At 58.5% G+C, this 56,225-nt stretch carries 54 protein-coding genes (2 of these 54 running past the window's edge); 36 read left to right on the top strand and 18 right to left on the bottom strand.

Going from position 1 to position 56,225, the window contains the following annotated elements:
• The 3 genes from M8N44_RS13830 to M8N44_RS13820 form a co-directional block, all read left to right on the top strand.
• Nucleotides 1-302 carry the 3' portion of a hypothetical protein gene (locus tag M8N44_RS13830; RefSeq protein WP_249853133.1) on the top strand. 265 nt of this gene lie to the left of the window's left edge, so 302 of the gene's 567 nt are visible here — the last part of the coding sequence; its start codon lies off the left edge, out of view; the stop codon is at nucleotides 300-302.
• Between the two features lie 123 nt (nucleotides 303-425).
• On the top strand, nucleotides 426-1,445 hold the full coding sequence (locus tag M8N44_RS13825) for a hypothetical protein (protein WP_022397739.1): 1,020 nt from the start codon (nucleotides 426-428) through the stop codon (nucleotides 1,443-1,445).
• On the top strand, nucleotides 1,442-2,074 hold the full coding sequence (locus tag M8N44_RS13820; protein WP_022397740.1) for an ATP-binding cassette domain-containing protein: 633 nt from the start codon (nucleotides 1,442-1,444) through the stop codon (nucleotides 2,072-2,074). The genes M8N44_RS13825 and M8N44_RS13820 overlap by 4 nt, the downstream gene beginning before the upstream one ends.
• Here the strand turns inward: M8N44_RS13820 and M8N44_RS13815 are convergent.
• Nucleotides 2,052-2,291, bottom strand: a complete 240-nt coding sequence (locus M8N44_RS13815; RefSeq protein WP_180971085.1) for a hypothetical protein — start codon at nucleotides 2,289-2,291, stop codon at nucleotides 2,052-2,054. The two genes, M8N44_RS13820 and M8N44_RS13815, sit on opposite strands and share 23 nt — an antisense overlap.
• Before the next feature lie 102 nt (nucleotides 2,292-2,393).
• Here M8N44_RS13815 and M8N44_RS13810 point away from each other — a divergent pair, with 102 nt between their 5' ends.
• A complete protein-coding gene (locus M8N44_RS13810; protein ID WP_180971084.1) occupies nucleotides 2,394-3,182 on the top strand; it encodes an ABC transporter permease family protein in 789 nt (262 codons plus the stop codon).
• 128 nt (nucleotides 3,183-3,310) lie between these two features.
• On the opposite strand, the gene M8N44_RS13805 is transcribed toward M8N44_RS13810, so the two are convergent.
• Complete coding sequence (locus tag M8N44_RS13805; protein ID WP_146017874.1) at nucleotides 3,311-3,778, bottom strand: hypothetical protein; 468 nt, start codon at nucleotides 3,776-3,778, stop codon at nucleotides 3,311-3,313.
• 47 nt (nucleotides 3,779-3,825) lie between these two features.
• Nucleotides 3,826-4,251, bottom strand: a complete 426-nt coding sequence (locus M8N44_RS13800) for a hypothetical protein (protein WP_215709451.1) — start codon at nucleotides 4,249-4,251, stop codon at nucleotides 3,826-3,828.
• Between the two features lie 394 nt (nucleotides 4,252-4,645).
• Here M8N44_RS13800 and M8N44_RS13795 point away from each other — a divergent pair, with 394 nt between their 5' ends.
• Nucleotides 4,646-5,809: a hypothetical protein gene (locus M8N44_RS13795; RefSeq protein WP_022397744.1), complete on the top strand. Its 1,164-nt coding sequence runs from the start codon at nucleotides 4,646-4,648 to the stop codon at nucleotides 5,807-5,809.
• 79 nt (nucleotides 5,810-5,888) lie between these two features.
• Nucleotides 5,889-6,845, top strand: a complete 957-nt coding sequence (locus M8N44_RS13790; protein ID WP_022397745.1) for a hypothetical protein — start codon at nucleotides 5,889-5,891, stop codon at nucleotides 6,843-6,845.
• A gap of 75 nt (nucleotides 6,846-6,920) precedes the next feature.
• On the opposite strand, the gene M8N44_RS13785 is transcribed toward M8N44_RS13790, so the two are convergent.
• Together M8N44_RS13785 and menB are read right to left on the bottom strand one after the other, a co-directional pair.
• Nucleotides 6,921-7,751: a hypothetical protein gene (locus tag M8N44_RS13785; RefSeq protein ID WP_022397746.1), complete on the bottom strand. Its 831-nt coding sequence runs from the start codon at nucleotides 7,749-7,751 to the stop codon at nucleotides 6,921-6,923.
• Between the two features lie 12 nt (nucleotides 7,752-7,763).
• On the bottom strand, nucleotides 7,764-8,588 hold the full coding sequence (gene menB, locus M8N44_RS13780; protein WP_022397747.1) for a 1,4-dihydroxy-2-naphthoyl-CoA synthase: 825 nt from the start codon (nucleotides 8,586-8,588) through the stop codon (nucleotides 7,764-7,766).
• Nucleotides 8,589-8,869: 281 nt separating this feature from the next.
• Between menB and M8N44_RS13775 the strand changes: the two genes are divergently transcribed.
• The 7 genes from M8N44_RS13775 to M8N44_RS13745 all read left to right on the top strand — a co-directional run bounded on the left by M8N44_RS13775 (nucleotide 8,870) and on the right by M8N44_RS13745 (nucleotide 17,926).
• Nucleotides 8,870-9,946 (top strand): AAA family ATPase, encoded by a 1,077-nt coding sequence (locus tag M8N44_RS13775; RefSeq protein ID WP_146019188.1) that lies wholly within the window; start codon nucleotides 8,870-8,872, stop codon nucleotides 9,944-9,946.
• Nucleotides 9,936-10,733 carry a hypothetical protein gene (locus tag M8N44_RS13770; RefSeq protein ID WP_102721885.1) on the top strand — a complete coding sequence of 266 codons (798 nt, stop codon included), beginning with the start codon at nucleotides 9,936-9,938 and terminating at the stop codon, nucleotides 10,731-10,733. The genes M8N44_RS13775 and M8N44_RS13770 overlap by 11 nt, the downstream gene beginning before the upstream one ends.
• 178 nt (nucleotides 10,734-10,911) lie before the next feature.
• Nucleotides 10,912-13,344: an ATP-dependent zinc metalloprotease FtsH gene (gene ftsH, locus M8N44_RS13765; RefSeq protein WP_249853132.1), complete on the top strand. Its 2,433-nt coding sequence runs from the start codon at nucleotides 10,912-10,914 to the stop codon at nucleotides 13,342-13,344.
• 21 nt (nucleotides 13,345-13,365) lie between these two features.
• Nucleotides 13,366-13,716, top strand: a complete 351-nt coding sequence (gene rsfS / locus M8N44_RS13760; protein WP_022397751.1) for a ribosome silencing factor — start codon at nucleotides 13,366-13,368, stop codon at nucleotides 13,714-13,716.
• 327 nt (nucleotides 13,717-14,043) lie between these two features.
• Nucleotides 14,044-16,545: a DNA mismatch repair protein MutS gene (gene mutS, locus M8N44_RS13755; RefSeq protein ID WP_249853131.1), complete on the top strand. Its 2,502-nt coding sequence runs from the start codon at nucleotides 14,044-14,046 to the stop codon at nucleotides 16,543-16,545.
• Between the two features lies 1 nt (nucleotide 16,546).
• Nucleotides 16,547-17,140, top strand: a complete 594-nt coding sequence (locus tag M8N44_RS13750; protein ID WP_022397753.1) for a 3'-5' exonuclease — start codon at nucleotides 16,547-16,549, stop codon at nucleotides 17,138-17,140.
• 54 nt (nucleotides 17,141-17,194) lie between these two features.
• Complete coding sequence (locus M8N44_RS13745) at nucleotides 17,195-17,926, top strand: GDSL-type esterase/lipase family protein (protein ID WP_180975195.1); 732 nt, start codon at nucleotides 17,195-17,197, stop codon at nucleotides 17,924-17,926.
• Nucleotides 17,927-18,002: 76 nt separating this feature from the next.
• On the opposite strand, the gene M8N44_RS13740 is transcribed toward M8N44_RS13745, so the two are convergent.
• On the bottom strand, nucleotides 18,003-20,318 hold the full coding sequence (locus M8N44_RS13740; protein WP_180975196.1) for a protein-disulfide reductase DsbD family protein: 2,316 nt from the start codon (nucleotides 20,316-20,318) through the stop codon (nucleotides 18,003-18,005).
• Between the two features lie 81 nt (nucleotides 20,319-20,399).
• Between M8N44_RS13740 and M8N44_RS13735 the strand changes: the two genes are divergently transcribed.
• Both M8N44_RS13735 and M8N44_RS13730 read left to right on the top strand, forming a co-directional pair.
• Nucleotides 20,400-20,807 carry an OsmC family protein gene (locus M8N44_RS13735; RefSeq protein ID WP_022397756.1) on the top strand — a complete coding sequence of 136 codons (408 nt, stop codon included), beginning with the start codon at nucleotides 20,400-20,402 and terminating at the stop codon, nucleotides 20,805-20,807.
• A gap of 174 nt (nucleotides 20,808-20,981) precedes the next feature.
• Nucleotides 20,982-21,401, top strand: coding sequence for a hypothetical protein (locus tag M8N44_RS13730; RefSeq protein ID WP_102736926.1), 420 nt, complete (start codon nucleotides 20,982-20,984; stop codon nucleotides 21,399-21,401).
• 11 nt (nucleotides 21,402-21,412) lie between these two features.
• On the opposite strand, the gene M8N44_RS13725 is transcribed toward M8N44_RS13730, so the two are convergent.
• Nucleotides 21,413-21,877 (bottom strand): deoxycytidylate deaminase, encoded by a 465-nt coding sequence (locus tag M8N44_RS13725; protein WP_022397758.1) that lies wholly within the window; start codon nucleotides 21,875-21,877, stop codon nucleotides 21,413-21,415.
• Nucleotides 21,867-24,479, bottom strand: coding sequence for an MFS transporter (locus tag M8N44_RS13720; protein WP_180971081.1), 2,613 nt, complete (start codon nucleotides 24,477-24,479; stop codon nucleotides 21,867-21,869). Before M8N44_RS13720 ends, M8N44_RS13725 begins: the two co-directional genes overlap by 11 nt.
• Nucleotides 24,480-24,876: 397 nt before the next feature.
• Here M8N44_RS13720 and M8N44_RS13715 point away from each other — a divergent pair, with 397 nt between their 5' ends.
• The 10 genes from M8N44_RS13715 (at nucleotide 24,877) to M8N44_RS13675 (ending at nucleotide 35,827) form a co-directional block, all read left to right on the top strand.
• The gene (locus tag M8N44_RS13715; RefSeq protein ID WP_102721878.1) at nucleotides 24,877-25,443 is read left to right on the top strand and encodes a hypothetical protein; all 567 of its coding nucleotides are present in this window, start codon (nucleotides 24,877-24,879) and stop codon (nucleotides 25,441-25,443) included.
• Nucleotides 25,444-25,529: 86 nt separating this feature from the next.
• Nucleotides 25,530-26,417 (top strand): prephenate dehydrogenase, encoded by an 888-nt coding sequence (locus M8N44_RS13710; RefSeq protein ID WP_180971616.1) that lies wholly within the window; start codon nucleotides 25,530-25,532, stop codon nucleotides 26,415-26,417.
• A gap of 135 nt (nucleotides 26,418-26,552) precedes the next feature.
• Nucleotides 26,553-28,760, top strand: a complete 2,208-nt coding sequence (locus M8N44_RS13705; protein WP_180975197.1) for a TonB-dependent receptor — start codon at nucleotides 26,553-26,555, stop codon at nucleotides 28,758-28,760.
• A gap of 15 nt (nucleotides 28,761-28,775) precedes the next feature.
• Nucleotides 28,776-29,522: an ABC transporter ATP-binding protein gene (locus tag M8N44_RS13700; RefSeq protein ID WP_102728491.1), complete on the top strand. Its 747-nt coding sequence runs from the start codon at nucleotides 28,776-28,778 to the stop codon at nucleotides 29,520-29,522.
• Nucleotides 29,519-32,344 (top strand): ABC transporter permease, encoded by a 2,826-nt coding sequence (locus tag M8N44_RS13695; protein ID WP_102728492.1) that lies wholly within the window; start codon nucleotides 29,519-29,521, stop codon nucleotides 32,342-32,344. The genes M8N44_RS13700 and M8N44_RS13695 overlap by 4 nt, the downstream gene beginning before the upstream one ends.
• An 80-nt stretch (nucleotides 32,345-32,424) precedes the next feature.
• Nucleotides 32,425-33,201 carry a DUF805 domain-containing protein gene (locus M8N44_RS13690; RefSeq protein ID WP_022397766.1) on the top strand — a complete coding sequence of 259 codons (777 nt, stop codon included), beginning with the start codon at nucleotides 32,425-32,427 and terminating at the stop codon, nucleotides 33,199-33,201.
• Between the two features lie 171 nt (nucleotides 33,202-33,372).
• Nucleotides 33,373-33,873: a DUF805 domain-containing protein gene (locus tag M8N44_RS14140; protein WP_418173379.1), complete on the top strand. Its 501-nt coding sequence runs from the start codon at nucleotides 33,373-33,375 to the stop codon at nucleotides 33,871-33,873.
• Nucleotides 33,870-34,595 carry a DUF805 domain-containing protein gene (locus M8N44_RS13685; protein WP_180976209.1) on the top strand — a complete coding sequence of 242 codons (726 nt, stop codon included), beginning with the start codon at nucleotides 33,870-33,872 and terminating at the stop codon, nucleotides 34,593-34,595. The genes M8N44_RS14140 and M8N44_RS13685 overlap by 4 nt, the downstream gene beginning before the upstream one ends.
• 4 nt (nucleotides 34,596-34,599) lie before the next feature.
• A complete protein-coding gene (locus tag M8N44_RS13680; RefSeq protein WP_180975199.1) occupies nucleotides 34,600-35,229 on the top strand; it encodes a CatA-like O-acetyltransferase in 630 nt (209 codons plus the stop codon).
• Nucleotides 35,230-35,239: 10 nt separating this feature from the next.
• A complete protein-coding gene (locus M8N44_RS13675) occupies nucleotides 35,240-35,827 on the top strand; it encodes a four helix bundle suffix domain-containing protein (protein ID WP_249853130.1) in 588 nt (195 codons plus the stop codon).
• 50 nt (nucleotides 35,828-35,877) lie between these two features.
• On the opposite strand, the gene M8N44_RS13670 is transcribed toward M8N44_RS13675, so the two are convergent.
• The 10 genes from M8N44_RS13670 to M8N44_RS13625 form a co-directional block, all read right to left on the bottom strand.
• Nucleotides 35,878-36,855, bottom strand: coding sequence for an ABC transporter ATP-binding protein (locus M8N44_RS13670; protein ID WP_102728495.1), 978 nt, complete (start codon nucleotides 36,853-36,855; stop codon nucleotides 35,878-35,880).
• A gap of 18 nt (nucleotides 36,856-36,873) precedes the next feature.
• Complete coding sequence (gene der / locus M8N44_RS13665; protein WP_102728565.1) at nucleotides 36,874-38,268, bottom strand: ribosome biogenesis GTPase Der; 1,395 nt, start codon at nucleotides 38,266-38,268, stop codon at nucleotides 36,874-36,876.
• Nucleotides 38,269-38,343: 75 nt separating this feature from the next.
• Nucleotides 38,344-39,435, bottom strand: a complete 1,092-nt coding sequence (locus M8N44_RS13660; protein WP_022397772.1) for an LptF/LptG family permease — start codon at nucleotides 39,433-39,435, stop codon at nucleotides 38,344-38,346.
• 151 nt (nucleotides 39,436-39,586) lie between these two features.
• Nucleotides 39,587-40,123: a DNA repair protein RecO gene (gene recO, locus M8N44_RS13655; RefSeq protein WP_102728496.1), complete on the bottom strand. Its 537-nt coding sequence runs from the start codon at nucleotides 40,121-40,123 to the stop codon at nucleotides 39,587-39,589.
• On the bottom strand, nucleotides 40,123-40,896 hold the full coding sequence (locus M8N44_RS13650; RefSeq protein WP_102728497.1) for a tetratricopeptide repeat protein: 774 nt from the start codon (nucleotides 40,894-40,896) through the stop codon (nucleotides 40,123-40,125). Before M8N44_RS13650 ends, recO begins: the two co-directional genes overlap by 1 nt.
• A gap of 7 nt (nucleotides 40,897-40,903) precedes the next feature.
• Nucleotides 40,904-42,790 carry a 1-deoxy-D-xylulose-5-phosphate synthase gene (gene dxs, locus M8N44_RS13645; RefSeq protein WP_102728498.1) on the bottom strand — a complete coding sequence of 629 codons (1,887 nt, stop codon included), beginning with the start codon at nucleotides 42,788-42,790 and terminating at the stop codon, nucleotides 40,904-40,906.
• Nucleotides 42,771-43,031, bottom strand: coding sequence for an exodeoxyribonuclease VII small subunit (gene xseB, locus M8N44_RS13640; RefSeq protein WP_022397776.1), 261 nt, complete (start codon nucleotides 43,029-43,031; stop codon nucleotides 42,771-42,773). The genes dxs and xseB overlap by 20 nt, the downstream gene beginning before the upstream one ends.
• A gap of 8 nt (nucleotides 43,032-43,039) precedes the next feature.
• Nucleotides 43,040-44,923 carry a hypothetical protein gene (locus tag M8N44_RS13635; protein WP_102728499.1) on the bottom strand — a complete coding sequence of 628 codons (1,884 nt, stop codon included), beginning with the start codon at nucleotides 44,921-44,923 and terminating at the stop codon, nucleotides 43,040-43,042.
• The gene (locus M8N44_RS13630; RefSeq protein ID WP_102721866.1) at nucleotides 44,920-46,323 is read right to left on the bottom strand and encodes a sigma-54-dependent transcriptional regulator; all 1,404 of its coding nucleotides are present in this window, start codon (nucleotides 46,321-46,323) and stop codon (nucleotides 44,920-44,922) included. Before M8N44_RS13630 ends, M8N44_RS13635 begins: the two co-directional genes overlap by 4 nt.
• Nucleotides 46,320-47,471 (bottom strand): sensor histidine kinase, encoded by a 1,152-nt coding sequence (locus tag M8N44_RS13625; RefSeq protein ID WP_102727669.1) that lies wholly within the window; start codon nucleotides 47,469-47,471, stop codon nucleotides 46,320-46,322. Before M8N44_RS13625 ends, M8N44_RS13630 begins: the two co-directional genes overlap by 4 nt.
• A gap of 126 nt (nucleotides 47,472-47,597) precedes the next feature.
• Here M8N44_RS13625 and M8N44_RS13620 point away from each other — a divergent pair, with 126 nt between their 5' ends.
• From M8N44_RS13620 to rplW, 11 genes are all read left to right on the top strand, one after another.
• Nucleotides 47,598-48,029, top strand: a complete 432-nt coding sequence (locus M8N44_RS13620; protein ID WP_102721864.1) for an acyl-CoA thioesterase — start codon at nucleotides 47,598-47,600, stop codon at nucleotides 48,027-48,029.
• A 5-nt stretch (nucleotides 48,030-48,034) separates the two neighbouring features.
• The gene (gene gpmI, locus M8N44_RS13615; RefSeq protein ID WP_249853129.1) at nucleotides 48,035-49,579 is read left to right on the top strand and encodes a 2,3-bisphosphoglycerate-independent phosphoglycerate mutase; all 1,545 of its coding nucleotides are present in this window, start codon (nucleotides 48,035-48,037) and stop codon (nucleotides 49,577-49,579) included.
• Nucleotides 49,580-49,807: 228 nt separating this feature from the next.
• Nucleotides 49,808-50,224, top strand: a complete 417-nt coding sequence (locus M8N44_RS14135) for an acyltransferase family protein (RefSeq protein WP_418388657.1) — start codon at nucleotides 49,808-49,810, stop codon at nucleotides 50,222-50,224.
• Nucleotides 50,221-50,766 carry a hypothetical protein gene (locus M8N44_RS13610; protein ID WP_102728501.1) on the top strand — a complete coding sequence of 182 codons (546 nt, stop codon included), beginning with the start codon at nucleotides 50,221-50,223 and terminating at the stop codon, nucleotides 50,764-50,766. Before M8N44_RS14135 ends, M8N44_RS13610 begins: the two co-directional genes overlap by 4 nt.
• 492 nt (nucleotides 50,767-51,258) lie before the next feature.
• A complete protein-coding gene (gene rpsL, locus M8N44_RS13605; protein ID WP_102721861.1) occupies nucleotides 51,259-51,642 on the top strand; it encodes a 30S ribosomal protein S12 in 384 nt (127 codons plus the stop codon).
• A 27-nt stretch (nucleotides 51,643-51,669) separates the two neighbouring features.
• Nucleotides 51,670-52,143 (top strand): 30S ribosomal protein S7, encoded by a 474-nt coding sequence (rpsG, locus tag M8N44_RS13600; protein WP_012419364.1) that lies wholly within the window; start codon nucleotides 51,670-51,672, stop codon nucleotides 52,141-52,143.
• Between the two features lie 63 nt (nucleotides 52,144-52,206).
• Nucleotides 52,207-54,354, top strand: coding sequence for an elongation factor G (gene fusA / locus M8N44_RS13595; protein WP_022397786.1), 2,148 nt, complete (start codon nucleotides 52,207-52,209; stop codon nucleotides 54,352-54,354).
• Between the two features lie 37 nt (nucleotides 54,355-54,391).
• On the top strand, nucleotides 54,392-54,700 hold the full coding sequence (rpsJ, locus tag M8N44_RS13590; protein ID WP_022397787.1) for a 30S ribosomal protein S10: 309 nt from the start codon (nucleotides 54,392-54,394) through the stop codon (nucleotides 54,698-54,700).
• Between the two features lie 45 nt (nucleotides 54,701-54,745).
• The gene (rplC, locus tag M8N44_RS13585) at nucleotides 54,746-55,381 is read left to right on the top strand and encodes a 50S ribosomal protein L3 (protein ID WP_022397788.1); all 636 of its coding nucleotides are present in this window, start codon (nucleotides 54,746-54,748) and stop codon (nucleotides 55,379-55,381) included.
• 41 nt (nucleotides 55,382-55,422) lie between these two features.
• Complete coding sequence (gene rplD / locus M8N44_RS13580) at nucleotides 55,423-56,031, top strand: 50S ribosomal protein L4 (protein ID WP_022397789.1); 609 nt, start codon at nucleotides 55,423-55,425, stop codon at nucleotides 56,029-56,031.
• A gap of 6 nt (nucleotides 56,032-56,037) precedes the next feature.
• Nucleotides 56,038-56,225: the 5' portion of a 50S ribosomal protein L23 gene (gene rplW, locus M8N44_RS13575; protein WP_022397790.1), read on the top strand. It continues 97 nt past the right edge of the window; only the first 188 of its 285 coding nucleotides appear in the window; its start codon is at nucleotides 56,038-56,040; the stop codon falls past the right edge of the window.

Here is a 56,225-nt window from a genome sequence, read left to right as displayed (position 1 = left end):
CCACGACTCACATGGTGTACAGAAGGACGACTGCGGAAAAAGCTTCTCTGGTGGGCAACTTCGTGATTGCTCAGGGCCAGGTCACTTTGCCTGGTCCGATTGTGGTGATTTTCTACGGCTCCGTTCAGGTGAACATGGACATCACATTCAATACCTCTTCAAAGTATGAAACGGCCGAGGGTACGTGTACGGGCAACGTTTCGTTCGTGAGCGGCATTCAGGACGGAGAAGGAGCTATTGTTGCCGGGAACCCCTGGGCGGGAACGGATGGCACGGTGTTCTATTATCCTACCGGTAATTGAGTGGCCCATGAGTCACAGTTTTTATATTCAAAGTGCGGTCGTTCGTGAAGGATGGCCGCGCTTTTTTTTGCAGGAAATATGTTGAAAAATTGGGGAAAATTATGCCTGGTGACATTTTCATGCATGCTGGCGTCTTTTTTGCCGCATGGCTTCGGAACGGAGACTGTTCCGAACGTTCAAGAAGAAGTTCCGGAAACAGCCAGGGACTGCTACATCAATGTATTCAGGGCCAAGGTCGTCCCTGAGAGGATACGTTCTTTTAGCATGCCGGCGGACGGCATCGTCAGCAACTGGATTCCGGCGGACGGCCGCGTTCGGCGGGATACCATCATTGCTACGGTCAATGAGGATGAAATTGAGATGGAGCGGAGGGAGCTGGAGGTCAAGATTTTAAAAGACCGTATCGCCAAGGAGGAGGAACTGTCCGAATTGGAGAAACAATTGGAAGAAATGAAATTTTATTCTTCCCTGTCCAGGGAGGAAAGGCAGTATGCCAGCAAACAGCCGGAAGGCGGCCAACGGGCGGAAAAATCCTTGAAGGACAAGATTGAACTGACCAAAAAGGAATTAGCCATGGTGGGGGACAAGGCCAGATTGGACTTCAGCAAGAAAGAGGAAAAATACATCCTTAAAATGCCCTTTGACGGCAAGCTGCAGTACCAGTTTTCCTTCCCGCGGGACAACAGCGTATCCCTGTATCTGGATGCGGCGGCAGCCATTGCTACCGTTTGTGATGATTCCGCCTATTATATTACCATTTCCATAGCGGATCCTGATTTGACCAGGCTGCCGCCGGAATCATTATATCTGGCTGTTCCCATGAGTGACGGTTCCATGCTGCGGGGGAACTTTGCTTTCAAGCGTGTAGAGAAAAACACTTCCAGCGGGGGGGATTTACTGGCTTATTTTTTCCGCCTGTCTCCAAAGGATCATGACCGGGCTCACGCCATGCTGGGTTCCAATTGCACGGCCAGGCTCTATTATTCTCCTTCCGGAGAGGTGATTCGTCTCAATAAGGTTTTGCTGGCCTCCAGTCCGGAAGGAAGGAAATGTTCCTCCTGGCAGGAACTGCTTGAAAAAACGCATCCGGATATGGAGCTGATCGTAAATGGAGAAACGGAATTGATTGTACGGAAAAAATGAAATTGGCATGTGAATCCGTTTATTTCAGCTACTCGGGAAAGCAATGGATTTTTGAAAACTACAGTAGGCTTTTTTCATCTGGAATCACTATTTTAAAAGGGTATTCCGGATGCGGAAAAACCACGCTGCTGAAACTTTTGGCCGGTTATCTGAAACCCCAGCGCGGAAAGGTTCTTGCTCCCGGCCGGCGTTCTCTCACTGATGCTCTTTATCGCAGGAAGGAAGTAAGTTACATGTTTCAGGGGATCAATCTGCTGCCTCTGGCTACGGTGGAGAGGAATCTTCAATTGTGTGCGGAGATGGCCATGCTGCCTAAAAAACAGTGGACACAAAGAGTGGACGACCTCGTGGAGCGTTTGGGATTGGAATCCCTGCGTCACAAGAAGGCGGGCAGCCTGTCCGGCGGACAGGCCCAGCGTGCGGCTCTGGCCCGTACGCTGATGAAGGATTCAGATATTCTGCTGCTGGACGAACCTACTTCCGGTCTGGATGACAGCAATACGGAGATCATCAAGAAATTGATCAGGGAATACCCGTCCGATAAGATATGCATTTTAAGCACGCATGATTCCCGGCTCTTTGACCTGACTCATGAAATCATTGATTTTAATCAGCCTGTATCTCTTTAAGGATACTCTGCACCGGTGGAGGGAAAGGCCCGCCAGCCCGCTTTCCCGGGTATTGGTAGCGTTTTTCCTCTCCCTGTGCGCCCTTTCGTTTCTTGCGAATTATGTTCTCTCTGCAAAGATGCTGCATGATGAGATCAAAAGAAACGGGGCTGATCTGATTGTAGTCCTTGATACCGTGCGCGACGGTGAACCTTCCAAAAGGAATTTGCTTCAGCATGAATTGCCTTCCTTGTATGGCTGCGACGTCCTGGCGTTAAAAGATGCTCCCGCGGGATTCGCCCGTGTGGGAAAGGCGGTTTTCCCCATTCTGGAATACAATATGGAGTCCTGCTTTTATCTTGCTGATCTGGGGCTGGAGGAAGTGCCTGTCGTCCTTTTGTTTCACCCGGACAGGAGTTCCCTGCATCCGGGACCGTGCAGAGTTGTCATCGGGGATTTTGACTTTTCATTGAATGCATCCCCGTTGCCGGAGAACCACCTTTTAGGGAAATTATATCCTTCAGGAGTGGTGCTGGCTCCGGAAGGAGCTTTCAATACCGGGCAGGAGGCCCCTATAAGCAATGACCGGTATGTAATCAGGGTTCATGAGATGACGGCGGACAATATCCAGAATATTGAGGAAACGCTTAATAATATGGTGCGCTATGACGGGAGCATGACGATGGTTCAGACTCATGTGAGCATGTTGAAGAGGTTGGAAGTGCTGATGAGCAACCAGATGGAATGCCGGACCGGTTTTTCTATCGGTATTGCGGTTATTGTAGGCATTCTTCTGATTGCCCTGGCGTCTATGGAATTCCGGCAGAACGAGTATGTCTATACATTGATGAAAAGTTTTGGGGTGCGTCCGGCTCTGCTGGTGCTGACATTTATTGTGGAGAACATATTCCTGATAGGAATTTCTTATGCCGGAGCTGTATGGGCCTTCATGAAGACTCAAAAGATTGTCCTGGGAGAATTTTTCAAGCTGGGCGATGCGGTGTTGACGTATGCGGACATACGGCAGGATTTGTGGCTTTTGGGAGTTTCACTTTTGATCTGTGTGTTGCTTTCTTCCGTGCCGGTTGCCTTCTCTGCCTATCGCCCTATTGGGAAAGTGTTGAAGTAAGCAGTGCTCATGCCCCATGCCGGGGGGTAAATAATTGTTCCTCCTTCGTTTGGAAATGCGGTTTTTTGATACAAAAAGGCCTGCGGAGGAAGTCCGCAGGCCTTTAAAAGTCAGAGAATGAATTCTGGTTATTTATTGAATTTCGTCAGAGTACCGGGCCGGTCGGTAACGGCAGGATCGGCAAAATAGGGATCAGACAGGGCGCATGTAGCGGTTCCTGTGCCTTTGGTTACATTTTTAACGTCGGTCATGATCAAGTAGCAGGGGAAGGCCTCTTCACCGGCTCTGTTGGTGTACCAGTAAAAAGCTATTTCAGCGGCGGTGTCATCAGCGGGAACATAGCCTCTGACGTGCATGGACGCGACACTGGGCTCCGCGCTCTCTCCGGAATAGATGTTGGCGTTGTGTGTGGAAACAACGTCAAAGGCAACCGTATATACCTGGTTGTTTTCCAGGGAGATTTCTACATTGCGGGCTGTTCCGACAGGAATATAGATTTCTTCCGTTTTACTGGAGCCCCCGCAACCTGTGAGCACGGACGTGCACAAAAAGGAGGGGAGGAGCAGAGATGCCATGATGCAAAAACGAGTATTCATATAGATGGAGGATATTGAAATTATATGAGTAAGACGGAAAGGGATGATTAGTTGCTGTAAGTAATGGTAACGTCTGCACTGACGCCATTGAGAGTTTGCATTTCTTGTCCTGCGGGCTGGCGTGAAAGCGTTCCTCCTTCGCCGCCTACGGATGCATGGGTGGATTGGTCAAATTCCAGAGCAGGGAGGTCCATGGAATATGCCGTAGTATTGTTTTTCCCTGCAATCCAGCGCAGGTTCAGAGTAGCTGCATTATTGCCCGTCTTGTGGTAAATCACGGTTGGAGAGCCATTCCATTCTTCAATATTCTGTCCACGGGTTTGAAGACTGGACTGTCCGTTGGTGGCGGTGATCAGTTCAAAAATATTCGGGAAATCCGATGCCGTTATTCCCAGCCTGATAGATAATACGGTACCGTTGAGGGTATCGGGGGCATTGCCGCCGCTACTGCTGCTTCCGCCGCATTGCGTCAAAAAGAGAAGTCCAAGGGAACAGCAGGCCAGGGAGATTTTCTGGGAAAGAGGGAGCATAACAAATAACTGTAGATAATGTTTATTGAAGGAGATTGTAGTATTTCCTATGATCTGTCAAGGAAGGAAATTTGGAAAATGGAACCCCTTTCAGAAAGGGGATGGAAGAGGATTTCGGCTTGCCATTGCTGATCTTCCCCCTTCCTCCTTTTCCCGGTTCTGCTGTGTTGGTACTTGACTTTTCAGAGGCAGAAGTTATGAAACGGGCACCAGTATGCTCCTTTTCTCCTCGGTTTGCAGCTTTTTCTGGAGTCCATTCAGGGTGGCTCGGTGGAGGACTCTGTTGGGTTTCTGTATTTGCGCCGTTGCATGTACTTCCTGTTCCGTGGATAAGCACATGGAAAGAAAAACGGTGGAGCTGATGGATAAAATGGCTGCCATCCCCAACTGGGACGAACTGCCCCGGAGGGAAATCTCATGGGATACGGCAATGGCCGTCATGATGGAGGGAAATTTGGATTTGAAGCGCTCGGAACAGGCTCTCAGGGCTACGGAACGTTCTGTTATCAGCGTGTATACCCAGGTCATTCCGGGCGTGAACCTGGATTGGATGCTGACAAAAGAGCTGAGCGAGCTGACCCGTGTAACAGCGCAGGATGTAGAGTATAATACCAATATTCTGTTTAATATGCCGTCCCTGACGCAGATACCTTTTGATTATTATTCGGCCAAATCCGCCGTTTATACGGCCCGGAAAACCTTGGAGATGAAAAAAAGGGAGCTGGTGTCCAGGTTGTACCGGCAGGTACTTTCCTATCAGAATGCATGTGTCAGCCATAAGAACCGGCTGGATGCCGTGCCCTATGACGATGATGGAGTTCAGAAGAAATTGATCCAGGATGACTGGGAGAAGAGAGTGAGTGAAATTTCCCAGGGATTTGCTGTCCTCATGGGGAATATGGATGCCCAGTGGCTCGTCAGGCCTGAAACGATGCCCAGGGTGGACTGGAGGAAATACAAGAGTGCTTCCCGCCATTTGGATTTGCTGGTGGTGACCATGGTAGCCATGGAATTGGAAGCTTCCAGGTTGCAGGTTTTAAATGCCAAGATGAAGTTTTTCCCGTCCGTGGATATTAATTTTTACAGCCCTACCTTGTTTTCCAGTACGGGCGGCACTTACCAGGGGTTCTTTGCAGGCGCCGGAGACATGCAGGTGAATATGAGCCTGCGTGAAGAATTGGACACCCGGCTGACCTCCTGGTTCCAATACAAGACGGCCAAGGAAAATCATGATCTGATGCAGAAAAAGGTTGTGATGGATTTGCAGCAGAGGCGCATCAAGGTGGCCGCGCTGATGGAGAGCAGGAAAAGATTTGAAATCTGGAAGAAAGTCATTTTGAAGGAAATTGAGTTTAAAAAGTCCAGGATGGCTTTATCAGGCAAGGAATATCTGGCGCAAAGGAAGGATATTAAAACCATGCATGAGAATCTGGATGCGGAAGCCGCCAAGAATGCGGAAGTGGAAGCGGCGCTCATCATGGAGTACGGCTGGCTGAAATAAGGGGAAGGCGGAGCGGCCCTGTGTGACTGCGGTGCCTTCCTTTCTTGATGCCTTCAAAGGCTTGTGTTACGGTCCGGACATGCAAAAAGTTCGGCAGCCCGTAGGCATGGCGTTGATGATTCTGGCTTTTCCGGCCGCCATTTACGGGGCGTTCCCGTGGGGAATCGCCCTGGGGGCCTTTTTGTTCCTGCTGGGGGTGGCCGTGGCGGTCAGCCGTTTTTCCGCCATTGTCTGGTCATGGTGCCTGTTTTCCCTGGGGATTTATCTGGCCGCGCCTTTTATTTGGATGTGGAATCCGGACTATTTTTTCAGCCGCCCGTTTGACGTTCTGTTCGTGAGCGGCTGTTTGGTGGGCAGTCTGGTTCTGCTGACGATCCGGTTTGCGGTAGTTCCCGTGCTGTGGCCTAAAATCTTCCGCCATTTTGTAGAGGGAAGCCCCACGCTGGAGGACCTGGCTCCGGAGAAGGGAAGGACGGTGGCGGAACTGCGGAACGGCATTAAACGCAGGCAGGTGAATTTCCTGTTCGGGCATGCGGATGAGGAACTGGTGGAAAAATGGGGGAAAATAGCCCAGGGCATCGCGGCGCTTTCCAGGAGCCGTAAACGGTTGACGGCTTGGGTAGTAGGTATTCTTCTGGTCTGGCCCGCAGCCGTGTTTTTCCTTTCCGGAGGCATGGGCGGCGCGCTGGACCGTGACATTGACCGCATGTGGGAAACCCGTCCGTTTCGCAACAGCATGGTGGTTTCCACCCCTGCGGCCATGAATGCGGCGCGGCGCGTTTTCAAGGATGCCCGCGCCCTGCGGGGAATGACGATGGAACAGGCGCGCACGTGGCTGAAAACGGACCGCAGGAATGCCGCCTTCAAGCTCGGCAAGCCCCGTTACGATTTTGAAAAGGATGAAACCGTGCTGGTGCTTTCGGACGGGCGGGATTCCATTCGCCTGGTGGCGGTCTTCAATGACGCCGGGCAGATTACCCATTCCTGGCCGGAAGAATACATGACCCTGATGGTCAGGGATTTGGAGAAAAACTAAATGCCGGAGACAAAGGTTTGAATAGGACCTTTGAGCTTTGGTGTTTGGCCCTTGCGGAACCCCTGCGGATTTCCGCTACAGCGTGCGTTTTTGCGGAGGCGTCAGGTTCAGCCTGCCTTCACTGATGTGGATGCCCATGCCGCTTTCCTCAATCATGTGGATGAGCGGCAGATAGGCCTGGAGCAGGTTTTCAAATGCGGGAAGGAGAAAGATCATGTAGCCCTGGGGGACGGAAAGGCTGCCGATGGTGCCACCCACGTGGATACCCCCCGGCAGAGTCTCGTCATTGTAGAATTCAAAGCGGGTCTGCACCGCCATGTAGTTGTGCGGGTCCATGGACTGGAAGGGCGTCAGGAACAGGGAAATCGTCTGGCGGGAGTCGATGCCCGTATAGCGTTCAATGATGATTTCCATGCAGCCTTCCCCGATGGCGCCGTCCGGCTGTTCCTTGCCGCCGTGCAGCCGGATGCCTACCGCCGGATTGGTGGCGAAGATGGCCAGGGCTCCGTGCTGCTGCGGATGGACGGAGGAGGCCAGGTAGCGGTTGATGTCTTCTTCCGAAAAGGAAACGGAGGCGTCCCTGTTAATGGCCTGTTTCAGGATTTTGGGGATGTCCGGAGCGTTTTCCTTTTGGCGGAAGCCGGGCAGGTCAGCCGTGTTCTGCGGGCTCCAGGAGGAATAAATCAGCCAGGAAATAGCCGCCAGAATGGCTATGGTGAACAGGAAGATAAGATTGCCGATCAGGGAGAAGGGCGTTTTTTCACGGACGGGTTTCTCCTGGCCGGCCTGTTCCTCCGGATCGTAGAAATGTTCCACGATGTTTTCATGTTCCGGCAGGTCGTGCAGGGATTCCCTGCCGGCGGAGCCGTTCCGGGTGGCGCCTTCGTTGTCGGAGTTGGGGGACATGGTGCGGAGGGGTTACGGGAGTCTGGGGAATTTGGAGAAGTCGGGTGCGCGTTTTTCGACGAAGGCGTTTTTGCCTTCCTTCGCTTCCTCGCTCATGTAGTAGAGCAGGGTGGCGTTTCCGGCCAGGTCCAGCAGGCCCATCTGTCCGTCGCAGTCAGCGTTCAGGGAGGCTTTCAGGCAGCGGAGGGCCAGGGGGCTGTGCCGGAGCATCTGGCGGCACCAGGAGAGCGTTTCCTCTTCCAGCTTTTCCAGAGGCACCACGGTATTGACCAGTCCCATGTCCAGCGCTTCCCGCGCGTCGTACTGCCTGCACAGGTACCAGATTTCCCGAGCCTTTTTCTGGCCCACGATGCGCGCCAGGTAGGAGGAGCCGAGACCGCCGTCAAAGGAGCCGACCTTGGGGCCCGTCTGGCCGAATTTGGCGTTGTCCGCGGCGATGGTGAGGTCGCAGACGACATGGAGGACGTGCCCACCGCCGATGGCGTAGCCGGCCACCATGGCGACGACGGGCTTGGGCATGGTGCGGATGGTGCGCTGCACATCCAGAATATTCAGGCGCGGCACGCCGTCTTCACCGATGTAGCCGGCATTTCCGCGCACTTTCTGGTCGCCGCCGGAGCAGAAGGCGTCAGGGCCTTCCCCGGTCAGGATGACCACGCCCACCTTGGGGTCTTCATGCGCGGCGTTGAGGGCGTTGAGCATTTCATGCACGGTCTGGGGACGGAACGCGTTGCGGACTTGGGGGCGGTTGATCGTGATTTTCGCGATGCTGCCGTCGTCCGTTGTTTCATACTTGATATCCGTATATTCCCTGGCGGTGGTCCATTGTGCGCTCATGCGGACTACTTTAATAAGGCGTCCGTCAATGGGAAGCTTAAAATGCGCCGCCTTCCGGGTGTATGCGGACTTGGGCGGGGGGAAAGGCGGCGGAGGGCGGGAGCAGGCGTTTTTTCTGCGTTTTCCGGGAGACAGGCTCTGGAAAAGCGTGGACGGAGCCGGGCGGCAATCTTTTTCCTTCATCCCGGTTTTCCGCTGCTTTTCCGGAAGGCTTCCCGGTGACGGAAGCTGGCGGCATTTGTAATTTACGGCATGCGCTTCTGTGCTACATTGGGAACGGTATGATACATGACCTACTGGTGCGCGGCGTGACGGTGTTTCCCGGGAGCGAACATTTTGAGTTTGTCCCCGGAATCAATGTGGTGGTGGGCGGCAATGATTCCGGCAAGAGCCATCTGCTGAAATTGTGCTATACCGTAGCCAAGTGGAGCGCGGACGGGGGCAGGAAGTCCCTGCCGGAGAAATGGGCGGAGGAACAGCGGCTCCGGAAGGACCTGATGCGGGTCTTCGCGTCCCGCGGACTGGCCGGGCTGACGGCACGGAACCGCGGGAACGCCCATGCCCATGTGGAGGCCTCCATGGAGGGGGACGGGGTGCCGGAAGGCATGGGGAACCTGGTGTTTGATTTTCAGGCGGGGCATGAGGAGGAGGGGCTGAGCATTCAGGAGATGCCCAAACGCTTCCTGAACGTGCCGGTGGTGTTCCTGGCGGCGCGGGAGGTTCTGACCATTTACCCGAGCTTTGTACAGGTGGGGAGCAGGTTCCCCGAGTTCCTGGACGGGGGGAGCTGGGACCTCTGCCGTTACCTGGACGTGGATGCGGCAGCGGAACCTATCAGCACGGACGCCGGGCGCGTGGTCGCCAGGCTGGAGAAGATCATCGGCGGGGAGGTGGTGAAGCGCGACGGACGGTTCTTTTTGCAGCGTCCCGGACAGCAGCCGATCGAGATGAGCCTGGTGGCGGAGGGCTTCAAAAGGCTGGGCACGCTGAGCTACCTGATCCGGAACGGTTCCGTGAAAAGAGGGTCCGTGCTGTTCTGGGATGAGCCGGAAATGAACCTGAACGCCTCCCATCTGCCCGTGCTGGTGAAAACCCTGACGGGGCTTGCCAAGACGGGGGTGCAGGTGATTCTGTCCTCCCACAGCCTGTTCCTGCTGCGGGAGCTGATGATTCAGCTTTCCGAACCCCGCAATGCCATGGTGCAGAGGAAGTTTTTCGGGATGAGCGTGCCGCGGGGAGACCGCTCCGGGGTAAAGGTGACCTGGGGGGAATCCCTGGAGGATGTGGGGCCTATCGAATCTCTTGAAGCGGAAATCGAGCAGGCGGACAGGTATTTGAAGCTGAGCTATGAGTCATAAGCCGTCAGAAGCTCATTACGTGGAGGGAGTCCACCGTTTCTGGATCGATGAAGGCTACGTCGTGTGCCGCATTGAATGCTCGGACTATTATGCCCGGCAGGCGCAGAATTTCTGCGGGGGGTGCAAGGAGATGGACTTCCTGCTGTATCATCCGGAACGCCGGGATTTATGGCTGGTGGAGGTGAAGGACTACCGTTTTGACGCCCGTCCCAAGGTGGGGGAACTGGTCTGCGCCCTGAGCCGCAAGGTCCGGGATACGATGTTTCTTCTCCGGGCCGCTTCCGTGGCCGCCCCGCATGAAGAGCCGGCGGAGGGCATTTCCCTGAGGGATTTTTCCATTCTGGCCTCGGAGGCGGAAACGCTTCACCTGGCTTTTCTGCTGGAAATGGGCATGGGCGGCGTCTGGACGGACGGCGGCCTGCTGGCAAACGTCAAGAACCTGCTGGTGGGCTCCATGCGGTTTCTGGATGCGGAGCTGATCTGCGCGCCCATCACGTATCCCCACCGCATCGGCCCGTGGCGCGTGACCTCCGCCCACGGGGAGGTGAGCAAGCGGGTGGAAATCCGGCGCGCCAGGAAACTGGCGGAAATTCAGGAACAGCGGCGGCGGGAACGGCTGGAGGCGCAGGAGGAGAGCGCCTGGCAGGAAAAGAGCCGGAAGGGGAGCGGCTTTCATCCGGCGGAAACGGCGGAAAAGATGCCCCAGTGGAAGCGCCGCCTCCAGCAGCGCATGAACGGGGAAAGCGCGAATCACGAGGGACGACGCAGAAAAAGGAAACGGGACTGAATCCCGCGCTGTCTATTGCCTCATTGCCGGAAGGCGCTTCCGGGCCCGGAACGGTCCGGTTCCATCCTGCGCCGGCTGTATGGCATGTCTCGGAAAAAAGTTTTATTTTACAAGGACTCGCGTATCATGCCGCCCGATTCATTAACTTCTGTGTGCTAACCACATTATGTCTGACAGAATGCCACCCAGTCCTCCTCGTCCTCCCAAATTTCCCGGCTCCGGAAAGCCCGAATCCCCCAACTGGGGCGTGTGGGTCATGGTTCTTCTCATTGCAGGCGTCCTCGCGTTCGGATTTTTCACCCCGGAATCCTTTGGACTGGGGCCCCGCAAGGAAAACCTGGAATCCTTTGAAGCCCAGTACAAGGCAGGCCGCGTGGTGCTGAACGATCCGAAGGCCCCCGTGGAAGTGGTGCTGAGCGAGAACGGCTCTGAAGGCGTCATCCATGCGCTGGTTTATAAAAAGGACATCCAGCCGAAGGTGGAAATGAAACCCTTCGTGCTGTCCTATTCCATGTCCCTGCCGGACCGGGACAAGCCTCTGCTGAACGAGCTTTCCGGCTACAGGATGGTGGAAAGCCCGTACCGGACGGAGGCGGGGAAAAATGTTTCCATTATTCCTGAAGAAGCGCAGAAGCTTTCCGTGCCCGAGTTCAACCGCCTGGCTCTGGAAGGCCGCATCGCGGGCGGAAATGAGGGCCTTGTCCTGGCGGAAGACGGGAACCAGAACGTGCTGGTCGGCCAGATTGTCACCCGCATCTGGCCTGCTGCCACGGGGGACGCCTCCGTGGACAAGCAGCGTTTTGAACGCGTGGAAGTGCCTTTTACCCTGGAATTCCAGGGAGACCGGGTCAAACAGTTGCTGGGGCCGGATACGAAGTTCAAGCGCGAGTCCGGCTCCTGGGGCGGCATTCTGCTGAACCTGCTGCCTATCGTGCTCATTCTGGTAATCCTGTTCTTCATGTTCCGCGCGCAGAGCGGCGGGGCCAGGGGCGCCATGAGCTTCGGCAAGAGCCGGGCGCGCCTCATCGCCCCGGACAAGAACAAGGTGACGTTCAAGGACGTGGCCGGCATCAGCGAGGCGAAGGAGGAGGTATGGGAACTGGTGGAATTCCTGCGCAATCCGGAAAAGTTCCGTGACCTGGGCGCCACCATTCCCCGCGGCGTGCTGATGGTGGGCTCTCCCGGTACGGGCAAGACCCTGCTGGCACGCGCCATCGCCGGGGAATCCAATGCATCTTTTTATTCCATCAGCGGTTCGGACTTTGTGGAAATGTTCGTGGGCGTGGGCGCGAGCCGCGTGCGCGACATGTTTGAGCAAGCCAAGAGAACGGCCCCCAGCCTGATTTTCATTGATGAAATTGACGCCGTGGGCCGTCAGCGCGGCTACGGCATGGGGGGCGGCAATGACGAACGGGAGCAGACGCTGAACGCCCTGCTGGTGGAGATGGACGGTTTTGAAAACAACTCCAATGTGATCGTAATTGCGGCGACCAACCGTGCGGACATCCTGGACCCGGCGCTGCTCCGTCCGGGCCGTTTTGACCGGCAGGTGGTGGTGAACCTTCCGGACGTCCGGGGGCGCGAACAAATCCTCCAGGTGCACGCCAGAAAGGTGAAAATGGCTCCCGGAGTCGGTTTTGCGCGCATTGCCCGCGGCACGGCCGGCTTCTCCGGAGCCCAGTTGGCCAACCTGATCAATGAAGCCGCCCTGCTGGCCGCCCGTAAGGGATTGAAGGAGATTACGGAAGCGGAACTGGAAGAAGCCCGCGACAAGGTCAGTTGGGGCCGCGAACGCCGCAGCCTGGCGATTAATGAACGCGGGCGCCGCATTACCGCCGTGCATGAGGCGGGACACGCCATCTGCCTGTTGAAGACCCCGCACAGCGAACCTTTGCACCGGGTGACCATCGTTCCCCGTGGGGGAGCCCTGGGCATGACCATGTGGCTTCCTTCGGACGACAAGATGCACCAGCTCCGGTCCGAGATGCTTGACCAGCTCGTCGTGGCGATGGGCGGCCGCTGCGCTGAACAAATCGTCTTTGGCGACGTGACCAGCGGAGCTACCGGAGACATCAAGAGCGCCACCAGCCTGGCCCGCCGCATGGTGTGCGAGTTCGGCATGAGCGAGAAACTGGGGCTGATCGAATACGGCGAACACCAGGGGGAAGTGTACATTGCCCGCGACCTGGGGACGCGATCCCGCAATTATTCCGAATCCACGGCGGAACTGATTGACTCGGAAGTCCGCTTCCTGGTGGACAGCGCGTATGAACGCGCCATGACCATCCTGACGGAGAACCGGGACAAGCTGGACATGCTGACGGAAGCCCTGATGGAATTTGAAACGCTGGAAGGCTCCCAGGTCATGGACATTCTGGAATACGGGGAAATGAAGAATCCTCCCGCCAAGGTGACCCCGCCTCCCATGCCTTCGGAGGTGGAAGAGCAGCCCGGGAAGGGTGATTCCGGTTCTTCCGTGAAGAAGGATGCCGAAGAAGACCGCACGGAGGACGCGGAGGAACGGAAGAAGGAGAGCGGCCAGACGGAGCAGGACCCCTTTTCCTACAATCCCGTGGAGGAGTACGGCAAGGACGGCGAAGAGAAGAAATAATCCAATAGAAACGAATCAATTATGGTAGCCAACGATGCGATGGAACTGGCCAGGATGTGCGCCCGCGCCGCGGATGACGCCAAGGCTGAAAATGTGCGGGTGTACGACCTGCGCGGCATGTCTTCCCTGACGGATTTCATGGTGGTGTGCACGGGCTTGTCCGTCCCCCACCTGCGCGCCGTCATCCGGGAGCTGGAAGAATCCGTCCGGGAAAAGACGGGCGCCCTCCCCACCTATGTGGAAGACACGCCCGTGGCGCTGTGGTCCGTGGTGGACTACATTGACGTGATGGTTCACATCATGGGGCAGGAAACGCGCGAATTCTACGGTATGGACACCCTGTGGAAGGATGCCCCCTTGGTGGAGTACTAACCCCCGGTGATCTGAATTTTCCGCCGTGCCTCTGTCTGACAGCGGCACGGCTTTTTTATCTTTCCGGAGGGGAGGGACGGCTTGTTGGCCGTCCGTCGGAGCAAAGGAATCGGTGACAGGATGTTTGCGCTCCTCCGCATGATGGGGGCCTGATCCGGCCCGGAAGAAAAAAGGGGCAATGATTGTTGCGTCAGCGCATTTTCTTTACCAGGGATTTGGGGGCGCTCTCCCCGGTTTTTCCTTGGAAAAGCGGCATGGCGGCCCGGTTCTAACAAGATTCCAATCTTGCCTTGCAGCCGCAATCAGATTACTCTTTCACCGTTATTTATGAGTAATTCCGGACCTACCTCCACCCCGATGATGGATCAGTACCTTCGCATGAAGAAGGGCTTGCCGGAGGACGTCCTGCTGTTTTTCCGGCTGGGGGATTTTTATGAGATGTTCTTTGAGGACGCCAAGGAGGCTTCCTCTATTCTGGGCCTGACGCTGACCAAGCGCCACGGCATTCCGATGTGCGGGGTGCCTCACCACAGCGCGGAAGGGTATATTGGCCGCCTGGTGAAGGGAGGGAAGCGCGTGGCGATTGCGGAGCAGACCACCATTCCGCAGCCGGGCAAGCTGGTGGAGCGGGAGCTGACCCGCGTGATTTCCGCCGGAACCCTGGCGGATATGAATCTGCTGGATTCCTCCCGCCACAATTACATCGTGGCTCTTTATAAGGATAAAAAGCATTTCGGCCTGGCATGCGTGGACCACACCACGGGGGAATTTTCCGTGGCCCAGTTTGAGCACATGGACCTGCTTCTGGACGAGCTGTCCCGCATCAATCCTTCCGAACTTCTGATCAGCGACGAGCAGACGGACTGCTTCCCCGGCGCCTATCCCACGCTTTATTACGACGGGTATACGTTCCTGCCTTCCACGGCCATTCCCAATCTGCTGAGCCACTTCCGGGTGCATTCCCTGGACGGTTTCGGCTGCGGGGAGATGACCGCCGCTTTGGGGGCGTCTGGCGCGGTGCTTCATTACCTGGGCTACCAGCTCCGCCGCCCCACGGACCATTTGCGCCGTATTTCCGTGCGCGCCACGGAGAGCGCCGTGCTGATTGACCAGGCCAGCCAGAGGAACCTGGACCTGGTGGATTCCCGCGGCGGCGTGAAGCTTTCCCTGCTGGGAACCCTGGACAGGACGAGCACCCCGATGGGCGCGCGCAAGCTCCGGGACTGGCTGCTCCACCCCCTGTGCGACCTGGAAAAGCTCCAGGCGCGGCAGGAGATGATCTCCGTTCTTTTGCAGGAACCCTACCTGATGAGCAAGCTGCGGGAGAGCCTGAAAAACGTCCGGGACATGGAACGGCTGACGGGCCGCATTTCCCAGGGCGCAGGGAACGCCCGTGACCTCCAGGCGCTGGCTTCCTCCCTGGGGCGCATTCCCGCGCTCAGGGATGATCTGGAATCCCTGCCCGGAAGCGGGGAAATGCTGGAAAGCATCCGCTCCCGCATGGGCTGCTTTGACGAGCTGGTGGACCTGCTCCAGCGCGCCCTGGTGGATGAGCCGCCCGTGACGATCAAGGAGGGCGGCATCATCCGGGAAGGGTACCACGCCGGGCTGGATGAGTTGCGCCTGGCTTCCCGCGACGGGAAGGAGTGGCTGGCCCAGCTCCAGGAGAAGGAGCGCAGGCGGACGGGCATTGATTCCCTGAAAATCCGCTTCAACAACGTTTTCGGCTACTACATTGAAGTAACCAAGAGCCATTACGACAAGGTGCCTCCCGACTACCAGCGCAAGCAGACGCTGGTGAATGCGGAACGCTTCGTCACCCCGGAGCTCAAGCAGATGGAGAATACCATCCTGGGGGCGGACGAACGTTCCCGCCAGGTGGAGTATGAACAGTTCCTGCTGCTGCGGGAGGAAGTGGGGCGCCACATTGACGGCATCCAGATTACGGCGGACGCCATGGCGGACCTGGACGTGCTGCTGGGGCTGGCGGAGGGCGCGCAGCAGTACCAGTACTGCCGCCCCGTGCTGGACAATTCCATGACCCTGCGCATTGTCAACGGCCGCCATCCCGTTATCGAGCAGAATGTTTCCGGCGACGTGTTCGTGCCCAATGACGCCTTTCTGGAACCGGAGGAAAACCGCCTCATCCTGCTGACCGGGCCCAACATGGCGGGCAAGAGCACCTATATCCGCCAGGTGGCCCTGATTACGCTGATGGCCCAGATCGGGGCTTACGTTCCGGCGGAGTCCGCCCACATCGGCCTGGTGGACCGCATTTTCTGCCGCGTGGGGGCCAGCGACGACCTGGCGCGCGGGCAGTCCACCTTCATGGTGGAGATGAGTGAGACGTCTTTGATCCTGAACAACGCCACGGAGCGTTCCCTGATTATTCTGGATGAAATCGGGCGCGGGACCGCCACCTTTGACGGCCTTTCCATCGCGTGGGCCGTGGCGGAATACCTGCATGACGAGTTGAAGTCCCGCACCCTGTTCGCCACACATTACCATGAACTGACGGACCTGGCCCGTTCCAGGGCCGGCGTGCAGAATTACAATGTGGCCGTGCGGGAATGGAAGGAGGAGATTGTGTTCCTGCGCAAGATCGTGCAGGGGGCGGCGGACAAGTCCTACGGCATCCAGGTGGCCCGCCTGGCGGGCATGCCTGCCGCCATCGTGGACCGCGCCAAGGCCATCCTGTCCCATCTGGAAATGAATTCCACGCGGCCCCGGAAAAAGGACCGCGCCCGTCTGGCGGAACCCAGGGCCAAGAATACGGACATGGACGACGATATGCCCACCGGAGAGTACGCCCAGCTGGAGTTGTTCTGATATGACTCTGCCCGCAGACATGATCGGCGGCCTGCGCTTCGCCGCCATTGATTTTGAATCCGCCGGGGCGGCCCGGGGGGAGACGGACCAGCCCGTTCAGATAGGCATTGCCGCCTGTCCTTCCCTGGAAGGGGAGCCGGAGCTGTGGACGTCCTATATTTCTACGGACAAACCCGTTTTATGGTCGGCCTCCCAGGTGCACGGCATTACTACGGAGATGCTGGCGGATGCGCCTTCCTTTCCCTCCCTGTGGCCGGCTATCCGTTCCCGCCTGGGGGACGCCGTGGTGGTGGGACATAACCCCGCCACGGAACGGAAGTTCCTGCGCCGCTTTCCGGGGCACGGCTTCGGGCCGTGGCTGGATACGCTGGCGCTCGGGAAGATGTGCGTGCCGGGCCTGCCGGATTATTCCCTGTCCACTTTGTGTGATTCCCTGGGGCTAACCCCCTCCGTGGATGCTCTGCTTCCCGGCCGCCGGTGGCATGACGCCCTGTATGATGCGCTGGGAAGCCTGCTCGTCGTCCGGTTCCTGGTGCGGGAGCTGAAGCTGTCCTCCCAGCCCCTGGAGGTGCTTGGCAGGGCGTTGGGAAAGTGATTTTCCTTTTCCCCCGGAAAGATTGGCCTGCCGTCCATGCGTATTACAGGGAAGATGAAAGCTTCCGTTTTTCTTGCCGCTTTTCTGCTCCTGTCCCTTTCTTCCGTTTTTGCGGAGAAGCCCCCGGCAGGGATTGTCCTGGATCCCCCGGACGTTCCCAGGATGAACACGCAGCACTGGGTTCCCGCCCGTTACAAGGTAGTCCGGGAGCAGTTGCTGGGGAAGGAGTGCGGCATCCTGTTCGTGGGGGATTCCATCACGCAGGGCTGGGAGCAGGAAGGCGCGGAATGGTGGAAGAAGGTGTTCCTGCCGATGAAGGCGGTCAACTTCGGCGTCAGCGGAGACAGGACGGAGAGCATCCTGTGGCGCATGGAGGATACGGAGCTGGCAGTCAAAACGCCGCCGCGTTACTGCGTTCTGCTGGCCGGGACGAATAACATCGGACGGTGGGAAGGGAAGCAGCCCGCGGAAGAAACGGTAAAGGGCATCCGGGAAGTGGCCGTGCGCCTGCTGAAGAGGTTCCCGGAAACCCGTCTGATCCTGATGGAGGTGACGCCCTACGGTCCCGATCCTTCCGCACCCCTCCGCAAGCGGCAGGAGGAGATCAATGAACGCCTGCGCGGTTTGAAACTGCCCCGGACCACCATTCTCTCCATTAACGGACGCCTGTTGAATGCGGACGGAACGTTCCGGGAAGGAATGTTCAGAGACAAGGTGCACCTGACCGCGAAAGGCTACCAGGCCTGGGCGGAGGCGCTGATGCCCCTGCTGAACCGGGAAGGCTGAGTTTTCCCGGTTTCTTGTCCGCCTTGCCGTTGCTTTTGTGGTCCGGACTGGTTTCCGTCTGCGGAAAAGGCCGCTTTCAGCGGTCCATTTCCGTTTCCAGGAATTCCAGCAGGTAGGAGGGGGACAGGAGTTCCCGGGTGACGATCGGCTTTTTGCCGGGCAGGTACAGGGCGTTCACGGGAACCGCCGTGCGTCCCAGGTTTTTGAGTTCCTGGTCAATGGCGGGGTTCGTGCGGGTTTTGTCCGCCTTCATCATGACAATGCCGTATTTCCTGAAGGCGGCCAGCACTTCATCCGTGTAGGACGCCTTGTTGACCTGGCAGGTGGAGCACCACCGGGCCGTGAAGTCCACGTAAACGGGCTTTCCCTCCTTCAGGGCGGCCTGCATGGCTTCCGGGCTCCAGGGGGTCCACACGCTTCCTTCCGCCTGGCGGGCGGGAGCCGTAGCTGCGGAGGAATCCGCTGTTCCGGAATCCGCTCCGCGGCCGAACCAGGCGGCTCCTTCCGGGGGGAGCATGTAGTACAGGCCGGCCAGCAGGAAAATCACGAAGAAAACGCCCCCCGTGATGCGGGATTTCCGGCTGCGGTACATGGGGCACCATCTGCCGTACACCCAGAAGGCCATGGAGAACAGCACCAGGCCGAAGAACAGGAACAGGATGTCCTGCGGATGGTTGTCCGCGTCAAAGAACGCAATGTAAATCCACAGGAAGTAGGCGGCGGTGCCGAACATCAGGAAGGACATGGACTGCTTGAAGGATTCCATCCACGCTCCCGGTTTGGGAAGGTATTTGGTCAGAACGGGGAAGGCTCCCAGAATGATGTAGGGCAGGGACATCCCGAGGCCCATCATGGTCAGGCAGAGCACGATGCCCAGCGGAGGCTGGAGCATGGCCGCGCCGATGGCCTGCCCCAGGAACGGCGCGCTGCACGGAGTGGAAATGACCGTAGCCAGGGCGCCGGACCAGAAGGAGCCGGCATAGCCCTTCTGGTGCTGGAGGTCGTTGCCCATGGTGGTGGCCTTGACGCCTATTTCAAAAACACCGAACATGCTCAGCCCCATGGCGAGCATCAGGCCCAGCAGGCAGAAGTTCACCCAGGGGTTTTCAAACCAGAAGGCCCAGTTCACAACGCCTTCCGCGCCGTGGCCCAGCCAGAATTCACTGCTGAAAATGCCGGGTCCCGCAGGGGCGCCCCAGTCGAACATGTTCGCTTTCAGCGCAATCAGGATGGCCGTAATGATCCAGAAGGAGATCAGGATGCCCAGCACGAAGGTCAGGGAGTGGGCCAGCACTTTTTTCCGTTCCCCCCCTCCCAGCTGGACGAAGCTCATGATCTTGAGGCCGATTACCGGGAAGACGCACGGCATGACGTTCAGGATGATGCCGCCGATGAACATGAAGAACATGATTTCCCCCAGTCCCATCAGCGGCGGCGCGGGAACGGGTCCGGAAGACGCGGGGGAGGCTTCCGCGGCTGTTGCCGCCGCCTGCGCTCCCTCGGAAAAGGGGCGGTTGTCCGCCGTGATGCTGACGCCTTCCTTCCCTGCGCGCAGGATGCCGGAAAGGCTGGCCAGCGGTTTTCCTTTGTCCGCTTCCGGCAGGTTGTTGGGGTAAAGGCCGTCCGTGGTGTCATTGTACTGCATGGCCAGCTCGTAGTTGGAGCCATTCAGTTTTTTGAAGGTCTGGGGAGTGGTGGGGTTGATTTCCCCCTGGTCGCAGAAGAAATAAACGGAATCTTCCGGAACCGGTTGCCCGTTCGTCCTGAGGTGCAGGGTGACGGTTTTTCCTTCCTGGGAAATCCGGGCCTTCAGTCCCTGCGCCCATGCGGGGGTGGAAAGTCCCGCCATGCCGCCGGACAGTTCGGCCGCGTCGGGGGCGGCCTGTCCGTCTCCGCGTTTCAGCGTCACGCTGAAGTCTTTGGTCTCCGGTGCGGCGCATTGTTCCGCGCACATTTGCCACGTCATGGTGGTGGTGAAGGTCGTTTCCGCGGGGGCGTCCTTCTCAGGAGTCACGCGGAAGGCCATTTTCGCCTTCCCGCTGTAACCGTAAAAATCCACGAGTCCTTTCCCCAATTCCGGAATTTGCCAGAAGGGGCCTTCCACCCGGAAGCCGGGAACGGCTTTGAACGCGGCTTCCATGGGCAGCCCTACCGTTCCCGGATTCTTGTAGTAGACGTGCCAGTGGTCCGGCAGAGTCAGCTCCGTCACGATGACGAAGGGAGTTTCTCCGTAGGACGTGACTGTAGCCTTGGAGGTTCCGGATGCCTGGGGCGTTCCAAAATCTCCCGCGCCGCCGAAGTTCATGGCTCCGAAGTCCTGTGCCGCCCCCGTACCTGCTCCCCCGGCAAAAATACCCAGGGAAACGGCGGCGGCTTTCAAAAAGTTTCTCATAACAAAGGCGGTTACCATAAAGAAAGGGGGGATTCAATGTTTGTGTGTTGCATGGTGCGGCGCCTTGTATAAAATAGGGTCATGGTAAAAACTAAAACGACGTACGAGGGCGGCCTCCACTGCTCCATGGTTCATGAGCCTTCCGGGGCCAAGCTTTCCACGGATGCCCCCGTGGACAACAATGGAAAGGGCGAGTCCTTCTCCCCCACGGACCTGGTAGGCGCGGCGCTCGCCGGCTGCATGAGCACGATCATGGGCATTGTGGCCGAACGCAAAGGAATTAAGCTGGAAGGCATGACGGTGGAAGTGGGCAAGCACATGAATGCTGACCCGCGCCGCATCGGCAAGCTGGAAGTGGTCATCACCGTGCCCCTCCCAGCCGATCATCCGGACAGGAAGCTGCTGGAACAGGCCGCCCTGAGCTGCCCCGTCAAGCACAGCCTGCATCCCGATATTGAAGTTCCCATCACCTGGAACTGGGTGGGTTGACAGCCGCCTGTGTTTTCTTGAGGCCGCCTGTGAAAACAGGCGGTTTTTTTATGATGTTAAAAAATGTTGGAAAAATGTAATAATAATTGAGTGAACTTGACTTATATTGTCAGGTTGTGCATTTTTCCGGGCATGAAGAAATTTTTCCCTGTTTTGTGTTTGGTTCCTGTAACAGTGTGCGGGCTTTTGTGCGGATGCGGCGGCGGTTCGGGAAAATCAGGGGATGACGGGAGCGTTTCCCTCAGTGGTCAGCAGGTAAGCCTCTTTGAGGGAGGGGACATGCTGTTCAGGCTTCAGTTCGGCGGACGGGATGTGGACGTCATCAAGATGGAGACGAGAATCGTGTATGATGGGGTTTACACGTACCGGTTCAATGAAGGCGCGAATTCCGGGGTTTTGAATATTGTGCCGGCTTCCAACAGCCGCGCCGCCTGCGCCATGGCGGACGTGAATATTTCCTTTGACGATGCTGAAAGGAGCACGGGCGTGATTGTCTCCGGAACCGTTACGGAAACCGGACCGGACATTGATTTCTCCATTGACGGCGTTCCGCGCCCCATGGCCGGCTGGACGTGCCGCGTGCACCGGGATTGAGTTTCCGCAGATCAGCAGTCCAGGACGAGGGGAAAGTGCTGGCTGAGCGGGTAATCCGTGACCTGGATCAGCTCCACGCCGTAAAGGCTGGCAATGGCCGGAGCCTCGGACTTGTCATACGGCTCGCAGTAATAAATGGTTTTAACGCCATGGGCGCACAGCGCCTGCATGCATGAGGTGCAGGGCATCGTGGTGCATGCCACCACCTTCGCCTCCCCCCTGCGGAACAGGCTGCACAGGTTGATTTCCGCATGCAGCATGTATTTCTGGCGTTCGTCCCGGCTGGCCCAGAAGGTGTCCTGTGCCTTGAAGCCGGGGTACAGGCCGTTGTAGGCGGTGCCGATCACGCGGTTGTCCGCATCCAGGGCGGCAGCTCCCACCTTGCGGTAGGGGTCTTCCGAGCGCAGGGCGGCCGCATGCGCCAGCGTCATTACATACTGCGGAATGGGGAGGCGGGATGATGAGTTACTGTTCATGGTTGGAAGACTGGAGTTCCGCCAGGAAGCCTGACTCGTCCAGATACAGGTTGGGCGGCAGGGAATATGGGGTGGGGAGCGTAGCCCCGGCGATAACGTTGGAGAGGGGGGGATTCAGGTAAAAGCCCGGGAGAAGGCGTCCTCGCGTTCTGGCCCGCATGCCGAGCTGCACGGTGCCGTCATCCAGCTTGAAGACGCTCCTTTTCATGGACATGGCCAGAATGATGCCGCGGTCCGTGGCGAAGCAGGGGCGCCACCCGATGTTGGGAAGCACCAGGTCTCCGGAGCCGCTGAAATCGTAAAACGGCGTGCGCGTTTCCGGAACCAGGCTGTACAGCCTTCGGCGCAGGAAGTCGGAGCCCGTCACCTGCTTGATGCCCTCCGGCATGCTGTGGTCTCCGTCGCTGATGAGGTACACGGGGGTGCTGGTGAGGATGGGCCACAGGACAGATGCCACCGTTTCATGCACTTCGTCATGCCCCACGCTGGTGAGCAGCAGTTCCCGGGGCTGGAGGGAGTTCACGCGCTCCAATTGCTGGGCGTTCATCCAGAAGTCGCACAGGCGGCTCTGGGAGCGGGAGCTGTCCAGCAGGGTGGCCAGCCACTTCCTGAGTTCCGGGTGGTCCGCCTCCACGGTGTCGTTCATCAGGCATTCGGCTATTTCATACCCGGTGAGCCGCGCGTTTTTTGCTAAAACGAGCGGCTTGTGGGCGATGCGCTCCAGGTGGTTCAGGATGGTGTCCCTGCCGATGCTGGCGGCAATTTCCAGGCAGGTGGAGGAGAGCTCCCGCAGGGTGTTGATGACGATGCGGGGGTTGACGGCATCAGGCGCAATGGGTTCTCCGATGGCGGCCGTGAAGCGGTAGGGGACATGGAGGGGGGCCTTGGAGAAGAAACGGTTGCCGGAGTAGGAGAAGATGCTCCCCCACAGCTCGTCCATGTAGATGGGAACGATGGGGCAGCGCGATTTTTTCGCCAGCATTTCCAGCCCCCTGCGCGCGGCGCACAGGGTGCCCGTGCGGGTGAGCTGGCCTTCCGGGAAGATGCAGATCACTTCTCCGGCCTTGAGGGCCTGAATGGCCTTGGACAGGGATTCCCGGGGATTCCGGGAGGAAATGGGGAGGCAGTTGAAGAGTTCCAGAATCCAGCCGAGCCAGCGGATGGCTACGAATTCCTCCGCCACGATGAAGCGGATGGGCCGCGGACAGATGAGGGAAAGGAACAGCGCGTCCCCGTACGTGACGTGGTTGGAGACGATGATGGCTCCGCCGTCCTCCGGAATGCGGTCCTGGTGGATGATGCGGGAGCGGTAGACGATCCTCATGATCCAGAGGCCCATCATGCGGATGAATTCGCGGGGAATGAGACGGAACGCCACAATCGTGATGACCACGCCCAGGGCGGCCAGCACCCAGAATTGGTTCTGGATGGAGAAGATGTTCCTGAGCATGAGCTGGAAGCCGACGGCCACCAGGCCCATCAGGCAGTCCATCAGGTTGCCCGCGGCGATGACCGTGCTGCGGTTGGAGGGATCGCAGTTGTCCTGGAGGTGAGCGTTCAGCGGCACCAGGTACGCGGCGGCGAAGGCTCCCGTGATACCGAAGCCGATGTTGCTGGGCAGCGAGCCAGGAGCGAAGAAGGACAGGAAGATGCAGCCGATAGTGAAGCCGATCGCGCCCAGGGGGATGAGGCCCAGTTCAATTTTTTTACGGCAAATGATGGAGGCTATGACGCCGCCCACCACCGTGCCGCCGCTGAGCCACGCCATGAGAATGGCCGCGGACATGCTGAATCCGGTGCCGTCAATGGGGTGCTCCTGGGCGATCTGGAGGGAGATGAGCATCAGGGCCCCGGCCAGGAACCAGAAGTAGGAGACGCCGATTTCGCTGAGCCTCAGGTCCCGCTGACTCCACAGGTACTTGAGCTGCACGAAGTGCTCGTAAAAGAGCTTCCACTCGAATTTCCGGGTCTGGTTGGCCGGGTACCGGGGAAGGGACAGGGCCGCAATGGCTACGGGAACGGCGATGCAGGTGAGGATGAGCGTGGGGAAGGCGGCGGCTTCCCAGCCGTCGTTGGAGGAAACTTGCAGGATGTCGAACCAGACGAAGATGCCGATCTGCGCCGCCAGCATGGACAGGATGAGGCTCATTTCCATCAGCCCGGAGGCGTAGCCAAGCTGGCGGGAGCCCACCATGTCCTTCACCACCCCCTTTTTCGCCGGGCTCAGGATGGTCGCCTGGACGGAGAAGACGCAGAACCAGAAGACGGCCATTTCAATGTTCTCATACTTGTAGCACAGGAACATGGCCCCCAGCACCAGGATCTGGAGGAAAGACATGAACTGGATGATGCGGGCCTTGCAGAAGCAGTCCGCCAGCCAGCCGACGAAGGGGGAGAACAGGATGTAGGGCAGTACGAAGATGCAGGCAAGGATGTACTGGAGGGAGTTGACCCAGGAGTCCGGCCCGTACACGGCGCTGTTGGCGGCCAGCCAGACGCCCAGGGGAATCAGCAGGAACTGGGCGGCTTTTTCATTGAAGGCGTTCTGGGCTTGAATGAGAATCAGGGAATAAAAGCCCCTCCATTCCTTTTTTGAGGGCATTTTTTTCTTAGATGTCTGTACGTCATCCATGTGGGGCGGATTGTAGCAGATCACAGGGGGTAGGGAAGGATAATCTGTTTCCGTACCGGAGCGCTCCGGGGAAGGCGTGCAGGAGGCTTTTTCCCGATTTTTGGAAAGGAAAAGGATGCGGGGACGGTGGAACGGCCATGGCCGGACGGAGGTGAAAGCGTGTATTCCCGCAGTGAAGCGGAGGACGCGCCACCGGGCCTGAAAACCCCCGTGGAGCGCCGCAGCCCCGTACGGCTTTGCACGGATGAGGGGCCGGAAGCCGGAGAATCCTTGTCATGAAGCGGTTCGGCAAACAGGCTTTATGGTTGACATGAAGGTAGGGGGCCGTAGGATGCTGGCAGAAAGCTATCACCCGAAGAGAGATCATATGAATACTTCCCAGACGATAGGCGTGCTGCTGGCCGCAGGCGCAATCCTTCTGCCTTCCTGTGAAACGGAACGCGTGAATGAACGCCCCATCGGCATTTATCCTACGGAAAATGTCTATCCGTCCGGCTCCGGCGCCATGGGCGCCCAGGGCAGCAGCCTGTTGAATGAGATTCAGCGTGAAAATTCTCTGGATCCGGTAGCGGGTCAGAATTCCGGCTTCAATCCGGATCCGGCCCAGACCAATTCCGGCACCATCGGCAACATGGTGGGAGGCACCAACAATATCACGCCTCCGCCGCCCGTTGCGCCCAAGCCTGTCGTTCCCAATCCCGTGAGTGACTCTGCCAATTCCGGCATTGCCGCTCCCAGGCCCGTGGAGCCCTCCACTGCCTCCTCCATTCCCGTGGCGTGGCCCACGGCGGACCCCACGGTGGTGGTCAGCCCGTATGACCGCACCAAGAAGATCAAGATTCTGAACCGGGGCACCAACAAGCCCTACCCTTCCGGTACCGTGCTGCGGGACACCAACTTCCCGAACGAGATCAAGAAGTTCCGCGTGCCCTGATGCGGCCGCCGCGAAAAGATGATGCCCGCGCCCCTGAACATGCTGTATGTTCCGGGGCGCTGGTGTATTCTACCCCCTGTGAAACCATGAGCGAAGCTTCCAGAAAACAGCTTTCCTTTTCCTCCGTAGCCATTCTCGGCCCCGGCCTTCTGGGCGGTTCCCTGGCGCTTGCCGTCAGGAAGCAGCTGCCGCATGTCCACGTGCGCCTGTGGGGCAGGAGGGAGGAGCCGCTGGAATATGCCCGCTCTTCCGGAGCCGCCCATGCCGCCTCCACCCGGTTGGAAGAGGTGGTGGAAGGCGCGGACCTGGTCGTGCTGGCTACCCCGGTGGGCGTGATGTCCCGCCTCGTTTCCGGAATGCTCCCCCTGCTGAAACCGGGCGTGCTGGTGACGGACGTGGGTTCCGTGAAGGGCTGCGTCCACCAGTCCGTGGGCTCCGCTCTGACGGAAACCGGCGTGGCGTTTATCGGCTCCCATCCCATGGCCGGTTCTGAAAAGCAGGGCATGGAGCATGCCTCCGGGGAACTTTTCCGGGACGCCACGTGCATTCTGACCAATGACGAGCACGTGCATGAAGACATGCTGCTGCTGCTCCAGCGGTTCTGGGAGCGCGTGGGCTGCCACTGCATCCGCATGAAAGCGGCGGACCATGATTCTTCCGTAGCCCGCATTTCCCATATACCGCATGCCTTGTCCGCCCTGTGCGTCCACACCGCCCTGGACGGGGGGGATGTGAAGCTGCTGGGGCTGGTGTCCGCCGGCGGTTTTCGCGATACCACCCGCGTTTCCATGGGGGAACCGTCCATGTGGGCGGAAATCCTGACGGAGAATGCCCCCGCCGTCCTGGACCGGCTGGACGAAGCCCTGTCCCAGTTGGGGGAGGTGCGGAACCGGCTGGCCTCCGGAGACAAGGAGGCGCTGCGGAAATGGCTGAAGGCCGCGGCGGAGAGCCGGGCGCAGGCTCTTGGCCTGTGAGAGGCGCCGGGGGCGTTCTGCTGCCGGATGTGCCTTTGCAGGAAGGGAAAGGAACAGCCTGTTATCAAATTGTTAACAATCCGGGATGGACGGCCCGATGTTCCGTTTTATACTTGCCCCATGCGTTTATCCAACATGAATACCCCTCGCCGCCGCCGCCAGGGGCGCGGTTTGCACCGTGCCGCCGCCATTGGGAGCCTGCTTGTCCTCGGGCAGTCCGCCTATGCCGAGACTAAACCCGCCGCCGCAGAGGAGGGCGTGCAGGAAATGCCGGAACGCGTGATGACCATCCGTTCCAAGTCCCTGCGGGCGGAGACGGTCAGTTCCGCCACCCTCACGAACATGAAGACGGAAGAAGTTCCGCAAACGGTAAACGTTATTACGCGGGATCTGATGGATTCCAAGGGTTCCGATTCCCTGGTGGAGGCCCTGCGCATGGATTCCTCCGTCAATACGGGGGGAGACATGCTGCTGTCCCGCACGGCGGACCAGTACACCATCCGCGGTTTTGCCGGCACCGATGTGCAGATAGGCAACATGCCTCTTCCCCGCGGCATGGGATACGGCATGGATACGTCCCTGATAGAAAATATTGAAATTGTCAAAGGCCCCATCGGGTCCATTTCCGGCGGCCAGACCAGTACGCTCGGGGCATACGGCGCCGGCGGTTCCATTAACCTGATCCTGAAGGCGCCTGATTTTGAGGAACGAACGGAGTTGACGGCTTACGCCCGTCTTTCCCATCATGGGCAGAAGTACCGCGTAACTATTGACGACACCCGGTACAGGGGTAATGAAACGGACGGTTTTGCCCTGCGCACGGTGGTAGCCGCCGAGTATGAACGCCCGTTCTGGCTGAGCAACGGAGCCAACGGTGGCCAGAAGTACACGGTTTCCCCCATTTTCCGCTGGCAGCATGATTCCCGTACCAAGACGGTGCTGACGACCAGTTTCCAGTACCAGAATTCGCCGACGACGATGGGCATCCCCGTGCTGGGCGGCCACTTTGTGGGGCCGTATGACGCCTGGTACGGTTCTCCGAGCGGAAGGCTCAATGCCAAATCCCTGCTGGCGATGCTGGATTTCGAGCGCAAGCTGGAGAAGGTCTGGACAATCCGCATCGGCGGCGGCATGGGGTACAGCGATGTGGACTACAATGTCTGGGGCATTTCTTCTTCCGCCGGACGCGGAATGAGCACGGAGGATTATTACAACCAGATGATTGCTTCCGGAAAGGCCAAATACGAAGCCGCGTGGAGCGACGAGTGGAACATCAACTGGAATTTCTATTCCAACGCGCTGGCGGAGTTCAAGACCGGACAGGTGGAGCATGAAGCCCTGATGGGCGTTTCCTACACGGGGAGCAGCACCTATGGCGACGGTTCCAGCCTGGTGACGAACGCTACCGCGAACACGAACGGCTATTTCTCCCTGTACAATCCTCCGCCCTTTTTCCCCGCCGGGCGCGACTATTCCGGAGCCAATGCGACGGATACCGTGGTTCAGCGGGCGGGCGTCCTGCTGCAGGATGTCCTTAGCTACGGACAGTGGCGTTTCCTGGCCGGCGTGCGCGGGGACGCGCATTTCAGCCTGGACAATAATTACGCGTTTGCGTGGAGCCCCCGTTTCGGAATTACCCGCATGTTCGGTGAGCGCGTAGCTCTGTTCGCCAATGCGGCCCGTACTTCCGCCCCCAATTTCGGGTATCTGGATGAAAACGGGAAGGAACTGACCGATTCCTGGCGTACGGACCAGATGGAATTCGGCTTCCGGGTCAGCCCGGTGGACAAGGTGTGGTTCTCCGCTTCCTGGTTTGACATCATCCAGAATAACACTCCCGTAGCCATAGACGGATATACCAACCGGTACTATTCGGACGGCTCCAAGAGGGCGGAAGGCGTGGAACTTTCCCTGAACGGGGAAATCACCAAGAACTGGAGTTCCTACCTTTCCTACACCTACACCCGCACCAAGAACCGGACCTCCGGGGAAGTGTATCCCACCATCGCTCCGAATGCGCTGGCCCTCTGGCAGAAATACCGCATTGACGGCGGCCTGCTGAACGGCACGGTGCTGGGCCTGGGCTACCGTTGCAAGGATTCCTACTACGCCACGTTCCGCGGTGCAAAGATTGCGGATAATTATACCATACCTTCCTACAGCGTGTTTGACTTCACGGTGGAAATCCCCCTGCCGGAAACCAAATGGCTGAAGGATGCCACCCTGAGGCTGGCCGTATACAACATTTTCGACAAGAAGTACGTGCAGTCCACCCGCCACGCCGTGCAGTGCACGGTGGGAGAGCCCCGCACGTTTGAAGTAGGCGTGAAGACTGCCTTCTAACCATTCCTTCCAGCCATGAGTTCCCCCGTCATTTCCGTCACCCGCCTCAAGCGCAGCTTCAAGTCCGGTTCCGAGGACATAGCCGTGCTGAAAGACATCAGCCTTACCGTGAACCAGGGAGAGTTCGTCGCCGTCATGGGCGCGAGCGGCTCCGGAAAAAGCACCCTGCTGAACGTGCTGGGGGGGCTGCTGCCTCCGGATTCCGGCACGGTGACGGTGGATGGGCTGGACCTCGGCTCCATGTCTGATGCCGCCCTGACAGTGTACCGGCGCGACCGCGTGGGGTTCATCTTCCAGATGTTCAACCTGGTGGGAACCCTGAACGTGGAGGAAAACATCCTGCTGCCCTCCCTGGCGGGGGGCAAAAAAGTGGCCTCTTCCACTCTGGACACCATGATTGAAAAAGTGGGGCTGTCCCACCGCCGGCACGCCATGCCGGATACGCTCAGCGGCGGGGAACAGCAGCGGGTGGCGATTGCCCGTGCGCTGGTTTCCGGCCCGGCGCTGGTGCTGGCGGATGAACCCACGGGCAATCTGGATTCTGAAAACACCCGGCTCATGGGGGACCTGTTCCGGGATTTGCACCGTACGCAGGGCTGCGCCTTCGTGCTGGTGACGCATGCGCCGGACGTAGCCATGTGGGCGGACCGCGTGATTGTGCTCAAGGACGGCCGCATCGTGGACGACAGGCCCACGGCGGAATTTGCCGGACCTGTAGAATTGTCCTCCTTCTATGAACGCACGCTGAATGACGCCTTATGACGCTGCTGTTCAAACTGATTTGGCGGGACCTGCGCGCCAACCCCGGCCGGGTGGCGGTCAGCGTGTTCGCCATCCTCGTCTCCGTCAGCCTCATCGTCTGGATGATGGGGAGCTATGATACGCTGGTCAAGGAGTTCGATAACGACGCGGAGGCCTACATGGGCAGCTATGACCTTTGCCTGGTGCCGGAGGCGCCCAAAGGGCCGCTTCCCCCCGGGCAGTACCCGCGGTTCAGTGATCCGGATCTGGCCGCTCGCCTGGCTGCCTCCCCTCTGGTGGAATCCGTGAACGCCGCCTGCCAGGTGCCCCGCCTCCAGATCGGCTGCGGGAATGAACGCGGCAGCTTTGACGAGCAGACGCGCGACCGCATGGGGATTCCTCCGCAGAGCCCCATCCTGGTGGGGAACCATGCCGTGGAATGTCCTTATGATTTGAAGGAAGGCGTCTGGCCGGATATGGCTTCCTCCTCCGCCATGGAGGGGGTGCTGGGCAGCGGAAGCGCCAAGTATTTCAGCGCGGGCGTGGGAACCGTCATGAACGTGCGCGTGGGAACGCACGTGTACGACGTGAAGGTCGTGGGCATCGTCAAGCAGGCCAAGGCTACCCCCGGCGTCATTATGGGACCGGGCGGCATGTCCGGACCGGCTTTTTCCTCCCTCTTTGTGCCCGTAAAGGTGTGTGAAAAAATCACGGGCCAGCCTTTTGCCCCCAATTTGATTTACGTTCAGCTCAAGGAAGGGGTGGACAAAAAGGAGTTTGTGGACGGCCTCCGGCAGGAGCTGGCCCAGGCCTCCGCCGTGGTGGCGGATACGGATTCCATTATCCAGCGGCTTTCCAGCGACCGTTCCGTGCGCTCCCAGAAGGAGAGTGCGGAGATGTCTGTCTGGCTCGTCCTGTTCTCCTGCGTCTTCATCATTTTCACGACCCTGAGCATCGGCGTCAGCGAGCGCACCCGCAGACTGGCCCTGATGCGTGCGCTGGGGATGAGCCGCATGCAGATCGCGCTGCTGATTGTGGGAGAGGGGCTTTTCCTGTGCATTCCGGCGCTGCTGGGCGGCCTGGCCGCCGGCTTTTGCCTGGTGTACCTTCTGGAGGAAGGTTCTTCCTCGGTCCCCGTCCTGACCTGGACGACGGTGCTGGCTGCCGCCGCGTGCGCCGTGGGGGGGGCCTTGCTGGCTTCCATCATTCCCGCATGGCGCGCTTCCCGCCAGTCTCCGCTGGAAGCGGCCGTGCCCTCTTCCGGATTCATCGGGAAAGTGAGCCGCGTTCCCGTGTGGTCCGTGATCGCCGGGCTGGCGTGCGTGTGCCTCCAGCCTGCGGCCCTGCTTCTGCCGGGCCTGGAGGTGGAGACGCGCAAGTGGATCTTTTTCTGGCTGGGGTATCCCGGCCTGGTGGCCGGTGCGCTGTTCCTGGCTCCCGCCTTCGTGCGCGTGACGGAGTGGGCCGGATCATGGATCACGGGGCTGCTGCTGCGCGTGCCGCATTCTTTCCTGAAAGTGCAGCTCAGCCGCAACCTCAGCCGTTCCGTGGGAACCGCCGTATCCATGTCCGTGGGCCTGTCCCTCTTTGTAGGGGTGCAGACGTGGGGATATTCCATGCTGGTTCCTTTCTCTCCGGATACGTCCACGCCCGGAACGCTGGTTTCCTTCCTGCATACGGAGTTCAAGCCTGCGGACGTTCCGGAGCTGATGGCGCGGCCCAGCCTGCGTAATTCGCGGATGTATCCCATTTACGTGGATGAACCGGACATTGCCCCGGCGCAGATGAAGACCCCAGGTTTTTCCGGAATGCGCAACCGCTCCATCGTGCTGGCCGGCATTCCCGTGGCGGAGATGGCTCAGGGAAGCCATCCCCTGTTCAGGCCCGTGTTCGTTTCCGGCAACCCGCAGGAAGCCTATGCCATGCTGGAATCCACCCGTTCCCTGCTGATTCCGGACACCTTTGCCCGGACGGTGGGGCTGAAGGCCGGGGATGACCTGATGCTGGTGAATCCGTCCCATCAGGGGCGCCGTTCCGGGAATGCTCCGTCTGCCGGAGCTCACGGACGGGGCAGAGGCCCCGGCATGCAGGGGGAACCCTGGAAGGTGGCGGGAGTCGTCTCCTTCCCCGGCTGGCACTGGCTGACCAAGACCAGCGGCATGCGCGTGCGTCGCGGCGGCTTTGTGGCGGCCCTGGCGATTGCCGATGAACGCTGGCTCAAGGAGGAATACGGCCATCAGGGGTTCCAGTTCATCTGGGGGGACACCGCCCCCGGGGTAAGCAACCTGGAGCTCCAGAACGACCTGGGGGAATACGCCCTGATGAAGGTGCGGCAGCAGGAGAACGAAGGGGAAGGCGTGAAGCCGCTGGTGAAGGCCCTGACCCGGGAAAGCCTGGGGGGGAGCGTCACCAGCCGCGGTGACGACGTGATCTTTACGATGAGCAAGCTTCCCATCATCATGATGGTGATTGCCGTGCTGGCCGTGCTCAATACTGTTCTGGCCTCCGTGCAGTCCCGCCGCCGGGAATTCGGCCTGATGCGGGCGGTAGGAGTGCCGGCCGCCATGGTGATGCGGATGCTCTGGGCGGAGACGCTGATGGTCTCCCTGTGCGCCGTCGTCATGAGCCTGGCCCTGGGCGTGCTGGGAGCCTGGTGCTCCATCCAGATTCTGGAATACGGCTATCACTTCGGCATCGTCACTCCTCCCGTCACGATGCCCTGGACCCATCTGGGGTATGCGGTGCTTCTGGTGCTGGCCCTTTCCTCCCTGGCGTGCCTTCTGCCTGCGTGGCGCATGAAGCGCGCGTCTGTGACGGACTTGCTTTCCGTCCGGGAGGGGTAGGGGGCCTTCTGGATTATATTTGTCGAAAAAAGTATTGATTGCTGAAAATTAAGCAAATAGGATCAGCTGTATACTTTAGAATGAAATATTTTTACCATGATCGGAATGGAGAATTGCATGGTCCTGCTGAACTGGATTTTCTGGCCTGTGAGGTAAAATGGGGCGGTCTGCCTGATCATTTGATGATTCGTCCAGTGGATGGTGAAGAATGGGTTGCCCTGGCGGAGGCAGTGAAAAGGGAAACGGGAACCGGATTTTATCCGAACGTGATGTCTGTTCCGCCGGAAGAGGTAGCCGGTCTGTCGTTTTGGAAGCGTCTCCGGTATTATTATCGGAGATCATGGAGAATGGCATTCGTCTTTTCCGGACGCGCTTCCCGGCGGGAATGCCTGTCCGTTTTCCTGTCCATGACGCTGGCGGATTGCCTGGGGCTGGCGGTTGCCCAGATTCTGCTGGGGCTTGCTCTTCCTCCCCTGATGCCGGGAATCGACGTGTTTTCCTGTTTGTTCTTCATCTTCCTGCTCTTGAGATTGTTGCTGGGGTTGCTAATTGTCCTTCAATTCTTTGCCTTGTGTTGGAGAAGGCTTCATGACTTGTCCCTGGCGGGCGGTTGGTCGTTTGTTCTTCCTTTTGTCCTTCTGGCTGGCAGTTTGCCGGTAGAATGGTTGTTTGGTCGTTTGTTCCAGTCTGATGCGTGGGGAATGTTCATGGCACATGCAGGAAAGGCCGGAGTAATGGCGGCAGGAGGAATGGGAGTGGCCGTTTTCGTGTTGTCCGGAACCTGGGTTGTTGCGCTGCTGGGCCTGTTTCCCGGTACGAAGAAGGAAAATCAATACGGTCATCCCCCGGAGGTATGACCGTTCCGTTTCCCGGACAGAGAAGAACCGGGGATTTTTCCTTTCGCCGGAAAGGGAGGATAATATCGACAAACCCCGTAATGCGTGTTTGACTGAAAGGGCTTTCCCGTGAATCTGTCTTCTTCCAGTCCTGGTCCTTTTTCTGAAAGGAAGTTCAGCTTGCCTGAATGGATGGCGGCAAGATGGAGGTGGTTGTTTTCTTGGTCCGGCCGCATTTCCAGCGCCTCATATTTATATGCGTGGCTGTTTTATGGCGTGTGCATGGGGACGCTGGTTTTTTCAGGATATTGGGCCGCGGTGAATGGGAGTATTCATCCGCGTTTTATGGTAACGGCTGAGCATGGAATAAACCTGGCGTGTTTGAGTGCGGCCATGCTTGTTCCATGCCTGGGACTTGTTTTTCGCAGGCTCCGTGATCTTGATCTGGGCCTCCTCTGGGCGGTTCCCGTTTACGCGGCTTCCTTGGGATGTGCGGAGACGGGCTTTTATCATGTGTACGGATGGGCGCGGGCTGCGGCGGGAGGGAATGCCTCCCTTTTAATTTGCGGCGCCATGTTTTTCTGCATGTTTCTGTTTTGTTCCCTGGCGCCGCTTGCGCTGGGATGTGTTCCCGCCAACAGCCGGTCCGGCATTTCCGGGCGAACCGGGGAAAGAACGGAAGGAAAGGAGTGATTGTGAAACGTTATTATTACCATACGCCGGATGGGGAATTGCATGGGCCGTCCGATTTTGATTTCCTGGTCAGGGAAGTCCGCTATGCCGGATTACCGCTGGGACTGATGGTCAGGGAGGAGCGTTCGGAAGACTGGATATGGATAGGAGACATTCCGGGAACTCCGCCGGAATGGAAGTTGCTCAAGGAGCGGTATTCCGGAACCGGGGAATGGATGAAAGTGGGCAAAATATGGAAATGCGGCAGAAGAAGTCGTTTTAAGTGGTTTTTTTCCCTGCTGGTGATGCAGTCCCGTTCCTCGCGCCGGGAGGCGGCTGTTACCTACGGCGCACTTCTGGCGTCTGCTCCTCTCGTCTGGATAGTTTGTTTTTGTGGAGCCTGCGATGTTTTTGAACCTCTTCCTTTTGGGATGCTTTTTGCTCTTCTGTCGGGGTTGTTTCTGTTGTTTTTCTTCTTGTTTTGCTTCATTGCGCTGGGCGTCAGACGTTTTCATGATGCCGGGCTGGATGGGGGCTGGTTGGCGATCATCTGGCCGGTATGGATAGCAGTCCTGATTTGTTCTTTTAAGGGAAAGTTTCTGGCAATGTCCTTTTGCTGGGATCTTGTAGGGGGAATATTTACGGGCATAGCTGTCTTGACTGCTCCCGTCCTGTTCAGTCTTTTGCTGCCGGAGCAAAAGCGCAAAAACATCTATGGAGAGCCTTCCTGGAATAGAAAATAAGTGCATGAAAAAGAAAATAGAAATCGCTTCCTGGCCGCGAAGGTCCCATTACGAGTATTTCCAGACGTTTGAATGTCCCATGTTTTCCATCACGTCTCCCGTGCGGGTGGATGCCTTGTACCATTATGCGAAACAGGAGGGGATTTCCTTTTTCGCCCTGTGCCTGTTTGTGCTGTTGAAGGCGGTGAATAAGATTCCCCAACTGCGCCAGAGGGTGGAGGAAGGGGAGGTGTGGGAGTATGAATCCGTGGACGCCCTGGTTCCGGTGCTGGCTAAGGATGGGGAATTCACCCAGATTTTAGTAGAGTACCGGGCGGAGCTGGCTGATTTTCTGGAGCATGCCGTTCCGCTCATTCAGGCAGCCAAGCAGGCTCCGGCCCGGGCGAATCCCTGCCATCGGACGGATATTGCCGTGTTCAGCTGCCTGCCGTGGATTCCGTTTACGCAGGTGGCCAGCGCCTACAGGGTGTTCCGGGGGCAGTACCTTCCCCTCATCCATTGGGGGAAGATGGAGGCGGACGTTTCCGGCAGGCTGATGATGCCCGTGGCCATTCAGGCGAACCATGTGCTGGTGGACGGGGTCCATGTTGGTAATTTTTATAAAAATATTGATTGTTTTTGTTGCGGGTTTTAGGCTGGGACGCATGGCTTCCCTGTTGCGCCCTTCCGGCGATTACCGGTCTCTGCTTTCCTACAGAAAGGCGGAGCAGATTTATGATCTGACCTATTATTTTTGTAAGGCGTACTTGTCTTCTCGCGACAGGACGGTTGATCAGATGGTTCAGGCTGCCCGTTCCGGAAAGCAGAATATTGCGGAGGGAAAGGAGGCGGGGCTGGTCTCCATGGAAACGGAAATCAAGCTGATGAATGTAGCCAGAGCCAGTCTGGATGAATTACTGGCTGATTATGAATACGTTTTGAGAGTGAGAGGCTTTCCCGTGTGGGAAAAGGATTCACGAGAGTCCCTTTTTGTCAGAAAGAAGGGTGAGGATAAATGTCTGGCCCGGGATTATTTTTTGGAACTGGCCCGGACAAGGCCGCCGGAGGTGGTGGCCAATATGGCCATTTGCCTGATTTTTCAGGCCAAGTATTTATTAATGCGGCAGCTCAGGTTTTTGGAGGGGAAGTTTCTTGGAGAAGGGGGGATGAGGGAAAGAATGAGCCGGATGAGAAGGGATAGGGGTGATAGGGGTGATAGGGGTGATAGGGGTGATGATGGGAATTCCCTATAATCCCTAAAGTTTCCTGTGAGCCCCATAGGCCCTATTCTTCTCCCAAGGTTTTACTGATTCCCGGCCAGGCATCCCGGACAGTTCTGGACTGAGTGCCCCGGAGATATTTCCACCAGCTCCGGTTCCCGGTCCGTCAGGCAGAGTTCCGGGTTCCCGAGGGTATTTCTGGGGCGGAAGCTGCATCCGCAAGGCTCCTGCATCATGTTGGGAGGCAGTCCGGGAATGGTGTAGAGGGGGGAGCCTTTCGCATGTAGTCCGGGAATGGATTTCATCAGGGCCCTGGTGTAGGCGTGCCGGGGATGTTCCAAAAGCTCCCGCGCCGGGGCGCTTTCAACAATGCGGCCTGCGTACATGACGTTGATGCGGTCCGCATATTGGCGCACCACGCCGAGGTCATGCGTGATGAGGATGACGGAGGTGCCCATGTCCTGCTGAAGTTTTCTGATGAGGTCAAGCACCTGCTTCTGCACGGTGACGTCAAGGGCAGTAGTGGGCTCGTCCGCAATGAGGATTTCCGGCCTGGTGATAAGGGCCATGGCGATCATGACGCGCTGGCGCATGCCGCCGGAGAATTGATGGGGATAGGCGTCCATGCGCTGTTCAGCGTCCGGTATGCCTACCAGGGCAAGCTGTTCCAGCGCGCGGTCGCGCGCCTCTTTTTTGCCGGCTCCCTCATGAATGACGAGGGGTTCCGCCACCTGCTCCCCGATGGTCAGGTACGGATTGAGGGAGGTCATGGGATCCTGGAAGATCATGGAGATGCGCTTGCCGCGGATGGAACGGAGTTCCTTTTCCGGACAATGAAGCAGGTCCGTGCCGTCCAGCATGGCGGAACCGCTTTCAATGCGGCCCGGAGGCATCGGGATGAGCCCCATCATGGAGTAGCAGGTGACGGATTTTCCGGACCCGGATTCCCCCACGATGCCGAGCGTTTCCCCCGGCGCCACGTCAAAGGACACGTTTCTCACCGCCCGGACGATGCCGGCCCTGGTGTGGAAGGAGGCGCTGAGGTTCCTGACGGAGAGCATGCGGAGAAGGCGGGATTGTCAGTCATTGCGCACGCGCGAGCGGGCGGAGAAGATGACCGGGATGCCGGGAGCGGGGTAGGCTTCCCTGATTTTGTTGCGCAGGTACTGGGAGTAGCTGTCCGTGAGCAGGTTCTTGTCATTGACGAAGAGGACGTAGCGCGGGACGGGAATGGTGTTGTACTTGGGGTCCACCGCCGTGGTGACGTAGTAGATTTTCAGTCTTCTGGTGGAGCCGCTGGCGGTGCCGGGAGGGTTCATCTGCTGGGCAAGCTGGATGAGGCGGTTGAGCTGTCCGGTGGTGGGCAGGTTACGGGATTCCCGGCGGATGCGCGTGATGACCTTGAAGATGATTTCCACGCCCTCCGCTTTTTTTGCGGAGGTGGCGATGAAGGGCGCATAGTTGATGAAGAAGAGTTCCCTGCGCACCTGTTCCTCCACTTCCGCCATGCGGTCCTTGCGCGGGGCATTCGGGTGGAAGAGGTCGAATTTGTTCACGATGATGATGCAGGGTTTCCCTTCCTCCGCAATGATGCCGGCGATACGGCGGTCCTGCTGCGTGATGCCTGCCGCAATGTCAATGACCAGCAGGCAGATGTCCGCCCGGCGGATGGCTTTTTCACTGCGCATGGCGGAGAAGACTTCCACGGAGGTGTCCCGCCGGGAGCGCGGGCGCATGCCGGCGGTGTCGATCAGCACGTAGGGCTGGCCGTCGTGCAGGTAGGGGACGTCAATGGCGTCGCGGGTGGTGCCCGCCACGTCGGAAACGATGGTGCGCTTGTCCTGGAGGATGGCGTTGACCAGGGAGGATTTGCCCGCGTTGGGGCGTCCAACGACGGCCACCTTGATGGGGGGGGCGGCGACCTCCCCTTCTTCCGGTTCTTCCTCCAGTTCTTCTTTCAGCGGGGCGCCCTCCTGTTTGAGGAAATCGTCCAGCCGGGAGGCGAGTTCGGAGAAGCCCCTGCCGTGGGCGGCGGAGAGAAAGATATGGTCGTCAAAGCCCAGTCCGGCGAATTCTCCCAGGTTCAGATCCTGCTTTTCATGGTCCGCCTTGTTGAGCAGGAGGATGACGGGAACGTCCGACTTGCGGAGGTGGTCCGCAATGCTCTGGTCAATGGGAGTGAGGTGGTCCCGGCAGTCCAGCACGAAGAGGATGAGGTCCGCCGTTTTCATGGCTATGTCCGCCTCTGCCGCCACCTGTTCCGCAAAGCCGTCGGTCAGGCGCGCGCCGATGCCGCCCGTGTCCATGATTTTACAGGCGCGGTCCGTAATCTTGCAGGGGGCGGAGAGCCGGTCGCGAGTGACGCCGGGTTCATCATGCACGATGGCGATGCGCCTTCCGGCCATTCTGTTGAAGATGGCGGATTTCCCGACATTGGGCCTGCCTACGATGGCGATGGTGGGGACGTGCTGCATGCGCGCCATGTTACCCGAAGGGCCGGAGCTGTGAAAGCTAATTCCGCGCCAACGGCGGGCGCTTCCGCCGGGGGCTTATCCCTTGTGCCTGGCCTGATTGTGAAGGTACAGCGCCACGGCGATCGTGATGACGTTGGGAAGCCATAGCAGGATGTAGGGGAGCATCGTGTCGCTTTTCCGGGACAGGTCCGCAAAGATCAGGGCCACAAAGTAGAGGGAGGCGATCAGGATGCCCAGGGCAAATCCCGTGGAGGTGTCTTTTCTGCGGGTGTTGATGGCCAGGGGCACGCCAATGAGGGCAAAGACGATGCAGGCCAGGGAGAAGGAGGCGCGCCTGGGCAGTTCCGTGGCGAATTCCGTGGTCTGTTTTTTATCCAGATAGCCGGGCGTGTTCAGGGCTTCCCTGATTTCCCGGTTGGTGAAGCGGTTGGCCTTGATGCGCCGGGAGCGGGATTTGTCCAGGTTGATGCTCAGGGGCATTTCATCCATGGTCACGCTTTGGGAGATGGAGTCCTTTTCCTGCGTGGTGATGAGCGGATTGATGAGGTGCAGGTAAAGGGTTTTTTTCTCGGGAGAGAAGTCCATGGTCACGCGTTCCGAGTGCATGGCCACGGCGGGGGATTTGTCGTCCGCCTTCTGATAGATGTGCATGCCGTGGATGACGTCGTCCACGCGCTTGTCAATGTAGATTTCCAGATTATCGAATTTGGTGATGGCCTGTCCTTCATTGAGAAGCCCCTTCGGGTTGATGGAGGCGGCCTTGATGAGCAGTTCGGAAATGGATTGCTTGGCGCGGGGCGCGATGTCTATGTTGATCCAGTAGCAGAGGCCGGAGAGGGCGATGCCGATGGCGATGGCGGGGGCGCTCAGACGCCACAGGCTCATGCCGGACATGCGCATGGAGGTGAGTTCGTTGTCCGAGGCCAGGCGTCCGTATACCAGCAGCACGGCCGTCAGGAATCCCCATGGAATGGAGAACATCAGCGAGAAGGGTATTACCTGGAAGATGAATTCCAGAACGATGCTGATGGGCGCCTTGTTTTCCACCAGAAGGGGGCGCAGTTCCTTGAACAGGTTGCCCAGGAGCAGCAGGGCGCTCAGGGCCATCACCCCCAGGGCCGTAACACCCAGCAGCTGGCGGGCAATGTATCTGTCAAAGATCTTCATGCAGTAAAACCGTGCCGGAGATTTTGCCCGAAGGCCGCGGACAAGTCAATCACGCGCACGGAACAATCCGTATCCTTCCCCGGAGGGAAGGAGGAGTTGGATGGGAGGATGAAAGTCCGTGCGGCTGGTGAAAAAGGATGCGGCATGTTGTTCAGTTTTCTTTTTGTTCCAGGCTGCCGAGCAGTTTTTCCCGCTGTGGGGGAAGCTTGCCGAAGTGGGATTTCAGAATGACGTGCGCCGGAATGCCGGGATGCGCGATGCCGTGCAGCCGCGCGAGTTCCTGTTCAAAGTGCAGGACGGCGCGGAGGGAGGGGTCGTTGTTTTCCAGATAGGCGTATGCCCGTTGCAGGAGGTCGTAGAATTCCGGGATGGGCGTGTCCGGCTCCAGCATTTGGAGAAACAGGCGCGCGAAGTAGCCTGCCGCGCTGAGCCGGAGGTAGCTTTTCCGGAGGGGCAGGCGGGGGGAGAGCAGGTCCGCGGAAGTCAGGGAGTGCAGGTCTCCCGTTTTTGCCTGCGTCCACTGCATGCGGCACTGGTAGAAGAGGTCCAGGCGCCCGGCAAAGGGGCTGTTGGGCTTTCTGGCGCTTTTGGCCGCCGTTCTGATGATGCCTTCCTCCGTGCACCAGACGACAATCAGGCCGTTCTCTCCCAGGGGATAGAGCTTCAGGACCGTCGCTTCCGCATTCATCAGCGGCGTTTTTCCAGCCCTGTTTTAGCCGGTTGTTCCGTTGGGACGGTCTGCCCGTAGGGGGAGGGCAGGATGCCGGCTTCCGTCATGGCGTCCGTAAAGGCCTGGATGGCGCTGGTGCCTCCGTGGATGCGGATGGCGGAAAGGAGCTGTTCCTGGGCGGCGTCCTTGTCTCCTCCCATGAATTTGACGATGGCCTGGGTGCAGTAGTAGTACGGCGTGTCGTCCATCGGGCCGTACAGGTTTTCCAGTTCCTTGGCCAGGGGCCGGTTGTCCAGCTTGCGGGCGCAGATATAGCGCTTGAATTGCAGCAGGGGAGTCATGCCGGGATTGTCTTTGAAGGGAGGCAGAAGCTCCGTGAAGGCTTTCAGCGCCCTGGCATAGTCATGATTGACGTAGTGCGCTTCCGCCAGGTTGAACTGAATGGTGAGGTTGGAGGGATCCAGCTTCTGGGCCTTTTCAAAGTTTTCCAGGGCCTTTTCAATGTTGCGGATTTCAATGTAGCATGCGCCGCGGAGATTGTATAAGCCCGGGTTTCCTGCATAAAGCTTTTCCAGCTCCGTCAGGGAGAAGAGGCATTCCATGGTTCTCTTCTGCGCAAAGAGCTGTTCCGCCTTGCGGAATTGGTCAATGTAGCTTTTTCTGGTTGCTTCCGGCAGGCTGTTGAATTCCTGAATCCACGCCGGGGACGGAGGTTCCGGCGGTGTTTGCTGCGCGGAGGCGGGGAGAAGGGCAAGCGTCAGGGCTGCCAGTAGGAAGGTGCATGCTTTCATGGATGGGTCAGGAATTCAGGTGGGGAATGATTTTTTGTAGCGCGGCTTCCGCCGTGAGTCCATATTTTTTTCTGAGGATGGGTTCCGAACCGTGTTCGATGAACTGGTCCGGCCATGCGATGGCTTCCACGGGCGTGGTGACGCCTCCGGCTTCCAGGGATTCAAGCACGGCGGAGTTGAAGCCGCCGCTGATGGAATGGTCTTCAAAGGTGCAGACCACCCGGCTGGAGGCCGCATGCCGGCGGATGCATTCGTCATCCAAAGGCTTGATGAAGCGGGCGTTGATGAGGGTGACCGTGTGGCCCTGCGCTTCCAGCAGCGCTGCCGTCTCCCGGGCGATGCCGATCATGGTGCCCAGGGAAACGAGAGTCACGTCCTTCCCCGTCTGGAGCACTTCCGCCTTGCCGATGGGGAGAATTTCCGGCGTGGAGGGAAGGGGGACCCCGGCGCCGCAACCCCGGGGATAGCGGATGACGGTGGGGCCGTTCTGGTAATGGTTCATGGTCCGGAGCATGTGGACGAATTCCGCTTCATCCTTGGGTTGCATGAAGACGATGTTCGGGATGCTGCGGATCATGGCGATGTCAAACAGGCCGTGATGCGTGGGGCCGTCGTCCGGGGAGAGCCCGGCGCGGTCCATGCAGAAGCGCACGGGCAGCTTTTGGAGCGCGGCGTCATGCTGGATCATGTCAATGCAGCGCTGCATGAAGGTGGAGTAAATGGCGATGTAGGGCTTCATGCCTTCCGCCGCCAGCCCGCACGCAAAGAGGGCTCCGTGTTCTTCCGCAATGCCTACGTCAAAGTAGCGTTTTGGGAAGGCTTCCTTGAACAGGTCCAGCTTGGTGCCGCTGGCCATGGCGGCCGTGATGGCCGTGACGGATTCGTCCTCGTGCGCCATTTCCACCAGCGTGGAACCGAAGATGTGGGAGAAGGTGGGGGTGGCGGTTGCCTGCGTTTCGCCGTCCCGCACGCAGTAGGAGCCCAGGCCGTGGAATTTGGTGGGGTTGTCCAGTGCGGGCTGGTAGCCTTTTCCCTTCTGGGTGACCACGTGCAGGATAACGGGTTCGTTGAGGTCCTTGATGTAGGAAAGGGTGCGGATGAGGGTGGGGATGTCGTGCCCGTCCAAGGGGCCGAAGTAGCGCAGGCCGAATTTATTGAAGAGCAGGGAGGGGAAGATGAGGTTCTTGGTGGTGCCTTCCAGCTTGAAGGCGAAGTCCCTAGCCTGCGTTCCCCCCAGCTTTTCAATGAAGGAGGCCGTCTTGTCCCTCAGCCAGGAGAAGGTTTCCGAGGTTTGCAGGGAGTTGAAGTATTTTGCCAGCGCGCCCACGTTTTTATCAATGGCCCATTCATTGTCGTTCAGAATGGTGATGTAGCGCTTGGTGGTCTGGCTGATGTTGTTCAGCGCCTCCAGGGTGGTGCCGCAGGTGAATGCCGCATCCCCGGCCACGGCCACTACATGGTAGTCCTCCCCTTTCAGATCCCTGGCCGCGCACATGCCCAGGGCGGCGGAAAGCGCCGTGCCCGCGTGGCCTGCACCGTAGGCGTCATGGGGGGATTCCGACATTTTGGCAAAGCCGGAGAGCCCTTCATGCTGGCGGATGGTGTGAATCAGCGGGGCGCGCCCCGTGAGCATTTTATGGACGTAGGCCTGGTGGGAAACGTCAAAGATGATTTTGTCCCGCGGTGTTTCAAAGACGCGGTGAAGGGCAATGCTCAGTTCCACCACGCCCAGGTTGGGGCCCAGATGGCCGCCGGTGAGGGAAAGGGAGTGGATGAGGGTGTTCCGGATTTCTTCCGCGAGCCAGGGCAGTTCCGACTCAGGGATTTTCATCAGGTCTGCATGGCTGCGGATGCTTGCCAGCAGCTCCGGAAGTTCAGGTAAGGGAGAATTCATTGCTGTCTGGTTCATCGGGATCCGTTCCATCCTGGACGGTCTCCGGGTTGCTGAGGGTTTGGATGCGCAGTTCCGCATCATGAAGGATGCCGCGGCAGTGGCGGATGAGCTTGTTGCCTTCTTCCACCAGGGCTATCATGTCTTCCAGTTCGGTGACGGGGGCTTCCGTCAAGCGTATGATTTCTTCCAGGCGGGCTACGGATTCTTCAAATCCGGGAGCGTTTTTCCGTTGTTTGGCCATATGGGGAATTAAGGTTGAGGGGTGGAAGCGGTTTCCTGAAGGTCTTTGTAAAGAATCATGTCCGCTCCCTGGATGAATTGGCGGGAGTCCGGCGTCCCAAAGCGTTGCGACAAGGGGTAGAGCGCACGGCTGTGGTCAAAGAGGTATACGGGATTCCTGTCCTTCGTCTGAAGCAGGACGGTGCCTTCCAGAACGAGGGGGGTGAATTCCCCGTAGGAGGCGGCAATGGTGCGGAGGTCCGCGTTGAGCGTGGATGAGGGAGTCACCAGGATGCTGCCCACCTTGCCGCCGTGGAATTTCAGAATGCGTTCCAGCACCATGAATTGCTCCACCATTTTGGGGAGTCCGATGGCTTTCCTGTCTGCGTACCAGCCGACGGCGGACGGCTGGTCCGTGAGGATGAAATCCTTTTCCGACGTCTGGGCGCGAAGGTCCCGGTTGAGGCCCGGGGGGAAATAAGGGGGCCATGCAGGAATGCCGCGGCTGGCCGTCAGGATGCCCACCCGCACCATCTGGGGAAGGCTGAGCAGAAGGGGGAGGGAAGTGATGAGCAGGGCGAGCAGCAGGACGCCGCCCCGCAGGATGGGGACTACCTCCTTGTTGGAGTGCCGTGCGATCAGGTTGAGGACGAAGGCCGTGCCGTAGGCCGTGAAGAAGGGGGCGAAGAGGATTTGAATCTGTCCCAGGGAAATACCGGATTTGTTGGAGGTGTAAAGGGCCATGCCGATGACGGCGGGCACCCACATGGCGAAGACGCCCCATTTGGCCTGGTTGACTTCCGGCCTTCTGAATTTGTGCAGGAGGGCCAGCAGGAACACCATGGCCAGGGGAAGGTTCCCGAGGTTTTCGTAAAGGAGGTCGCCCTGCGTCAGGATGTTGTTGACGATGGAGGTGACGGCTTTCTGGGCGGCGATGGGAATGTCCCCGGCGGCCAGGGAGTTCATCGCGATTTCTTCATTGCCGGTCAGCCCCGTGAAGATGGTGTAATAGGCCGTTCCGAAGAAGCCTCCGCTGAGGGAGCGGTTGATGTAAACGGGGTAGGCCAGGAGGAGGAACAGGATCACAAGTCCCGGAATGCAGTACAGGCCGTGAGGCTTGAAGCGGATGCCCACGAAAATCAGAAAGCCGGCCATGGGCCACAGGCCGATCCAGCCGGTGAGGCAGACGCATGAAAAACAGATGGAGCTGTAAATGAGCGGCATCAGGAATTTACGCTTCTCCTCCCTGTTTTGCAGGGCCGTGGACAGGAAATGGATGCCCCAGGCAAAGAAGAAGAGCATCATCATCTGCGGGAGGCCGCTGGTGGCGTATTGCAGGAAGAGGTTGCTGAGAATCATCGTCAGGCAGGTGAAGCTGGCGATGGTGACATCAAACATTTGGTGGAGGATGTAATAGCAGCTCAGGACAGCCAGGATGAAGAACATGCAGGAAATGCCCGCCACGATGCGGTCCGGCAGGTAGATCATGGAGCTGCCCGTCATGCTCCACAGGTCAAACTTGTGGACGCCGGCCACCTTGAAGACGGCGGCTTCCACCAGGATGTTCAGAGGGGCGTTGCGTGTGTCCCGGAGGGCGTAGGGATTGAATTTTTCCGGATTGACGAGGGATTCCCCCTGTCCCGCCAGAATGGTTTCCTGTTCGCGGATCTGGGCGTCGGAAAGAAAGGGGTTGAGGCCGGCGCGGGTGCTCCCGGAGACCATCTGGATGGGTCTCAGCCAGTTGGTGGCCATTCCCTGTCCCCTGGCCACGTTCCGGGCGATTTGGGCCTGGTCCATGGCGGCGCTGGCGTTCAGGCCGTTAAAATTGAAAAAGTACTGCACACCCGTAATCGCCAGCAGCAGGATGAGGATGATGATAAACGGTGTGCGGGATGCCGTGGTGGGCGCATTCATGAAGGTTGAATATCTTGTAATTTGCGTTGAAGGGTGCGGCGGCTGATGCCCAGAAGGTGGGCTGCCGCCGTTCTGTTGCCGTTTGACCGGGCCAGCGCTTGTTGGATGGCATTCCGCTCCAGCAAGGATAAATTCAAAACCCCTGCCGGGACAAGCCCATTCTGTGTGCTGGGGGCATTGTCCTCCAATTGTTCCTGCGCCATGCTCCCCGGGGCGGCCGGCTGCTGCGGCGCGTGCAGCCGGGGTGGGAGATGGGAGAGTTCTATGCTGGCGGAGTTGCTCATGACGACGCCGTGCTCCATGGCTGTGCGCAGCTCCCGCACGTTTCCGGGCCAGGAGTAGTTCCGTACGGCGTCAAGGGCGTCCCGGGAAAGGGGTTTGAATTCCTTGTTGTTCTCCCTGGCGAATTCTTTCAGGAAGGCGGTGGCGAGCAGGGGCACGTCCTCTCGCCGGTCCCGGAGGGGGGGCATCTGGATGTGGACCACGTTGAGGCGGAAATAGAGGTCTTCCCGGAATTTGCCCTCCTGGACGAGTTTCTTCAGTGATTTGTTGGTGGCGGCAATAATGCGCACATTCACCGGAATGGGCGTGTTGGAGCCTACGCGTTCAATGGTCCGTTCGGACAGCACCCTCAGCAGGCGGACCTGCGTTCCGGCGTCTATTTCCCCGATTTCATCCAGGAAGATGGTGCCGCCGTCCGCCTGTTCAAAGCGGCCGATGCGGCGCTGCCCGGCTCCGGTGAAGGAGCCTTTTTCATGGCCGAACAGCTCGCTTTCCAATAACTGGGGGGAAAGGGCCGCGCAGTTGACGGCCACGAATTTATTCTCCGGCCTGCCGGAAAGGGAATGGATGGCCTGGGCCACCAGTTCCTTCCCGGTTCCGCTTTCCCCTTCAATCAGCACCGTCGTCTTGCTGGGCGCCACCTGGCGGATGATGGAGAACACGTGTTCCATGGCGGCGGACCGTCCGAGCAGTTTTTGCAGGCCGGAGTCCGCCTGGATGCGGGTGGTGAGCTCCTGGTTGGCCGTCTCCAGGTTCCGGGTATGGAGCGCCCTTTTGAGCACCAGCTCCACGGCATCCAGGTTCAGGGGCTTTGTGACGAAGTCGTACGCGCCCTGTTTCATGGCTTCCACGGCGGCGTCCACGGATCCGTAGGCGGTCATCATGATGCTCTGGGGGGGATGGGGCAGAGAAGCCGCGGCTTTCAGCACGTCCATGCCGCTTTCCCCGCCCAGCCGCAGGTCCGTCAGGACCAGGTCCGGGGATTCCTCCCGCAGGAGAGTGACGGCCTGGGAAAGATTGGCGGCAGTGTACACTTCGTAATCGTCCTGAAAGCCCATGCGCAGGGCGTCGCGCGTGGGTTTTTCATCATCTACGATCAGCAGAACGGGCATCTTCATGACGGGATGGAGGAGGGCAGGAGCCTGATGGTGCGTTCCACGCGCGGCAGGAAGACCGTGATGGTGGTTCCCTGCCCCGGCTGGCTGGCCAGGGTGATGGAGCCGCCGTGTTCCTTCACGATGCGGCGCACGATGAGCAGGCCCAGGCCGGAGCCGGTGGATTTGGTGGTCAGGAAAGGTTCGTAAATGCTGCCCATGACTTCCGGGGAAATGCCGCAGCCGGTATCCGCCACGGTGACGAACACGCTGTCATCCGTATAACCGCTTTTAACCAGAATGGTGCCTCCCTCCGGCGGGATGGACTGGTAGGCGTTTTTGATCAGGTTGTAGAAGACCTGCTTGATCTGGACGGGGTCCAGGCTGAGGATGGGGAGGCTGGGCTGGAGGTCCGTGTTGATCTGGATGCCGCGCTGGCGGATTTCCGGCTCCAGCAGTTTCAGGACCTCCATGATGATGGTTTCAATGTTGTGGGGTTCCCGGATGGGCTTGGTGGGGCGGATGGCCTGGAGGAATTGTTTCAGAATGACGTCCAGCCGCGTGGTTTCGCTCTCTGCCGTTTTCAGCAGTTCTTCCATGTCCGTCCGGTACTCCGCGGGCAGTTGTTTTGCCTTCCGGGCCAGGAGCTGGAGATGAAGGCCGATGGAGTTGAGGGGGTTGCCTATTTCATGGGCCACCCCCGCGGCCAGCAGCGTGAGGGCGTTCAGGCGTTCCGCCTCGATGTTCTCCGCGTTTTTCTTCTGCCGGGGCGTTTCATCCCGTATCAGGATCAGATGGCCCTGGCTCCTGCCGCCGATGGGGGAGATGAAAATGTTCAGGAATTTGTGCTCCGGATAAAAAATCTCCACGTCCCGGGAAACGGCGGTCCGGCTCTGCTGGATGGTGTCCCAGGTGCAGTCCCTGCCCAGGAAGATGCAGAAGTCTTCCGGCGTGATCTGGCCGCGTTCCTTGTCAAGGAGCTTGAGGGCGGCCTGGTTGACAAACAGGATTTTTCCCTTGCTGTCCAGCAGGATCAGGCCTTCCTGGATGGCTTCAAACACCTGCTGGAAAAAACCCTGCTGTTCCGCCAGCTTTACAAAGAAACGCTGGAGGTCCTCTTCCTTGATATGGTCAATGCGGCCGATCAGCTTATCGATGGTGTCTTTCTTCATGGCGGCGTTTCCGTCCGGGCTCGCCCCTATATATAAAGAGAGGGATGTCACAAATCAAGCTGATGTGACATATTGTCACGCATTTGCGGCTGGACATGCTTCCGGGAAAGGAGGCAGGATGAAGGCATGCCTGAAGAACTTCCCTGCATCCCCTTTGTCAGAACACGCCAGGTAGCCTTTCACGATACGGACGCCTCCGGCGTGGCTCATTTCACCCGGCTGCTGTGCCTGGTAGAGGAGGTGGAGCACGAGTACCTGCGTTCCCAGGGGCTGGAGGTTCTTTCCCCCGATTGCGGCTGGCCCCGCGTGCATGTGGAGGTGGATTACGCCAGTTCCGCCGGTCTGGGCGACTGGTTGAGCATTGAATTGAGCCTGGGAGCGGTGGGAACCAGTTCGCTGGAATGGAAGTTTGCGGTGTTCCATTCGGAGCATCCGGTCATGAGTGGAAGGTATGTAGTTGTCCGCGTGGGGAAGGGGGGGAAACCGCAGGCTATTTCAGAGTCGGAGAAGGAATGCCTGATTTCAGGCTTTTCAAAAGGAGGGGATGCCTGTAAATAAGGCCCATGTCTTCTAAAAAGCCTGTCGTTCTTGTCATTCGCGACGGCTGGGGCCGCAATCCGTTGGGGCCTGATGTCGCGAAAGAGTACGGTGACGCCACTGTTCTGGCTGATACCCCCTTTACTGATTACCTCCTGGCCAACTATCCCCACAGCCTGCTGGGCGCTTCCGGGGAGGACGTGGGCCTTCCGGACGGGCAGATGGGCAACTCCGAAGTGGGGCACCTGAACCTGGGCGCTGGCCGCGTGGTTTTCCAGGATCTTTGCCGGGTGGACAACGCCATCAAGGACGGCTCCATGGGTGAAAATTCCGTGCTGAAGACCGCTTTTTCCCAGGCCGCCGGCTCCCGCCTGCACCTGCTCGGCCTGGTGAGCGACGGCGGCGTGCACAGCCATATCAACCATTTGGTAGGCATCGTCAAATACGCCTATGAAGCGGGCGTGCGCGACATCTGCATCCATGCCATCACGGACGGCCGTGACTGTTCCCTCACCAGCGGGGCCGGATTCATGCGCCAACTGGAAGAAGCCATCAAGCCTTACGGCGCGAAAATCGCCACGGTTATCGGCCGCTTCTATGCGATGGACCGCGACAAGCGCTGGGACCGCAACAAGCTGGCATGGGACGCCATCGTGCTGGGCCGCGGCGAACAGTGCACCTGTTCCCCCTCCGAATATGTGGAACAGTGCTACGCCAAGGGCGAGACGGATGAATTCCTGAAGCCCGGCATTTTTGCCTACGGCAACGAACAGCGCGTGCGCGATAATGACGTGGTGTTTTTCTTCAACTTCCGTGCGGACCGCGCCCGCCAGATGAGCGATGCCTTCCTGTATCCCGGGTTTGACGGCTTTGACCGTGAAGTGACGCCCAGGGTTCATTATGTGACGCTGACGGAGTACGATGCCAAGTATCCCTCCCCCATCGTTTTTGAACAGGAGCAGCTGGACAACATTTTCGGACAGATTGTGTCAGAAGCCGGGAAGACTCAGCTCCGCATTGCGGAAACGGAAAAATACGCCCACGTCACTTTCTTCTTTAACGGAGGCGTGGAAACGCAGTTCCCCGGCGAGGACCGCATTCTGGTTCCCTCCCCCCGTGAAGTGGCCACTTATGACCTCAAGCCCCAGATGAGCGCGGAGGAAGTGGCGGACAAGTTTGTGGACGCCGTGGACAAGTACGACGTGGTGATCATGAATTTTGCCAACGGGGACATGGTGGGCCATACCGGATTTGTGGAAGCCGGAGTCGCCGCCTGCGAAGCGGTGGACAGCGCCCTGGAAAAGTGCGTGAAGAAGGTGCTGGCCCTGGGCGGCAAGCTGCTCATCACCGCGGACCATGGCAATGCCGAACACATGCGCAATGAGGACGGCTCCCCGAACACGGCCCATACCACCAATCTTGTGGACCTCATTTATGTGGCGGACGACAAGGACCAGGTCAACCTCTCCAACGGCATTCTGGCGGACGTGGCCCCCACCCTGCTGAACCTGATGGGGCTGAAACAGCCTGCCGAAATGTCCGGGCATTCCCTGGTGACGCCGAAAAAATAACGGTTCCCGCAGTTGATCTTTGGAATCCGTTTCCAGCTTGCGTGGCTGGAAACGGATTTTTTTGTCTCCGTGTTGCCCTGACGGAAAAACGCCGGAAAAGGATGCGGATAAGCAATCCGTGGTCAAGCGGTATTTCCAAGGGAGAAAAACTTGCGATGACTCCCCCTTGCCTATCGGAAGCCGTTTGCATGGAAAGGGAAAACCTTCGGAACTGCGTGCCCGGACGGGATGCGGCGCAAGCCTCTCCGGCATCTCAATTTGAAAGGGAACGTTAGCGAACCCTCTTCCCTAAAGCCGGTACATCCTGGCGGACGTTTGCATTCCAGTTCCACAAAGGACTGCTCCGCTCCCCGTGGACAGGGGAATGCTTCCCCGTCTCCAGTCTGTAACGGATTGCTTATCCGTTGGCTTCCGGATATGCTGCCTGTCAGGAATTATGGATTGGATCTGCTGAGAATTTTGTTGTGCCTGACGGTTGTCTTTTTCCATTACAGCGGGGGATGGAATTGCGGAGGGAGCGTGGCTGTGGATGGCTTTTTTGTCTTGAGCGGTTTTCTGGCCGTTCGATCCGCCGGAGGTTTCACACAAGGAAGCATCGGGGAATATTGCCGGAAAAAGGCTGACGCCTGCTGCCGGTGCTGTTGATTGCCTGGACTGCCGGTTTTGCCGTTCTTCTTATTGAAGGCCAGCAGGCGACGGCGTGGGCCGGAGTCAGGCTGCTGATAGCCGCGCCAACACTTGCGATGTGGAAGATGATGGGGAAGGCGGCGGTCTGGTTCATCGTCTGCATCATGGCCTTTCTGGCGCTGTTTCCGTGGCTTTACCGTTATTACGAGAAAAGGCCGTTCCTGTGGCTTCTGGCGGCAAGCGTTCTTTTTGCTGCGTTCCGGAGCGGCACCGTGATGGACTACGGCAGGCTGTATTATCAGGTGAGTTTCCGCCTGTGGCAGTTTTTGCTGGGGATGTGGTGTGCGTCCTGGAATATGGAACGGTGGAAGAGTCCATGGCGATGGTTTTGGATTGGAGCAGGCGCGGCGTGGCTGCTGGCTTCTTCTGCCGCCACCCATGAAGGAATCGGAGCCCTGAGCTATTCATTCCCGGGGTACGTTGTTTCTTCCGTCATCTTTGCCCTGTGCATTGCCTCCCTGTGGAGCGTCCGCCTGCCGTCCCTGCCTGCCCCCTCCTGAAATGGGTGGGGATTGGCGCGGGAATGGCTTACGCCCTTTTTCTGTTCCACATGCCGGTGATGCGGGGCATGGCCGAAGTACTCCGCATGCTGCGGGAACATGCGGGAATGAAGTGGGGGGTGGATGGCCTCCAGTTTTATTCTGGGGAATCGCCTTGTGTGTTTCCCTGGTTATCGCCTATTTCGTCTATCAGCATGTGGAGGTCTGCCAGGTGGGGAAGAGGCTGAAAAAGGCGCCGGCAACCCGGAATGAAGCTTGGGAAAGAGCAGGGGAAAATGGTACGGATGAAATATTTAGGAAAAGATGAATAAAAGACTTGTCATGATATAAAATCACGTTATATTGGCCGTCCCCAAACGCGCCGAAAGGCGCAAGAAATACGTTTTCTATCGGGTTTGCCTCCGGAAAAAAGGCGCGCTTCCTGCTTACTGAAAGGGATGTTCGCCTTGAATATCGGACCAGACCGACGAACCACAACCAAAGCAGGAAAACATGCCGACCATTAATCAGCTCGTCCGCAAGGGACGTATTACTCCGGAAGAGAAGTCCAAGTCACGCGCTCTTCATAGCTGCCCGCAACGCCGCGGTGTTTGTCTCCAGGTAATGACCCGTACGCCCAAGAAGCCGAACTCGGCTCTTCGTAAAGTGGCTAAAGTCCGTCTTACCAATGGTGAAGAAGTGATCGCCTACATCGGCGGTGAAGGTCACAACCTCCAGGAACACTCTATCGTGCTCGTTCGCGGCGGTCGTGTGAAGGACTTGCCGGGTGTTCGCTACCATATCGTCCGCGGGGCTCTTGACTGCCTCGGTGTTGACAAGCGCCGCCAGGGCCGCTCCAAGTATGGCGCCAAGCGCCCGAAGGTTGCCGCCAAGTAAACATTAACATCTTACCTACTATATATTATGGCCCGCCGTAAACGCGTCTATAGAAAAATCGAACGTCGTGACCCCCGTTACGACAGCGCTCTTGTTGGCAAACTGATCAGCAAGGTTATGCTGGATGGCAAGCGCTCCCTTGCGGAACGCATTGTTTATGCCGCCATCGACATGGCTAACGAAGGCACGGACAGCATTGATCCCCTGGAAGTGATCACCCGCGCCATTGAAAATGCCAAGCCCCGTGTGGAAGTGAAGAGCCGCCGCGTAGGTGGCGCCACCTACCAGGTGCCTCTGGAAGTGGACCCGGCCCGTTCCGAATCCCTGGCCATGCGCTGGATTGTGAACTACGCCCGCAACCGCAAGGGCGTGCCGATGCACAAGGCTCTTGCCAACGAAATCAAGGAAGCCGCCAACAACCAGGGTTCCTCCGTCCGCAAGCGCGACGACGTTCACAAGATGGCCCAGGCCAACCGCGCCTTTGCCCACTTCCGCTGGTAATCCCTTCAGCGACTGTCAGCCGAACCATTCACTTTCGATCATTACAGATACTTTCCAGACACTATGTCCGATCACGTAAACAATCCCAATCGCAAGGCTCCCCTTGAGCGCTACCGCAACATCGGTATCTCCGCTCACATTGACGCCGGCAAAACTACTTTGTCCGAGCGTATTCTTTTCTACACCGGCATGATTCACAAGATCGGTGAAACCCACGACGGTTCCACCACTACCGACTGGATGGAGCAGGAACGCGAACGCGGTATCACCATTACCTCCGCTGCCGTTACCACCAACTGGAAGCAGGTGAAAAATGAAGGTATCAGCAAAATGTTCGAAGGCGAAAACTTCCAGCTGAACATTATTGACACCCCCGGGCACGTTGACTTCACCGCTGAAGTGGAACGTTCCCTCCGCGTGCTTGACGGCGCCATCGTGGTATTCTGCGGTGTGGCCGGCGTGCAGCCCCAGACGGAAACCGTATGGCGCCAGGCCACCAAGTACAGCGTTCCCCGCATGTGCTTCGTGAACAAGATGGACCGTACCGGCGCCAACTTCAACAACGTGCTGGACGACATCCACAACAAGCTGGGTGCGAACGCCGCCGCCATTCTGATCCCCATCGGCGCTGAAGACCAGCTCCGCGGCCAGATTGACGTGGTGAACCAGAAGGCTGTCATGTATGCCGACAACGACCGTCTGGGCTCCACCTACACGGTTGAGGAAATCCCCGCTGAACTCAAGGAAGAAGCCGAACTGGCCTACCATGAACTGGTGAGCCGCGTGGCCGACGTGGACGACGAACTTGCTGAAAAGGTTCTCATGGAAGAACCCTTCACCCCCAAGGAACTCAAGGAAGCCATCCGCCGCGCCACCATCACCAACAAGTTCATCCCTGTTGCCGGTGGTTCCGCCTTCAAGAACAAGGGCGTCCAGTTCCTGCTTGACGCCGTGGTGGATTACCTCCCCTCTCCGGTGGAAACCGTTCCCGCCCACGCTGAAAGCACGCTGGATGCGGAAGAAACCTTCAAGATTACCGCTACGGACGACGCCAAGCCCATGGTTCTGGCATTCAAGCTCTGGGCTGACAAGTTCGTCGGCAAGCTGGTGTTCATCCGCGTGTACGCCGGCGTCCTCAAGAAGGGTGACACCGTGTACAACCCCCGCACCCGCAAGACGGAACGCGTGGGCCGCATCATCCAGATCCAGGCTGACCAGCACACGGACATTGACGCCGTATACTCCGGCGACATCGCCGCCATCGTGGGCCTGCGCAACGTGACCACGGGCGACACCATCACCAGCCCGGACAACGATGTCTGCCTGGAACCCCCTACCTTCCCGGAAACCGTTATTTCCATGGCCGTGGAACCCAAGACCAAGGCCGACCAGGAAAAAATGTCCAACGCTCTGGGCCGCCTGTCTGAAGAAGACCCGACCTTCCGCGTGAAGACCGACGAAGAAACCGGACAAACCCTGATCTCCGGCATGGGTGAACTTCACCTGGAAATCATCATTGACCGCCTGATGCGCGAATTCAAGGTGGAAGCCGACATCGGCAAGCCCCAGATCGCCTACCGCGAAACCATCACTGCCCCCGCCCATGGCGACGGCAAGCTGGTCAAGCAGTCCGGCGGCCGCGGCCAGTACGGCCACGTGGTGATTGACGTGAAGCCGAACGAACGCGGCAAGGGCCTCACCATCGAAAACAAGATCGTGGGCGGCGCCATTCCGAAGGAATACATGAACGCCGTCTATGCCGGCCTCAATGAAGCCATGACCACGGGCGTTATCGCCGGTTATCCGGTGGTGGACGTGCACGTTGAAGTGGTGGACGGTTCCTACCACGAAGTGGACTCCAACGAAAACGCATTCAAGATGGCCGCCATCTTCGCCATGAAGGACGCCTTCAAGAAGGCCAAGCCCATCATGCTGGAACCCATCATGTCCGTTGAAGCTTCCACGCCGACCGACTACCAGGGCGACATCATGGGTGACCTGAACCGCCGCCGCGGTCAGATCAGCAACATGGAAAACAAGGCCAACGCCTGCATCCTGAAGGCCATGGTTCCCTTGTCCGAAATGTTCGGTTATTCCACCGCCATCCGTACCCTTTCCAGTGGCCGCGCCTCCTACTCCATGGAGCCCTCCCACTTTGAACAGGTGCCTCAGAACCTCGTTGACCAGATCGTCACCGAGAAGGCTAAATAAACAAACCTTTGAAGTATAACCAATAGACCGCACGTCCATGCAAAGTCCAAAAATCCGCATTCGACTCCGCGCATTTGACTCCCGCGCCATCGACCGCTCCTCCCAGGAGATCGTTGAAACCGCCAAGCGCACCGGAGCCAAAGTTCACGGCCCGATCCCGTTGCCGACCCGCATTGAAAAATTCTCCGTGAACCGTTCCGTTCACGTCAACAAGAAGTCGGCTGAACAATTTGAAATCCGCACCCACAAGCGCCTGCTCGACATCGTCGACCCGACCGCCCGCACGATTGATGAGCTCAAGAAGCTCAATCTCCCGGCCGGTGTGGACATCACGATCCGCATCTAGTTTGGTACCCGGATAAGTAATTAAAAAACAGAAAGACACACTACAATGGCTCTAGGACTTATCGGAAAAAAGGTCGGTATGACCCGTCTGTTTGACCAGGAATCCGGCGCTATGGTGCCCGTGACCGTCATTGACGTAAAGGGCAACACCTTCGCCCAGATCAAAACGGAAGACAAGGATGGCTACAACGCCATTCAGGTTGCCTTTGATGCGCAGAAGGAAAGCCGCGTGGCCAAGCCTCAGGCCGGCCACTTCAAGAAACTGGGCATCCAGCCCACCAAGCTCCTCAAGGAATTCCGCGTGGAAGCTTCCGAACTGCCTGCTGAAGGTGCTGAAGATCCCGGCGTGGACCTCTTTTCCGCCGGCCAGTGGGTTGACGTGATCGGCACTTCCAAGGGGAAGGGCTTCCAGGGCGCGATGCGCCGCCACAACTTCCACGGCTCTCCCGCCGCCCACGGTTCCATGATGCACCGCCGTACCGGTGGTGTGGGTGGCTGTTCCACCCCCGGCCGCGTCTGGAAGAACCAGAAGATGCCCGGACAGATGGGCAATGCCAAGCGCACGGTACAGAACCTGAAGGTTGTGGCCGTACGTCCGGAAGACAACGTCATTCTTATCTCCGGCGCCGTTCCCGGTGCACGCGGTTCCTACCTCGTGATCCGCCCCGCCAAGAAGAAGTAAGGCTTTAGTTAACCTCACATTGATTATAGGAAAACCTATCTATGTCCGCAAATACCTTTACATTAGAAGCCGCCGCTGCCGCCAACATCCAGCTTGTAGGCAGTGACAAGGGCTCCCAGGCCGTGCATGACCTCATCGTGGCCTACCAGGCGAACCGCCGCACCGGTTCCGCCAACTCCAAGACCCGTGCTGAAGTCAGCGGCAACAACAAGAAGATCTTCCGCCAGAAGGGCACCGGTAATGCCCGTCACGGCGACAAGCGCGCTCCCATCTTTGTGGGCGGCGGCGTGGTCTTCGGTCCCCGCCCCTGCGACTACACCAAGAAGGTGAACAAGAGCACCCGCCGCCTGGCCCTGCGCCGCGTGCTGGGCGATCTGATCGCCGCTTCCAAGGTCAGCACCGTTGCCGAATTCTCTGTCGCTGACGGCAAGACCAAGTCCTTCATCAAGGCCGTCAAGGATCTGACGGACGCCAGGAAGGTGCTCATCGTAGCCGCCTCCTTTGACGATTCCACCTATCTTGCCGGCCGCAACGTTCAGGAAGTTCTCCTGATGACCGCCGCAGAAGTGAACATTGAACAGCTCATGAACGCTGATGCAGTGATCCTCGTTGACAACGCTTTAGAAACCCTCGCCAGCCGTACTGCTTAAGAAGCCATGAAAGACATTTACCAAGTCATCAAGAAGGTGCGCATCAGCGAAAAGGCCACCATGCTCCAGGAAACCACTGGCGAGCTGGTCCTTGAAGTTGACCGCGACGCCAACAAAATCGAAATCAAAAAGGCTGTCGAAGTCGCTTTCGGCAAGAAGGTCGCTTCCGTGCGCACCGCCAACTATGACGGCAA

The organism is Akkermansia massiliensis (assembly GCF_023516715.1).
GTDB lineage: Bacteria > Verrucomicrobiota > Verrucomicrobiia > Verrucomicrobiales > Akkermansiaceae > Akkermansia > Akkermansia massiliensis.
This window is presented reverse-complemented; position numbering and strand designations above follow the sequence as displayed.

Bases quoted from the DNA above. Each gene is read 5' to 3' on its own strand.
- M8N44_RS13825 (WP_022397739.1), top strand. From the start codon at position 426: ATGCTGGCGTCTTTTTTGCCGCATGGCTTCGGAACGGAGACTGTTCCG.
- M8N44_RS13820 (WP_022397740.1), top strand. From the start codon at position 1,442: ATGAAATTGGCATGTGAATCCGTTTATTTCAGCTACTCGGGAAAGCAA.
- M8N44_RS13815 (WP_180971085.1), bottom strand. From the start codon at position 2,291: ATGCTGAAGCAAATTCCTTTTGGAAGGTTCACCGTCGCGCACGGTATC.
- M8N44_RS13810 (WP_180971084.1), top strand. From the start codon at position 2,394: ATGGAGTCCTGCTTTTATCTTGCTGATCTGGGGCTGGAGGAAGTGCCT.
- M8N44_RS13805 (WP_146017874.1), bottom strand. From the start codon at position 3,778: ATGAATACTCGTTTTTGCATCATGGCATCTCTGCTCCTCCCCTCCTTT.
- M8N44_RS13795 (WP_022397744.1), top strand. From the start codon at position 4,646: ATGGAAAGAAAAACGGTGGAGCTGATGGATAAAATGGCTGCCATCCCC.
- M8N44_RS13790 (WP_022397745.1), top strand. From the start codon at position 5,889: ATGCAAAAAGTTCGGCAGCCCGTAGGCATGGCGTTGATGATTCTGGCT.
- M8N44_RS13785 (WP_022397746.1), bottom strand. From the start codon at position 7,751: ATGTCCCCCAACTCCGACAACGAAGGCGCCACCCGGAACGGCTCCGCC.
- menB (WP_022397747.1), bottom strand. From the start codon at position 8,588: ATGAGCGCACAATGGACCACCGCCAGGGAATATACGGATATCAAGTAT.
- M8N44_RS13775 (WP_146019188.1), top strand. From the start codon at position 8,870: ATGATACATGACCTACTGGTGCGCGGCGTGACGGTGTTTCCCGGGAGC.
- M8N44_RS13770 (WP_102721885.1), top strand. From the start codon at position 9,936: ATGAGTCATAAGCCGTCAGAAGCTCATTACGTGGAGGGAGTCCACCGT.
- ftsH (WP_249853132.1), top strand. From the start codon at position 10,912: ATGCCACCCAGTCCTCCTCGTCCTCCCAAATTTCCCGGCTCCGGAAAG.
- rsfS (WP_022397751.1), top strand. From the start codon at position 13,366: ATGGTAGCCAACGATGCGATGGAACTGGCCAGGATGTGCGCCCGCGCC.
- mutS (WP_249853131.1), top strand. From the start codon at position 14,044: ATGAGTAATTCCGGACCTACCTCCACCCCGATGATGGATCAGTACCTT.
- M8N44_RS13750 (WP_022397753.1), top strand. From the start codon at position 16,547: ATGACTCTGCCCGCAGACATGATCGGCGGCCTGCGCTTCGCCGCCATT.
- M8N44_RS13745 (WP_180975195.1), top strand. From the start codon at position 17,195: ATGAAAGCTTCCGTTTTTCTTGCCGCTTTTCTGCTCCTGTCCCTTTCT.
- M8N44_RS13740 (WP_180975196.1), bottom strand. From the start codon at position 20,318: ATGAGAAACTTTTTGAAAGCCGCCGCCGTTTCCCTGGGTATTTTTGCC.
- M8N44_RS13735 (WP_022397756.1), top strand. From the start codon at position 20,400: ATGGTAAAAACTAAAACGACGTACGAGGGCGGCCTCCACTGCTCCATG.
- M8N44_RS13725 (WP_022397758.1), bottom strand. From the start codon at position 21,877: ATGAACAGTAACTCATCATCCCGCCTCCCCATTCCGCAGTATGTAATG.
- M8N44_RS13720 (WP_180971081.1), bottom strand. From the start codon at position 24,479: ATGCCCTCAAAAAAGGAATGGAGGGGCTTTTATTCCCTGATTCTCATT.
- M8N44_RS13715 (WP_102721878.1), top strand. From the start codon at position 24,877: ATGAATACTTCCCAGACGATAGGCGTGCTGCTGGCCGCAGGCGCAATC.
- M8N44_RS13710 (WP_180971616.1), top strand. From the start codon at position 25,530: ATGAGCGAAGCTTCCAGAAAACAGCTTTCCTTTTCCTCCGTAGCCATT.
- M8N44_RS13705 (WP_180975197.1), top strand. From the start codon at position 26,553: ATGAATACCCCTCGCCGCCGCCGCCAGGGGCGCGGTTTGCACCGTGCC.
- M8N44_RS13700 (WP_102728491.1), top strand. From the start codon at position 28,776: ATGAGTTCCCCCGTCATTTCCGTCACCCGCCTCAAGCGCAGCTTCAAG.
- M8N44_RS13695 (WP_102728492.1), top strand. From the start codon at position 29,519: ATGACGCTGCTGTTCAAACTGATTTGGCGGGACCTGCGCGCCAACCCC.
- M8N44_RS13690 (WP_022397766.1), top strand. From the start codon at position 32,425: ATGAAATATTTTTACCATGATCGGAATGGAGAATTGCATGGTCCTGCT.
- M8N44_RS14140 (WP_418173379.1), top strand. From the start codon at position 33,373: ATGGCGGCAAGATGGAGGTGGTTGTTTTCTTGGTCCGGCCGCATTTCC.
- M8N44_RS13680 (WP_180975199.1), top strand. From the start codon at position 34,600: ATGAAAAAGAAAATAGAAATCGCTTCCTGGCCGCGAAGGTCCCATTAC.
- M8N44_RS13675 (WP_249853130.1), top strand. From the start codon at position 35,240: ATGGCTTCCCTGTTGCGCCCTTCCGGCGATTACCGGTCTCTGCTTTCC.
- M8N44_RS13670 (WP_102728495.1), bottom strand. From the start codon at position 36,855: ATGCTCTCCGTCAGGAACCTCAGCGCCTCCTTCCACACCAGGGCCGGC.
- der (WP_102728565.1), bottom strand. From the start codon at position 38,268: ATGCAGCACGTCCCCACCATCGCCATCGTAGGCAGGCCCAATGTCGGG.
- M8N44_RS13660 (WP_022397772.1), bottom strand. From the start codon at position 39,435: ATGAAGATCTTTGACAGATACATTGCCCGCCAGCTGCTGGGTGTTACG.
- recO (WP_102728496.1), bottom strand. From the start codon at position 40,123: ATGAATGCGGAAGCGACGGTCCTGAAGCTCTATCCCCTGGGAGAGAAC.
- M8N44_RS13650 (WP_102728497.1), bottom strand. From the start codon at position 40,896: ATGAAAGCATGCACCTTCCTACTGGCAGCCCTGACGCTTGCCCTTCTC.
- dxs (WP_102728498.1), bottom strand. From the start codon at position 42,790: ATGAATTCTCCCTTACCTGAACTTCCGGAGCTGCTGGCAAGCATCCGC.
- xseB (WP_022397776.1), bottom strand. From the start codon at position 43,031: ATGGCCAAACAACGGAAAAACGCTCCCGGATTTGAAGAATCCGTAGCC.
- M8N44_RS13635 (WP_102728499.1), bottom strand. From the start codon at position 44,923: ATGAATGCGCCCACCACGGCATCCCGCACACCGTTTATCATCATCCTC.
- M8N44_RS13630 (WP_102721866.1), bottom strand. From the start codon at position 46,323: ATGAAGATGCCCGTTCTGCTGATCGTAGATGATGAAAAACCCACGCGC.
- M8N44_RS13625 (WP_102727669.1), bottom strand. From the start codon at position 47,471: ATGAAGAAAGACACCATCGATAAGCTGATCGGCCGCATTGACCATATC.
- M8N44_RS13620 (WP_102721864.1), top strand. From the start codon at position 47,598: ATGCCTGAAGAACTTCCCTGCATCCCCTTTGTCAGAACACGCCAGGTA.
- gpmI (WP_249853129.1), top strand. From the start codon at position 48,035: ATGTCTTCTAAAAAGCCTGTCGTTCTTGTCATTCGCGACGGCTGGGGC.
- M8N44_RS14135 (WP_418388657.1), top strand. From the start codon at position 49,808: ATGCGGCGCAAGCCTCTCCGGCATCTCAATTTGAAAGGGAACGTTAGC.
- rpsL (WP_102721861.1), top strand. From the start codon at position 51,259: ATGCCGACCATTAATCAGCTCGTCCGCAAGGGACGTATTACTCCGGAA.
- rpsG (WP_012419364.1), top strand. From the start codon at position 51,670: ATGGCCCGCCGTAAACGCGTCTATAGAAAAATCGAACGTCGTGACCCC.
- fusA (WP_022397786.1), top strand. From the start codon at position 52,207: ATGTCCGATCACGTAAACAATCCCAATCGCAAGGCTCCCCTTGAGCGC.
- rpsJ (WP_022397787.1), top strand. From the start codon at position 54,392: ATGCAAAGTCCAAAAATCCGCATTCGACTCCGCGCATTTGACTCCCGC.
- rplC (WP_022397788.1), top strand. From the start codon at position 54,746: ATGGCTCTAGGACTTATCGGAAAAAAGGTCGGTATGACCCGTCTGTTT.
- rplD (WP_022397789.1), top strand. From the start codon at position 55,423: ATGTCCGCAAATACCTTTACATTAGAAGCCGCCGCTGCCGCCAACATC.